Origin of the sequence: Azospirillum fermentarium, assembly GCF_025961205.1 — a bacterium.
GTDB lineage: Bacteria > Pseudomonadota > Alphaproteobacteria > Azospirillales > Azospirillaceae > Azospirillum > Azospirillum fermentarium.
Genome location: NZ_JAOQNH010000001.1, coordinates 635344 through 690775 on the forward strand (window position 1 = coordinate 635344; position 55432 = coordinate 690775).

The following is a 55432-nucleotide window of genomic DNA, read 5'->3' on the forward strand; positions in this document are numbered from 1 at the left end:
ACGCCGCTGCGCACCTGTTCCAGCAGCAGCACCACGAACAGCGCGGTCAGCGCGAAATCCAGCCCCTTGATCCCCGCCGGCACGTACCCGCCGGCCAGGGCGCCCAGCGCACAGCCGATGACCCAGTACGCCTGATTGAGCACCGCCACCCGCCACAGGATGCCGGGCAGCCGCACATCCTCCCGCCCCGGCCCGGCGGCGGCCAGCACGGCATAGGTCTCGTCGGTCAGGGCAAAGGCGAAATAGCCCTTGGCCGCCGTCCATCCGGGAAAACGGTCGAGGAACGCCAGACCATAGAGCGCGTGGCGGGCGTTCATGGTCAGCGTGGCCAGCGCGATCTCCAGCGGCCCCTGCCCCGCCGCCAGCATCGCCGCGGCCATGAACTGCGACGCCCCGGCATAGACCACCAGCCCCAAGAGCGGCGCCCCCAGCGGGTCCAGCCCCCGCTGCACCCACAGCACGCCGAACCCGATGCCGATGGGCACATAGCCCACCAGGATCGGCAGGCTGAGAACGAACGCCCGCCGCCACAGCGGCATGGGCAAATCCAGAGCGTGATCGGTCATGAACGGAATGGAGCAGATGTGGTGCATGGAAAGGGTGAGCCGGCGACTGTGCCCGCTTGGCCCCCGTCCCTCAACCCCCTTGATGCCGCATCACCGCGCGGGACAGGCGTCCGGGCGGCAGCCCGTAGCAGCGCTGGAACAGCCGCGTCATGTGCGCCTGATCGGCGAAGCCCGCCGCCGCCGCGGCATCGGCCACCCCCACCCCGGCCCTGAGCAGATCCCGCGCCCGCGCCAGCCGCATCTGCACCTGGAACGCATGGGGCGGCAGGCCGTAGGCCGCGCGGAACGCACGGAGCAGGCGGAACCGCCCCGCCCCCGTCGCTTCCTCCAGGTCGGCCAGGGTCACCGGCTCGGGCGCGCGGTCGGCCAGCACCGCCCGCACCAGCCTGGCCAGGCGGGTGTCGCCACGGCCGGGCGCCGCGCACCGCCCGCCCGCCGCGTGGCGGGCGATCAGGGCGCCCAGCGCCTCCGTCCCCAGCTCCTCGGCGCGCAGCGTCGGGCCTTCGGCGGCGAAGACGGTGAAGAAGGCGGCCAGACGGGCGGTGACGGCGGTATCCTCCACCACCCCGCTGGCGAAATCGGGGATGGCCCCCGGCGCGCGCCCCAGCCCGGAAGCCAGACCGGCCAGGGCGGGTGCGGGAATCTGCGCGGTCCAATAGCTCCACCCGGCCTCGTCCGCCTCGCCCGTGTGGATTTCGCCGGGGGCGGCCAGACAGACGGTGCCCGCCGGGGCCGCCAGCCGGGCGCGGCCATAGCGGAAGCGGTTGGTTCCCCGCGTCACCACCCCGACCGTGAAATCCTCGTGGAAATGGGGGGCGAAGCTGCGGCGGCGGTAATCGGCGCGCAGCACGTCGATGCCCCCGAACAGCCCGGCGGCCCGCCACACCCGCACCGATCCGGTCTCTCCGCTCATTCCGGCACCCGCCCCACCGCCCGGTAGAAGGTGTAGGTGGTCACCCCGTCCGGCCCCGACGACGCCGCGGCGAGATCGGCCAGCCCCTGGGCGTGTGCCGCCCCGTCCACCGCACCGGCCACCATGGGCACGATGATGCGCCGGGTGAACCCATCCCGCAACGCCGGTGCCCCGGCGTCGGCGAACACCGTGCGCGGCTCCACCCGCACATCGCTGAAACCGGCGGCGGTCAGCAGCCCGTGCAGCCGCCGCCCGATGTCGGGGTTGCCGCCCAGCCGCCGTTGCGCCGCCACCAGCGCATCCCACGCCGCCCGCCCCGCCGCGGTTTCCGGCACGGTGCGGAAGGAACCGTGGTCCCCCTCCACCACCGTCACCCTGCCGCCGGGCCGGACGGCGCGGCGCAGGACGCCCAGCGCCGCCGCCGGGTCGGCCAGATGCTCCAGCACGAAGCACACGAAACCGTGATCGAAGCCCGCGTCCGCCAGGGGGGCCGTGCGCAGGTCGCCGTGAATCCACGTCACCCGCGGCCCCGGACAGGCCGCCCGCGCCGCCGCAAGCTGGCCGGCGTCGATGTCGAGCGCCGTGATGCGGATGCCGGGATGGCGGGCCAGCAGCGCCGCCGTCTGGCGCCCGGTGCCGCACCCGGCCTCCAGCACATGGGTGCCGGGGGGAAAGGACAGGCCGTCGTGGATCAGGGCTTCCAGGATCGCCGCCTGATCGGCCAGCCGTTCCGCCTCCCGCCCCGAATAGCCGTGGACATAGCCGCTCATGCTTCCTCCGTCATCATGACGGGGGAAAGTGTGCCGCGGGGGCGCGGGGGCGGTCTTGAACGGAATTGCAGGTTGTCCGGCGCCGGTTACGGGCCGTGGCGCCCGTTCTCGGCCAGGGCGGCCAGCGCGCCGGCATCGCACACGGCGATGTGGCCGCGGGTCAGGGCCACCAGCCCGCGGCGCTCGAACTCCTTCAACTGGCGGCTGACCACCTCGCGCGCGGTGCCCAGTTCGGCGGCCAGGGCCTGATGGGTCATGTCCAGCCCACCCGCCGCACCGCCGCGGTCCAGCAGCAGCCGGGCCAGCCGCAGGTCGATGCGCCCGAACGCCACCTCCTCCACCAGCATCATCAGCCCGGTGAGCCGCGTGCCGAAGGAGGCGAAGACGAAATCGCGGAACACGGCGGAGCGGGCCAGCAGGGCGTGAAACGGCTGGGCGGCCACCGCCACCGCCTCCACATCCGACTCGGCGATGCCCTCGGCGCTGTAATCGGCCCGCGTCATCAGGCAGGCGGTGGTCAGGATGCAGGTCTCGCCCCGCGCCACCCGGTACAGCAGGATCTCCCGCCCGTTCTCCGACACCATCTGCACGCGGATGGCGCCGTCCAGCACCAGCATGAAATGCCGGCACAGGGCGCCGGGGGTGAACACCACTGTTCCACGGGAAACAACCATGCGCCGGGCCTGGGCGCGCAGAAGACCGAGCGCCTCCGGCTCCAGCGCCGTCAGCGGCGGAAAGGCCGCCAGCCAGCCGGTATCGTCCCCCGCCACCATGCTCCCCCCACCGCTCCGGTCAGGCGAGCGTCACCCCGTCGCCGGTGGCGATGGACCCGCCGGCCACCACACGGGCATAGACGCCGCAGTGGGCGTGACCATACCCGCGTTTGAGCGTCTGCACCACGTTCAGGTCACGCGCGCCGGTCTGGGGGTTGACCTCGGTCGCCGGGCAGCGGCCGATGGGGGCGGTGACCTCCAGCCGCGCATCGCCGATGCACAGCGTGCGGCCGATCCACGACCGTTCCCCCCACGCCGGCACGCCGTCCAGCCACAGGTTGGCGCGGAAGCGGTGAGGGTCCACCGGCTGTTTCGCCACCCGCTCGATGTCCTGCACGCTGGCGAGATTGAGGATGGACACCAGCGGCTCGCGGACATCGCTGAAGGCGAACGTCTCTCCCGCCTCCTGGATCCGCGGCACACCGGGGACCGAGCCGGCCATGTAGGCGGTGAAGAACTGTTCCACCAGTGTCCGGCCCATGGGCTGGTCCAGGCGCCCGCGGGACACCGGCTTGCCGTTGCGGCGGATCACCAGCATGTGGGTGTCGGGGTCGAAATCGGTGTGCAGCGCCGCCAGCCGTTCGTGACGGTCCAGCGCCAGGAAATCGGTCTTGGGACGCCACCCGCCCTCCTCCGGCAACCCGACCTCCGGCGTCAGGGTGCCCAGAAGCAAGGCGTAACGGCGGTCGAGCGGCAAGCCTCCGCCCACGGTCACGGTGGTCCGGGGCAGTTCTTGCGCGCTCAGCCCCTTCACGGGATAGCGCAGGATGTTGGCAACGTTCATGGTGGCACGGGTGAACAGATGGTTCTCTAACTGTCGTTCCCTTTCGGCCTATGTCAACAGGCCAAAGGGCGGTTTGTGTTTCGCAGTGGCAAAAAGCAACAAACCGCCGGGTTTCAACATCCCTACCACTCCTCCGCCCGCGGTGCACCCGCCAGTTCGCCAAGCCGGCGGCGGGTTCCCCGCGTGACGTCCGCCGGCAGGGCGGCCAGGGGGAAGAAGCGCGCCTCGACGATTTCCACCCCGTCGGCGGCGAGGGTTCCGCTCCATCCCTCGGCCACGAACACGCTCACATGGTCGCTGGCCCCGGCGGCGAAACGGGCATAGACACCCAGCAGACGGACGGGGCCGTCCACGCTCAGCCCCACCTCCTCCCGCACCTCGCGCCGCACGGCATCCGCCACGGTCTCGCCGCGGTTCACCCCACCGCCGGGCAGATGCCAGCCACCGATGTAGCTGTGGCGGATCAGCAGGATGCGCCGCGCGTCCTCCGGCCCGTCCAGGATGACGGCGCGCACCCCCATGGTCAGGGGCCGGGCGATGCGGTGCCACAGCGCCCGCCCGTGCCACGCCAGCCGCAACGCCAGCCACACCAGCCGCCGAATCCCCGCAACGGTCCGGGGTGCATCGGATCCGGCGGCGGGAGCCAGGGGGCTGCTGGTATCGGTCATGGGCGTGCCTCCGGTGGTGAGAACATCACGCCCCCAAGCTTACCCCCACGCCACCGGCCCGAGGAATGACGCAAAATGTGGGGAGGCCGCTACCCTTTGGACAGGGAACGCATCGCCCTTTGGATGATGCGGGCGGTGGCGGGGTTGCCGGCACCGTCCCAGCCGGCGCACACGGCCCGCACCCAATCGGGGGCGGTCTTGGCCGCATCGTTCAGCCAGTTGGCGACGGAATCCTGCACATAGCGCGCCGGATCGGCCCGCAGCGGCGCCAGCAGCACCAGACCGGGCGACGGGTCGCGCTTCAACGCGGCGCAATGCCCGCACCACACGCCGCGGGGCCGGGTGGCTTCCACCGCGAAGCGGCGGATGTTGGCGTCGGGATCAGCGGTCCACGGCACCAGGGCAGCGATGGCCGCACCGATGTCCTGCAGCACAAAGGGCCGCACCGCCAGCCACGCCCATTCCCGCACGCCGAAATGGGGATCGGCGGCAAAGCGCCGCTGGGCCGCCAGCCGCCGCTCCAGCGGCACCTCCCCCGCCTGCCCGACGGCGAAGGCCGCCCAGCCGCGCACGGTGTCGGACGGATGGGCGGCCAGCCGTTCCAGCGCGTCGGCGGGCACCGACGCGGCCAGAACCGCCCCCACCGCCGCCATCTGCCGGCTGATGCCCAGCGCCTTGGCGTCCGCCGCGGTGCGGACGACGGTCTCGTCCCCGGTCACCACGCGGGCCAGCGCCGCCTGATCCACCGCCAGACATTCGGCCAGCGTGCGCGCCTCGGCGGTGCCGGCGTTGAGGGCGGCCAGACGGTCGGGGGGTACGGCGGCCATGGAATCATCCTGACGGTTCCGGGAGCAAATGAGAACATATCAGGAAAACAGGCGGAGGGCAGCGGGAAAGCGGTACGGCAGGAGGCCGCGGATAGAGAGGCCGCGTTCTACGTCCGCCAGACACGATAACGCCAACCGGGGAGACAGGCCATGACCACGGGCGAAATGACCGAAAGCCAGTTTTCCAAGATGCGGCCTATGCCGCTCGCCAAGCGGGCCGCGGAATAGCGGCCCCGCACCAAGGGGTGGGCGGCGAACACCCAAGCAAAGCCCCGGGCCCGAAAAGGGAAAGGCCCCGGAAGCGGTAAGCTTCCAGGGCCTTAGAGTGGTGGGTGCACAAGGACTCGAACCTTGGGCCCGCTGATTAAGAGTCAGCTGCTCTACCAACTGAGCTATGCACCCACTTTTTTCACCGTTCGTTTCGGCTTGTTTCGCCGCCCCGTCCGGTGGAGGGGTGTATAATGGAGCCGGATCGGGCTGTCGATAGGAAAATGACGTGGCCGTGAATTTTTTTCGGCCCGGCCCGCCTTTTCCACCCACGCGGGTTCAGCCGCCCCGCTGCACACCACCGGGTGCGGGGATGTTGGCGACAGTGGCGCGGCCGGGGTCGCGCTTCTGGCATTCCAGCAGGATGTCGCGGGCGATGGGGCCGGCCACGGTCGAGCCGCCGCCGCCATGCTCCACCAGCACCGAACAGGCGTAGCGCGGCGCGTGCAGCGGGGCATAGGCGACGAACAGCGCGTGGTCGCGCTCCCGCCACGGCAGATCCTCGTTCTTCTTCACGCCGGTGCTGCGCTCGGCCATGGTGATGCGGCGGACCTGGGCGGTGCCGGTCTTGCCGGCCATCTCGAACCCCGGCTCCATGATGCGGGCCTTGTAGGCGGTGCCGATGGGGTTGTTGACCACCTCGGCCATGCCGCGCAGGACCAGATCCAGGTTCTCCTTCTTCACCCCCACCGGCGGCCAGCTCGTCTGCTCCGTCGCCATCCCCTTGATCTGCTTGGTCAGGTGCGGCTTGACGCTGTAGCCGCCGTTGGCCAGCCGGGCCGTCATCACCGCCAATTGCAGCGGCGTCGTCAGCACATAGCCCTGGCCGATGGAGGCCACCAGCGTTTCCCCCTGCTGCCAGGAGGCGCCCAAGGCCGCCTGCTTCCATTCGCGGGTGGGGATCAGGCCGGGGCGCTCGTGGGGCAGGTCCAGGCCCAGCGACTTGCCCAGCCCGAAGCGGTTGGCGATTTCGGCGATGCGGTCCGGCCCCAGCCGCCGGGCCAGATCGTAGAAGTAGGTGTCGCAGGAATGGCGCAGCGCCCCCACCACGTCCAGCGTGCCGTGCCCCCCCTTCTTCCAGCAATGGAAGCGGTGGTCGCCCAGATCCATGTAGCCGGGGCAGAACACGGTGTGGCGGCTGTTGATCAGGCCCGACTCCAGGGCCGCCAGCGCCACCACCATCTTGTAGGTCGATCCCGGCGCGTACTGCCCCGCCACCGCCTTGTTGGACAGGGGCGTGGTGGGGTTGGACAGCAGATCCTCCCACAATTCCGCGCTGATGCCGGTGGCGAACTGGTTGGGGTCGTAGGACGGGTGGGAGCACAGGGCATAGATGCCGCCGGTGTTGACGTCCATCACCACGCACGCCGCGCTCTTCTCCTCCGACAGGCGGTGCTGGACGAAGCGCTGCAGGCCGATGTCCAGGGTGAGCTGCACCTCGCGGCCCGGCTGCCCCTCGTCGCGGGACAACTCGCGGATCACGCGGCCCACGGCGTTGACCTCCAGCTGGCTGGTGCCGGCGACGCCGCGCAGGGCCTTTTCGTGATACTTCTCCATCCCGCTCTTGCCGATGCGGAATCCCGGCAGCGACAGCACCGGGTCGCCGTGGGCCAGTTCGGCTTCCGACACCGCCCCCACATAGCCCAGGATGTGGGCGGTGGCGTCGGCCTCGGGGTACAGGCGGCTTTCGCCCACCTCGATGGCGACACCGGGCAGATCGGGGGTGTTGATCTCGATGGTGGCGACCTGCTCCCAGGTCAGGTTCTCGCGCACGGTGACGGGGACGAAGCGGCGCTTGCGGTGGATCTCGCGCATCACGCGCCGCCGGTCGGCGTCGGTCAGCGGCACGATCTGGGAGATCTTGTCCAGCGTGTCGTTCAGGTTCCGCGACCGTTCGGCCACCAGCACCACGCGGTAGTTCTGCTGGTTCACCGCCAGCGGCACGCCGAAACGGTCCACGATGGGGCCGCGCGACGGCGCCACCAGCCGCAGGCTGATGCGGTTCTCTTCCGCCTGCATGGTGTATTTCTGGGATTCCACCACCTGAAGATAATAGAGCCGCCCCGCCAGCGTGGACAGCAGCCCCAGCTTCATCCCCCCCAGGACCAGCATCCGGCGGGTGAGCAGACGGTAACGGTCCGTATCGCGGTCGCCGGGGATCATGACTGTGCCCTACCCTTGCAGAAACGCCCTGTGAATGCGGATGAACACCCAGGCGAACAGCGGAAACACCGCCAGGGTCAGCAGGGCCTGAAAGAACAATGCCCGAAACGGCATCAATGTGGTGTTGAGCGCGCAGAACACCAGCCATTCGGTGAACGCGGCCCCGAACACCACCATGGCGAACCCCACCCACATCAGCAGGAAGGTGCTGGCCAGGAAGAAGCGGCGCTGGCTCAGCACCGTTCCCTGCACCAGCACCAGGATCAGCCCGTGCAGCCCCAGGGGCGCCCCCGACAGCAGATCCTGCAGCACCCCGATGGCGAACACCGCACTGGGCCGCAGCAGGTCGGGGCGGTGGATCGACCAGTAATAAACGGCCATCAGCGTCAGCGACGGCGCCACCTCGGCGAACGACGGCAGGCGCAGCGGCACCATGCCCAGCAGCCCCAGCATGACGGTGATGGCAAAGGGGGTGAGATTCCGTCCGGCCTTGTCGATGCGCTGCCAGAAGGTCAGGGTCATTTGCTCTCGCGCGGGGCGGCGTCACCCTCGCCCAGCGGGCCGCCGGTGCCATAGTCGATCAGCCGCAGGTGTTCCACCCGCGACAGGTCGGCCAGGGGCTGCACCTTCACCCCCCGCTCGCCCGAGGACGCCACCACCCCGATGGGGATGCCGGCGGGAAACACCCCGCCGTGGCCGGAGGTGACCACCCGCTCGCCCACCGTCACCGGCGCTTCCGGCGGCAGGTACAAAAGCTTGGGCTGGTCGGAATTGTCGCCGGCCAGCACGGCGCGCTGGCGCGACTGTTCCAGCGTGACCGGGATGCGGGCGTTGAGGTCGGTGATGAGCAGCACGCGGGACGACCACTCGCCCACCTCCACCACCCGGCCCACCATGCCGTTGCCGGCCACCGCGGCCTGCCCCTTCTTCACCCCGTCGCGGCGGCCGGCGGTGACCACCACGGTGCGGTAGAACGAGCCGCCGGGGGCGGCGATGACGCGGGCGGTGATGGCCGAGGCCGGCGGTTCGGGGGTGAAGCGCAGCAGCGCGTGCAGGCTGGCGTTCTCCGCCTCCAGCCGCAGGGCCGCCTGATGCCATTGCATCAACCGGGCGTTCTCCGCCTTCAGCCGCTGGTTTTCCTCGTAGACGTTCTGGTGGTCGGCCACCGCCTCCACCACCCGCGCGGCGGTGGCCGCCGGGCGGGACAGGGCGTCGAGGATGGGTGCGAAAGCATCGGTCACCCGTGCACGCACATCGTCCACCACCGGCGCCTCCACCTTGCCCACCATCATCAGGGCGACGGAGGCAAGCGCCAGAAGCAGGAACGTGAAACGCTGCGCCAGGGCTCGCAACGGGGCGGCCAGACGGACAACGGATCCGGAGGTTCGTGACTTCACAGGAACATCCCGTGCAGGAACACCAGCGGCCCCCCGCCTCGCGGCGCGGGAAAGAGAAGTGGGGACACGATTCCGATACTGTTTACACCAGATTAATAGGCGCTGACCAGAACGTTGCGCAGGGTCTTCATCTCCTCAAGCGCCCGGCCGGTGCCGAGCGCCACGCACGACAGCGGGTCGTCGGCGATGGACACCGGCAGGCCGGTGGCATGGCGCAGCACGAAATCCAGGTTGCCCAGCAGCGCGCCGCCGCCGGTCAGCACGATGCCCTTGTCCACGATGTCGGCGGCCAGTTCGGGGGCGGTGTGCTCCAGCGCCACCTTGACCGCTTCGACGATGGCCGACACGGGTTCGGCCAGGGACTCGGCGATCTGGCGTTCGGAGATGATCAGCTCCTTGGGCACGCCGTTCATCAGGTCGCGGCCCTTGATCTCCAGGATGCGGCCCTCCCCGTCTTCCGGCGGGCAGGCGGAGCCGATTTCCTTCTTGATCCGCTCGGCGGAACCTTCGCCGACCAGCAGGTTGTGGGTGCGGCGGATGTAGCCGATGATGGCCTCGTCCATCTTGTCGCCGCCGACCCGCACCGAGCGGGAATAGACGATGCCGCCCAGCGACAGGACCGCCACCTCGGTGGTGCCGCCGCCGATATCGACCACCATGGACCCGGTGGGCTCGGTCACCGGCAGACCGGCGCCGATGGCCGCCGCCATGGGTTCCTCGATCAGGAAGACCCGGCGGGCGCCCGCGGCCTCCGCCGATTCCTGGATCGCGCGGCGCTCGACGGCGGTGGAGCCGGAGGGCACGCAGATGATCACCTGCGGGCTGGCGAAGCTGCGGCGGTTGTGAACCTTGCGGATGAAATGCTTGATCATCTCCTCCGCCACCTCGAAGTCGGCGATCACGCCGTCGCGCAAGGGGCGGATGGCCTGGATGTTGCCGGGCGTGCGGCCCAGCATCATCTTGGCCTCGTCACCGACGGCCAGCACCTGCTTCTTGCCGCGCACGTTGGCGATGGCAACCACGGAGGGTTCGTTCAGCACGATGCCGCGGCCCTTCACGTACACGAGCGTGTTCGCCGTGCCCAGGTCGATCGCCATGTCGGCCGAAAGGATGCCGAGGAGTTTGGAAAGCATAGACCCGATTGTCTCTTTATGGGGTTGCAAAGATCCGGGCGGTGGGGGCGGGCCGCGGGTGACGCTTGCCGCCATCCGTTCCATAGACGAACGTCTCTCCGCACTCAAGCGCAGAGTTGATGACGCGGGGCTGATAAATCACAGCCGCCGCCCTGCCCCGCCCGTTCAATGGTCCTTGGCGGCCGTCTTGTGGGCGTGTCCGGCCTCGCTCAGCCGGTCCATCAGCGCCAGCAGAACCCCCGACACCACGAACGTCATGTGGATGATCACCAGCCACATCAGCTCGTCCTGGGGGGTGTTCTTGAGGTTCATGAAGGATTTCAGCAGGTGGATACCGGAAATGGCGACGATGGAGGCGATCAGCTTCAGCTTCAGCCCGCTGAAGTCCACCTTGCCCATCCAGTCGGGGCGGTCCACGTGGTCGGCCACGTCCATCTTGGAGACGAAATTCTCATAGCCGGAAAAAATCACCATCAGCAGCAGGTTTCCGGCCAGCGACAGGTCGATCAGCGTCAGGATCATCAGGATCATGTCCTTTTCCGCCATGTCCAGCACATGGGGAAGGACGTGGAACAGCTCCTGGGCGAACTTGACCAGCAGCATGCCCAGCGCGATCACCAGCCCCAGATAAAACGGGGCCAGCAGCCAGCGGCTGGCGAAAATGACCTGTTCAAAACGGCGTTCGATCATCGGTGTTGCGTCCAGGCAGGGAATGGCGGCGGCGGGGCGGGCGGCCCCGGCCGAGGTTCCGCACAGGAGTGGCCCTTCGCATCTGCAAAATCAAGATGCCGTCCAAGGCCGGCGCGTCTTGCTGTAACATTCATTTCATTTCACCCGGCACCGATGCCGCGGTACATCAGGTGAGGTGGGCGTCCCGGCTTTGATGAGGATCGCCACCCTTTCCGTTTTGTCTCAAGGCATCAATGTGGCGGGGCGTCGTCCCCGGCTGGAGAACGGCGATGAAGCACCCTACCCCTCACATCGTTTCCTCCTTTGAAGAGGCGCTGGCCAAGCTCAGGTCCGGCGTCGTGGAGATGGCCGGCGTGGCTGAGATCCAGATCGACCGCGCCGTCGATTGCCTGTCCCAGCGCGACCCCGCCCTGGCCGGGGCGGTGGTGCGCGACGACGGGTCGCTGGACCGCGCCGAGCAGCGCATCGAGGCGGACGCCATGCGGCTGTTGTGCCTGCGCGGCCCCGTCGCCGACGACCTGCGCGAGGTGATGGCGGCGCTGAAGATCGCCGGCAACCTGGAACGGGTGGGCGATTACGCCGCCAACATCGCCAAGCGGGCCGGCGCGCTGGGGCCCCAGGGGGATGCCGCCGCCGCCGCCGGGCTGGCCAAGCTGGGCCGGCTGGTGCGTGAACGGCTGGCCACCGTCATCAACGCCTATGTGGACGGCGATGCCGCCACCGCGCTGGACGTGTGGCGCCACGACGACGACGTGGACACCCTCTACACCAGCCTGTGCGAAGGCGTGGTGCACGAAGCCGGCAGCCATCCCGAGCGCTTTGCCGTCCACATGCACCTGCTGTTCATCGCCAAGAACCTGGAACGCATCGGCGATCACGCCACCAACATCGCCGAGGTGGTCTATTTCCTGGCCACCGGCCAGCCCTTGTCGGAAGACCGGCCCAAGGCCGACCACACGTCGGAAACCTTGCCGGAGTAACGGCACGGCCGGCAGGCGCGCGGCACCGGCGGCAAGACCGGACAGCCGGGAAGGGGTTATCCCTTCCCGGCTGTCCGATACCAGACCGACAATCGCGCCGCGCGTTATTTCGCGGATTTCTTAATCATTTCCTTTGCCAGATTGGCGGTGATGAAATTCACCAGAACCGTGCCGACATTTTTCCCTTTTTCCAGATTCGTGAAGTACGCCAGCAAGTCCCGATTCATATTTGCTGCGTAGGCTGCCAAATTATTGTTTGCCGCTGACGGACTTACCGAGGTCACATTCAAATAGAATGGGCCATGATAATCAAGAGCAAGATCGAAGAGATATTGCACATCAGAGTATTTATGACTGAAAGGTGTTGCCGTATAGTGATTTTGAATTTGGATATTCTGAGTAAGACGATTTGTCCCGCTATATTTTATCATTCCGGTCCCATCAACAGGCCAATTATCGAACATGTTGATGCCGTAGACACTGTTCCATTTGAAGCGGCGGACAATCACGATCTTGCTCCGCACGCTGTCCAGCGTGGGGATGACATCACCGTGGTAGATCCGGCTGCCATACTCGTTCAGGAACGCGGTGGCGACCTTACCGAAATCGGTGTTGTCCGCCGCCGGGCTGGCATCATGAGCCGACACGATGACGGTTTCGGTCGGGTTGTTCCGGACGAAATCACTCAGGGTATTGAAGATTTCCCGGAACAGGGCGCCCTTGGACCGAACATCGCCGTTCGGGCCGTAGACGATGAAAATCTTGCCGTACCGCTGCACCGCATCCAGATCGAAATACCGGACGCCTTCGTTCAACTGCTCAAGGATGTTGCGATTCTGGCTTCTGTAGGCGCCGGCCTGATCGACATAGGCGGCGCTGGAACAGGTGCCGGGAATGGTAAAGCCAGAAATCGGAAGCGACCCCTTGATCGATTTCATCCAGCAATGGCCATCGGCGGTGTACGGCGTGTAGCTGACCGTCAGATGATTGACGTGGCTGGAGGTATCGAGCTTCTGTTCAACGGTGAAAAGATCGGCGTTGTTCCCCGTGACCTTCAAATTCTTGGGGTTTTTTCCGCCACCATTATAAATTTCGTATTGATCCACATGGAATGTAATGCTTTGACCACCCGCGAAAAACAGGGTTAGGTTGAAGTTTGCGCTATTCGCCCACTTGTTCAACTCTTCGCGCTGCTTGTTCGAATCCCCAGGCTGAATGGTCACATTTTGGAAATTGACATCGGGCCGGTCCTGCTTGTCCCAGTCATAACTGTCAACGTCCTCAACTTTAATAGTAAACGCCTGATTGGTATTGTTTTTAATATCGAGCCACGATTCTTTGCTTGCCATCGTCAAATCCCCTTGCTCTGCATACTTTCATATGCAACCAAATGTTCCAGGAGATGAAGATCGCCCATATAATCGTATTCCATCAATAATCAATTTGATGTTTTTTGTAGAGAAAGATCATCTTTTATTTAAAACGACGACCTTATATTGATGTTTGTTGAATTTTACAATCAAAACATCAGTAAAACACAGAACATCACGCATGATTTTATATTCCATGGGAACGCATGACGGGGCGGGATCAGGGCAAAAAACACAACGGGCGCCCCGGTCTTTCGACCGGGGCGCCCGCCGTTACCGTTCCGACGTGGCTGATACCGCGGATGCGGATCAGTTCTTGGCCTTGTCCACCAGACGGCGCTCGGCGATCCAGGGCATCATGGCGCGCAGCTTTTCGCCGACCTGTTCGATCGGGTGCTCGGCGTTGATGCGGCGGATGGCCTTGAACGACGGCTGGCCGGCCTTGCATTCCAGCATCCAGTCGCGGACGAAGCGGCCCGACTGGATGTCGTCCAGCACGCGCTTCATCTCGGCCTTGGTCTCCGCGGTCACGACGCGCGGGCCGGTCTTGTAGTCACCGTATTCGGCGGTGTTGGAGATCGAGTAGCGCATGTTGGCCATGCCGCCCTCGTACATCAGATCGACGATCAGCTTCACTTCGTGCAGGCATTCGAAGTAGGCCATTTCCGGGGCGTAGCCGGCCTCGGTCAGGGTTTCGAAGCCGGCCTTGATCAGCTCGGTCAGGCCGCCGCACAGCACGGCCTGTTCGCCGAACAGGTCGGTCTCGCACTCTTCCTTGAAGCTGGTCTCGATGATGCCCGCACGGCCGCCGCCGACGGCGGAGGCATAGGACAGCGCGATGTCGAGCGCGTTGCCCGAGGCGTTCTGGTGCACCGCCACCAGGCAGGGCACGCCGCCGCCGCGCTGGTATTCGCCGCGCACGGTGTGGCCGGGGCCCTTGGGCGCGATCATGAACACGTCCAGGTCGGGACGCGGCTCGATCAGGTTGAAGTGGATGTTCAGACCGTGGGCGAAGGCCAGCGCCGCACCTTCCTTCAGGTTGGCGGCCAGGGAGTCGCGGTACAGGTCGGCCTGCAGCTCGTCGGGGGTGAGGATCATCACCACGTCGGCCCAGGATGCTGCTTCCGCCGGTGCCATGACGGTGAAGCCGGCGGCTTCGGCCTTCTTGACGGTCGCGGAGCCGGGACGCAGAGCGATGCGCACGTCCTTCACGCCGCTGTCACGCAGGTTCTGAGCGTGGGCGTGGCCCTGGCTGCCGTAGCCGACGATGACGACCTTCTTGCCCTTGATCAGGTTGACGTCGGCATCGCGATCGTAATAAACGCGCATGGTGATGGTTCCTTGGGTTTCGGTAATATCGAATTTCGTGCCGGAGCGGGCGGCCCGATTACTCCACCGCCGGCAAGGCCGCGTCAAGCACAACACGGTTTCCGGCGTTGAACGGATTGAGGATGAGGGTTGCGCCGAGCCGCCGCCCGTCCTGAAAGTCCTCGCTCAGCAGCAGCGTGCAGCCGTGGCGTTCCGCGGTCGCCCACAAGAGCGTGTCCCAGAATTGCAGCGTGTGGGTTCGCGCCACCGTGATTGCCGCGTCGATGCAGTCGGCATCAGCAGCCACCACCGGGAACATCCGGCGAAGCATCCCGACCACATCGTGCGCCTGTTCCGCCGTGACTTTGCCTTTGCGCGTCACCGCCACATAAAATTCACCAAGACTCTGAGCGGTCAGCACGCAGTTGCCCCGCGCCAAGGCCCGCTCCACGAGATCCCGTGCCATGTCGTGGCGCTCACCAGCGCCGTTGTCATAGGCATAAACCAGGATGTTGGTGTCGAGCGTAATGGTCACGGCTTGAGCCGGCTTTCGTAAAGCTCATCCCGCGTCCAATCCCGCCCACCGATCGGCAGCCCTTTTTTCATGGACGTGAGAAACGCGCGGACCTCTTCCGGGGATGGCTTGTCCATGGCCGCGGGCGTCAGCCGCGCCACCGGGCGCCCGCCGCTGGTCAGCACCACCTCTTCCCCCCGGCGGGCGTCTTCCACCAGGGCGGCCAGTTGGGTGGAGGCTTCTTCCACGGACAGCATCTTCATGACGGCGCTCCTGCTCCGGCGTTGCCACCGGCCCCAGTCTAGCAGAAATCCCGCAAGACCAGGACCGGCTTGGGCGAACGGACGGACCGGGGGATCAGAAGCCGACCGGCCCCTTGGCCATGGCGAGCACGCCGGTGCGGCTGGTTTCCACCATGCCGAGCTGGCTCATCAGCGCGATGAACTCGTCCACGTGCTCGGTGGCGCCGGTCAATTCGAAGATGAACGAGGTCAGCGTGGCGTCCACCACGTCGGCCTTGTAGATGTCGGCCAGACGCAGCGCCTCGATGCGCTTCTCGCCGGTGCCGGCCACCTTGACCAGCGCCAGTTCGCGTTCGACGCGGGGGCCGTTGTCGGTCAGGTCGCGCACCTTGTGCACCGGCACCAGACGGCTGAGCTGCGCCTTGATCTGCTCGACGATCTGGCGGGTGCCCGACGTGACCAGCGTGATGCGCGACAGGTGCGCGCCGCCGTCCACCTCGGCCACGGTCAGGCTTTCGATGTTGTAGCCACGGCCGGAAAACAGGCCGATCACGCGGGCCAGCACGCCCGGCTCATTGTCCACCAGCACGGCGATGGTGTGCTTTTCGATCTTCTCTTCCACGGTCGGAACTCCCGAAGCGGCCCCCGGCGCAACCTGCCGGCCAACCGGGGGCCTTTGTCCTGCTGACGTTGGTTTGCTCAAGAAAACGGGGTGTGCCGGATCAGACCAGCACCATCCCGTCTTCCGGCGTGGCGTCCGACGGGTTGTCCGCCGGGCCGAGCAGGATTTCGTTGTGCGCCTTGCCGCCGGGGATCATGGGGAAGCAGTTTTCCTTGGGGTCCACGGCGATATCGACGATGACCGGGCGGTCGTTGATGGCCAGCATCTTCTCGATCACCTCGTCCACCTCGGCCACGGTGGTGGCGCGCAGGCCGGCGCAGCCCCACGCCTCCGCCAGCTTCACGAAGTCCGGCAGCGCCTCGGAATAGCTCTGGGAATAGCGCGACCCGTGCAGCAGCTCCTGCCACTGGCGCACCATGCCCATGTACTGGTTGTTGAGGATGAAGATCTTCACCGGTGCGCGGAACTGCACCGCGGTGCCGATCTCCTGCATGTTCATCAGGAACGAGGCTTCGCCCGAGATGTCCACGACGATGGAGTCGGGGTGGGCGATCTGGCAGCCGATCGCCGCCGGCAGCCCGTAGCCCATGGTGCCCAGACCGCCCGAGGTCATCCAGCGGTTCGGCTGGTCGAACGGCATGAACTGGGCGGCCCACATCTGATGCTGCCCCACCTCGGTGGTGATGTAGAAGTCCTTGCCCTTCAGCGCGTCGCGCAGGCGTTCCAGCGCGTACTGCGGCTTGATGACCGTTTCGGTGCGGTTGTAGTTCAGGCAGTTGCGCGCCTGCCACCCCTTGATCTCGGTCCACCACTGCTTCAGCGCTTCCTGGTCGGCGCGCTTCTGGCGGGCCTTCCAGATGCGGATCATGTCTTCCAGCGCGTGGGCGCAGTCGCCGATGATCGGGATATCGACCACCACGTTCTTGTTGATGGACGACGGGTCGATGTCCACGTGGATCTTCTTCGAGTTGGGCGCGAAGGCGGAGATCTTGCCGGTCACGCGGTCGTCGAAGCGGGCGCCGATGTTGATCATGACGTCACAGTTGTACATGGCCAGATTGGCCTCGTACGTGCCGTGCATGCCCAGCATGCCCAGCCACTGCGGCTCCGACGCCGGGAAGGCGCCCAGGCCCATCAGGGTGCTGGTGATGGGGAAGCCGGTCATCTTGACGAACTGCGTCAGCAGCTTCGACGCCATGGTGCCGGCGTTCACCACGCCGCCGCCGGTGTAGAAGATCGGGCGCTTGGCGCTGGCGATCAGCTCGACGGCCTCTTCGATGCGGGCCATGTCGGGCTTGACCTGCGGGCGGTAGGTCTTGTGCTTCACCTCCATGGGCGGCACGTAGGTGCCCTCGGCGAACTGCACGTCCTTGGGCAGGTCCACCACCACCGGGCCGGGGCGGCCGGTCTTGGCCACATAGAACGCCTCGTGCAGCGTGCGGGCCAGGTTGTTCACGTCCTTCACCAGATAGTTGTGCTTGGTGCAGGGACGGGTGATGCCGGTGGTGTCGGCTTCCTGGAAAGCGTCGTTGCCGATCAGGTGGGTGGGCACCTGGCCCGACAGGCACACGATCGGAATGGAATCGCACAGCGCGTCCAGCAGGCCGGTGACGGCGTTCGTCGCACCGGGGCCGGAGGTCACCAGCACGCAGCCCACCTTGCCGGTGGAACGGGCGTAACCCTCGGCCGCATGCACCGCCGCCTGTTCGTGGCGCACCAGGATGTGGCGAAGGTCGTTCTGCTGGAACAGCGCGTCGTAGATGGGAAGTACCGCCCCGCCGGGATAGCCGAAGATGACATCCACGCCCTGGTCCTTCAGGGCCTTGATGATGATCTGCGCGCCGGTCAGCTTCTGTTCGGGCATCGTATTCGACCTTCGTTTGCCGGCCCCCGGCACCGTATGCTGCGGTGCGGGCGGCCCATGTCCGCTCTGTCTTGCACGGCCACCCGGTGCGAACCGCCGGCCTTGGCACGCGCATAGCGTGCAAAGGGGCGATGCCACGAGAGCCGCGCCCGGCAAACTAGACAGAGTACGGAAACGCGGTCAACGTTTTTTGCGAATTATCACAAAGATTTTTCGCCGCAGACTGATGCTTTATTACTGCTGCATTGCACAATAACGGGCATTCCCGCCACGCTGGTGCGTGGCGGGCGTCCAGGCCAGATTGTCGGGGCTAAGGCCCGCGGTCATACCGCACCCTGTCCAAGAAGGCCGCACAGGCGGCGGATGCCCTCGCGGATGCGCTCGGGCTTGTTGACCGAGAAGGCCAGGCGCAGCGTGTTCTTGCCCGAACGGTCGGCGTAGAACGCCGCACCGGGCACGAAGGCAACGTTGGCTTCCTTGATGGCGCGTTCCAGCAGGGCCACGCCGTCGCTGCCCTCGGGCAGTTCCACCCACACGAACATGCCGCCCTCGGGCTTGGTCCAGGTGACGCCGGGGGGGGCGAAGTCGGCCAGCGCGGTCAGCATGGCGTCGCGCCGCTGCTTGTAGGCGTCGCGCAGGCGGCGCACATGGCCCTGGAAGATCTCCGACACCACGTCGTGCATCACCACCTGATTGATGGTGGAGGTGTGGAGGTCGGCGGCCTGCTTCATCAGCACCATGCGCTGCACCGCGTCCTTGGCCCCGCACACCCAGCCCACGCGCAGCGCCGGCACCATGGTCTTGGAGAAGGAGCCGCAGTGGATCACCGTAGCCGGCGAGCCGCCGTTGCGTTCGGCGTCCAGCGCCACCATCGACGGGATGCTGTCGCCGTCGTAGCGCAGTTCGGCATAGGCCGCGTCCTCGATCACCGCCACGCCGGCGGCGGCACAGCGCTCGATGATGGCGATGCGGCGGTCCAGCGACACGGTGATGCCGTTGGGGTTCTGGAAGTCGGGCACGAGGTAGAGGAACTTGGGCTTGCGGGCCAGGGCCGTGTCCACCTCGTCCAGCACCGGCCCCTGGTCGTCCATGGCGATGGAGACGTAGGTCGGCTCGTACGGGGAAAACGCCTGCAGCGCGCCCAGATAGGTGGGCTTGGTCACCGCCACCAGATCGCCCGGTCCGATGAACAGCTTGCCCAGAAAATCCAGCGCCTGCTGCGAGCCGCTGGTCACCAGCACCTCGTCCATGGCGATGCGGGCACCCTTGGATTCCATATAGGCGCAGATCCATTCGCGCAGGGGGGTGTACCCTTCGGAGATGGTGTACTGCAGGGCGTCGCCGGGACCGCTGTTGGATTCGAATACCTTCTGATAGGCGCGCGACAGGGCGGGGGCGGGGAACAGATCCGGGTCGGGAATGCCGCCGGCGAACGAGATGATTTCCGGCTTGGCAATCAGCTTCAGCAGTTCACGGATTTCCGACGCGCTCATGCCGCCCACGCGGCCGGCGAACAGCTTCTCCCACTCCACCGTCACTTTCATTACTCCTTGATGCCGTGATCACGCACGATCGTATCAATAATCCTGACAATCGCATCGGATCGTTCCGGCGCATAGAGGGAAGTTAAGGTATGGCAGCCATGCACCGCCGCCGCCGGCGGACGGCCCGCCAACTGGTGGCGGAACCACGTCACCTGACGCTTGGCGTAGTGGCGCGTGGCCTGCTGCGCCTTGGCGATGGCGTCGTCCAGGGACAGGGTGCCGGCCAGATGCGCACACAGTTCCGGCACGCCCAGCGCCTTCATGGCCGGCAGGGCGGGATCCAGGCCCAGCGCGGCCAGCCGCCGCACCTCGTCCAGCGCGCCGCGCCTGACCATGCTCAGGAACCGCCCGTCCCCGGCGGCGTAGAGAGCGGGCCGCGGCGGGTCGATCACCACCACCAGAAAGGCCAGCCCCGGCGGCGCGCCGTCGGCGGCATCACGCTGCCACGCGCTCAAGGGGCGGCCCGTGGCCTCCAGCACCTCCCACGCGCGGGTCAGGCGGGTGGTGTCGCCGGGGTTGAGGCGGGCCGAGTCCGGGTCGCGGGCCACCAGCTCGGCGCGGAACGCCTCCCCCCCCAGGGCGTTCAGCCGCTCATGGGCGGCGGTGCGGATGGCGCCGGGGATGTCCGGCACGTCGCACAGCCCCTGCATCAGTGCCCGCAGGTACAGCCCCGTGCCCCCCACCACCACCGGCAGCCGCCCGGCGGCGTGGGCCGCGGCGATCTCCGCCAGCGCCAGGGCGCGCCATTTGGCCGCAGACCCCCGCTCCGCCGCCGGCAGCACGCCGTAGAGCCGGTGGGGAACGCGGGCCAGATCTTCGGCGGGCGGGCGGGCGGTCAGCACGTCGAGATCGGCGTAGAGCTGCATGCTGTCGCCGTTGATGACGGTGCCGCCGAACCGCGCCGCCACATCCACGGCAAAGGCCGACTTGCCGCTGGCCGTGGGGCCGCCGATGACGATGACGGGACGGAAGGATCCCAAATGCATTCCATTCCTTCAGGCAAGCCGCGCAAGACACGAAAACGTCATTCCATGATATGCAGCTATGCGATATCCGCCATGAACAAGGCCAGCCTTGTTTTCGAAACGCGAAAACTATCTTTAAATTGTGGGAATGGAAAAATTTTCCGAGTCGGGCTTGATTTTCCCCAGCCCTGGGCCTAGCAGGCAGCTGCGTCTCGACGAGCACGCTGATAAAAATCATGGATAAAAAATATCACAAAAGAAAAACACTTTTCAATTCAATATCTTAACGTAAAATCCTCGCATTAGGCTTAAGCGTTGCCACGCAATAGTCTTGTCTGGTTGTTCAGACCAATGCTATATATTCCAGCCATGGTTCGTCAAAGAAGTTCTTTGGCGAAACTAGAATCACGAACGCAACTTGGCATACGATATGCCCCCCAACATGAGCCGTATGGATAGTCCATCGACTCGGAAAGGTACCGGGAGATGGATCGAAAAAAAGATCGCGTTTCCTCGCTCAACGGAAGCTTTATTGCAAAGCTTTTGGCGGATGATACGGACGCGAACACTATGCTGGGTTACAGCAGAAAAGTCAAGATCCCTCAGCCGAACAAGGGGGATCGGGAATATCTTCTGACGGTTGCCAGAGCTGAGAGCACGTACAATCCTCAAGCAATCGTTGGCGGGCCGTTTCGTTCAAAGAAATAACGCTTAGGTGGACGCTAGAATGACCCGCCAGATACCGACGGCAGTTGAGATCATCAACTGCCGTCCTCCTTTTTCATTCTTTTTTGATATTATTGAGAAGTTATTCAAGGCGAAGCAAGGCAACAAAAAGCCTCTGCACAGGATTTGTACCCTCGCCAGAAAACAAGGCGCCCGAACGATCGTCATCGAATGCGCTATCGAGCGCCCTGATGTTGTTGAAGAAATCAAGCAACTTGATGAACACTACCAAAAATTAAATTGTTCTTCGCCTAACAACGGAAAGGCGCAAGCGATTAAATTTTCTTTCTTCTCTTGTGATAACATTACAAAAGAAACCATCGAAAACGTTAATCATGATCATTTTATTGGACAGGGAATATTAATAAATTATTATCCAAACGTTAAAAAAGAATGCCAACATTCTTATATTTATGAGGCCATCCTGCCTCAGCCAAGATTAGCTCCTACTGAGGATATGCCGCGTGTCGGTTTACTCAATAATTTCATCACAACATCCCGTAAATTCCTTTGCTATGTCCTGAATTGCGAATTCAACGTCTTTTCGGTCTATTATTCACAGCAAAACGGCGTGACGAGTGTGTGCGCTCATGCAAGCTTGAAAATGTCGATCAACTCAAGCGAAGCAATCGAAAGACCGTCCCATATAAAAGATTTGAATGCCATTCTTGGAAAGATACCTCCTCTTCAGGGGTTAAGCCTGAAGGAAATTGGAAAAATCATTGTCGAACATGATTTGCATCCTCTCATAATAAATTGCATGCCTCAAGTAAATTATCTTTATAAAGAAAAAAATAGCCAGGGGAGCGATGAGAAAATTTTATGGGGATTATTGGATAAAATATCTTCTCCGTCTCTCAAGAATATAATTATTGATGCAATGGAGAAAAATAAGGATATCAATTTTCACTATAGCTCTGCCTTGGCCGCTTTCATTGAGTCAGGATACCCTGCTCTTTTGGTTTTTGATACCGCAGATATCCTGACTGATGAAGATTCGGATTTTCCGCTCGAACATGTAGTTTCAGTTTTTGGATACACGCGCAATTCCGACGAGTGGCATCCCGAAGCCCTTCCAGAATATGCAGGCCGCGAAAAATGGAAATTTTTACCTTCTAGTTCTTGGATTGATCACTTTGTCATACATGATGACAATCTTGGGCCTTATTACACCCTCGAATCACGCGCTCTTGAAGTCGATCCCAAGGTTCGTGCAAAATATATCATAGCCCTTCTTCCTTTCAGCGTGACAAACAGGCCACATTTCATTCAGAATTTTGCATCAAATGCGCTTTCTCGATATTTAAAGACGCATAAAAGCAACCGAATAAAAAATCAGTGGATCGACTATATTATCAAAAATGAACAACAAATCATTTTACGGCCAATTCTGGTCACTCTTGAACAGTATGCCATGCATCTTTTCCATTCAAATGGCCATGATGGGTCAAAAATTGGTGAAAAAGAAATAACGGTTCTTAAAAAGCTTCCTATTAAGAAAAATGAAAAAGAAATATTTTGGATGGTTGAGATATCTCTTCCGGACCTTTTTTCAGGTAATCACTCAAAAGTTGGAGAAATTCTTTTGAATGCTCATATATATCCTGAAAAAATAAAAGATTATCAAGATATATTAATAGGAATACGTCTTCCAAAAACATTTGTTATCAAAGATAAAAATGGTGGTTATGAAATTATCGACGTCCCGTTGGACACACATTCACCGATTTATCTGACAGCGCATGCGCATCATGAATGGTAATCAAAAATGCATGATCGATTCATTTTCTGAATAATTTGCTCCTGGCAATAGAAACGAACAGCCTATGAATGCCGGCCCCTCTTGTGATAGGGGTGCGGTCATCCGCACCACCGACCATCACGCCGGGTCCGATCTCCATGAACGCCGTCCTGACGCTCATCGCCAATCCTGCAGCCCCCTGCCTGACCGACACCATGGCCGAGGGGGCGCGGGCCGCCCTCAAGGCTTTGGGCGGGGATGTGGCGCCGCCCGGCTGGCTGGCGCCGGGGGTGGCCGTGGACATCGCCTTCGACGGGCTGGCCCCGGAACAGGCCGAGGCCGCCGTCCGCCCCATCGTCGAGGGCCAGCCGGTGGACGTGGTGGCCCAGCCCATGGCGGGCCGGCGCAAGCGGCTGCTGGTGGCCGACATGGAATCCACCATCATCGAGCAGGAAATGCTGGATGAGCTGGGCGATTACGTCGGCAAGAAAGAGCACATCGCCGCCATCACCGCCCGCGCCATGAACGGCGAGATCGACTTCAAGGGCGCGCTGCGCGAGCGCGTGGCCCTGCTGAAGGGGCTTTCCGCCGCCACCCTGGACGAGGTGTGGGGCCGCGCCACCCTGATGCCGGGGGCCAAGGCGCTGGTCGCCACCATGCGCGCCAGCGGTGCTTATTGCGTGCTGGTGTCGGGGGGCTTCACCTGCTTCACCGGGCGGGTGCGCGACTGGGTGGGCTTCCACGAGGATCATGGCAACGGGCTGGAAATCGACGGCGGCGTCCTGACCGGGCGGCCCACCGAACCGATCCTCGACCGCGACAGCAAGCTGGAAGCGCTGCTGCGCTATGCCGGTGCCCAGCGCGTGCCGGTGCCGGAGACCATGACCGTGGGCGACGGCGCCAACGACCTGCCCATGCTGCTGGCGGCGGGCGTGGGCGTGGCGTTCCACGCCAAGCCGTCGGTGGCGGCCCAGGCCCGCGCGCGCATCGACCACGGCGACCTGACCGCACTGCTCTACATCCAGGGCTACCGCGCGGCGGACATCGTGGCGGACACCGGCGGCGTGGCGGAGCACACGCCCGGCTGACCGCCCGTCTTTTCCCGCGGTCCCGCCCTGCCTACATAAGCCGGGCCTGATGACGGGAACGCACAAAGGACACCCAGACGCCATGATCCGCGCCCTTGCCCTGGCCTTCGGCCAATTGACCGATCCGGCGTCGCGCCGGGTGGTGTGGATCGCCGTTCTGGCGGCGGCGGGGGCGTTCATCGCCCTGTTCGCCGGGGTGGAATGGGCGCTGACCCGCTCCACCATCACCGACATCGGCTGGCTCGACGCCGGGCTGGACGTGCTGGGCGGGGTGGCGGTGGCGGCGGTGGCGTGGCTGCTGTTCCCCGCGGTGGTGGGCATGGTGGCCGGCTTCATGCTGGAATCGGTGGTGGAACGGGTGGAAGCCCGCCATTACCCCGGCCTGCCCGCCCCCGCCGGCACCAGCGTCACCGAGGATATCCTGACGGCGCTGCGCTTCTTCCTGGTGATGGTGGCGGTCAACCTGGCGGCCCTGCCCATCTACATCTTCGCCCCCGGCCTCAATCTGGCGGTGTTCTACACGGTCAACGGCTATCTTCTGGGGCGGGAGTATTTCGACATGGTGGCCCAGCGCCGGCTGGGCCGGCAGGCGGCGGCGGTGGTGCGGCGCACCCACCCGCTGAAGCCGCTGGCCGCCGGGGTGGTCATCGCCTTTCTGTCCACGGTGCCGGGGATCAACCTGCTGGTGCCGGTGGTGGCGACGGCGTTCATGGTGCACGTGTTCCACGGGATGACGGGCCGCAAAGCCTGACGGGGCCGGTCCGGCCGTGATAAGGGGGCTTGCCGCCGCACGGACCGGCGTGATACCCCGCGGGAGAGGTCCGTCCGCCGCCGGGTCCATCCTTTGCAGGATTCAACCCCGGCCGGGGCCGGTCCACGCTCTGCCCGCCCCAGCCTCGTCCTTGAGGATTCCAGACATGCTGCCGTTCGGACGAAAGAAGCCGGCCGCCCCGGCCTCGGCCAGCCCGCCGAAACCGGAGACGCCGCAGGCGGCGCCGGTGCAGGCCCCTGTTCCGGCGCCCCGCCCGCCGTCTTCGGACACCACCCCGCCGTTTTCGGACAAAGGACACGACATGACGACGCCGACGCCGCCGAAGCCGCCCGTTCCCCCCGCCGTGCCCGGCACCCCGCTTCGGGGCGATGCGCCGCGCCGCATGGACATCCCCGGCGTGACCCCGCGTCCGCCCCAGGGCCTGGGCCTTCCCGGCACCCCCTCGCCCCTGCCCGGCACGCCGTCCCCGGCAACCCCGGCGGCGGCCCCGTCGCCGGTTGCGGGCGCCCTGCCCGGTGCCGCGTCCACCCCGTCCCGCCCCACCGACCCGCGGCGGCTGATCGTCGGGCGCGACATCGCGCTGTCGGGCGAGATCGGCTCGTGCGATGCGCTGGTGGTCGAAGGCTCGGTGGAAGCCAAGCTGCCCGACGGCCGCATCATGGAAATCGCCGAGACCGGCCTGTTCAAGGGCTCGGTGGAAATCGACGAGGCCGACATCGCCGGCCGCTTCGACGGCACGCTGACCGTGCGCGGACGCCTGACCATCCGCGCCACCGGGCGGGTTCAGGGCACCATCCGTTACGGCGTGCTGGCGGTGGAAGCCGGCGGCCAGATCAGCGGCGATGTGCAGGTCTACACCGCCCCGCCCAAGGCCGCGGCCCCCGCGGAGCTGTCCATCCCCGCCCCGGTGCCGGTCACCCCCGACACGGTGGCATAAGACAGCGGCGTTTAAAGGCGTTTAAACGCACAAAACCCCTCCCCGGCATCCGGGCGAGGGGTTTTCTTATGCCTTATGCTCCGGCACCAGCCGCCACACCTCGCACACGCCGGACCGGCCGCGCAGGATGTGGGGGCCCAGGCTCTTCAGCGGGACCGAGCCGTCGGCCTGTTCGGCGGTGGTGCCGCTGGCCAGCACGATGGCTTCCGCATCGCCCTGGACGGTGGAGGCCAGTTCCTCCAGCCGGGCGGCCACGTTCACCGTGTCGCCGACGATGGTGTAGTTGATCCGGCTTTCCGACCCGATGTTGCCCACCACCGCCGGGCCGGAGTGCAGGCCCATGCGCACGCGGATCGGCGCCTGCCCGCCGTCCGCCCGGCGGCGGTTGTCGTCGTGGATGGCGCGGGCGATGGCGTGGGCGGCGCGGAGCGCGCGGGCGGCGTGGTCCTCCTGCTCGTCCGGGGCGCCCCAGAAGGCCATGATCGAGTCGCCGATGAACTTGTCCACCGTGCCGCCCTCCTCCTCGATGCACGAGGCCAGCAAGGAGAAGTGCTCGTTCAGCAGGGCCGCGGTTTCCGCAGCGCTCATGTTCTCCGCCAGACGGGAGAAGCCGCGGATGTCGGTGAACATCACCGTCACCTCCCGCTCTTCCGACGGAAAGGTGACGGCGGCGGTGCCGCGGCGGCGCATGATGCGCAGCACCAGCGCCTTGGGCACATAGGTTTCGAACCAGCGCAGCCCCGCCACCATGGCGTTGAAGGCGATGGCCGCCTGGGCCAGTTCGCGCAGGCGGCTGTCGGGAAGATCCTGGATCTGGCGGAAATCGAAGGCGCGCACCTGATCGGCGGCTTCGGCCAGGCGGGCGATCTGGCGGCTGATGCGCCGGCCCACCCACAGCGCCGCGGCCACCGACACCAGAAGGATCCCCAGCCCCGCCGCCCCGGTGGTGTAGAGCCGCTTGATCTCCGCACCCGCGTCCTCCGCCCGCACGGCGATGCCCAGCGTCCATTCGTGGCGGCCATAGCCGGCCATGGTCCGCATCAGGAACAGCATGTTTTCCCCGGCCAGCCGCACCATGCGGGTTTCCATGCGCTTCTTCAGGCTTTCCGACGGCACGCCGCGGCTCCACAGCGCGGCCAGCGCCGGATCGTCCACCTGATCGATGCGCGGCAGCGGGGGGCCGTCACTCTTGCCGGAGAAATCGAACTTCAGCGCCGACAGCGACGGATGGGCCAGCACATGGGCGCGGTCGTAGAGCACGAAGGCGTTGACCCCCTGCTCCACATACAGGTTGGACAGGAACCGCGACAGGTCGCCCAGCGACACCCCCACCGTCACCTGCCCCACGAACCGTCCCTGCGGGTCGCGCACCGGGTGGTTCAGCGCCAGATAGGTGGTGCCCTGTTCCCGCGCCCAGGTGGGTTCGGCCCACACCGGCCCGCTGCGGTCGCCGGGCGACAGCAGCACGGGCGGGGTGTGGGTGCCGTCGTTCAGGTCGATGGTGCGGGTGATCAGCGTCCCGTCCTGGCGCGACACCCGCACGCCCATCATGTCGGTGCCGATGAAGGCCACGCCGGTCACGTCGGGGGCGGCGGCCAGCGCGCCGCGCAGGGTGTCGGTCAGGCGGCCGGGATCGTGGGGGTCCAGTTCCCCCCGTTCGATCAGGCCGGCGATGAAGCGGGCCATGTCGCCCGCCGGGTCGAGCTGATGGCGGACCCGCACCTCCACCCCCGACAGGGCGAGGTCGGCACGGTCGCTGAGCAGGGTGAAGGTGTTGCGGCTGGCGCTGACCAGCCCCAGCACCAGGACGCTGGCGACCGCGGCCAACACGAGAGAGCCGAAGCCGGTCACCAGCACCGCCGCGATGGGCAGGCGGACACGGCGCCGGGCAAGGCGGCGGGACAGGGTCAGGGCGGCGGCTTGATCGGCCATGGCCGCACCCTACCCATCCCGCCCTTCGGCGGCTACCGTTTTTATCCCCCCTCAGGTAAGCTGAAACGGCAGAGCCTTCTTCTTCCTTGCCCCCTTCCCCTTGATGGACAGCCATGCTGCAAATCTATCTGCCCATCGCTGAAATGTCGGTGGATGCCCTGGCCATCCTTGCCATGGGGGGGGCCGTGGGGTTCCTGTCCGGCATGTTCGGGGTGGGGGGCGGCTTCCTGATGACGCCGCTGCTGATCTTCGTCGGCGTGCCGCCGGCGGTGGCGGTGGGAACCCAGGCCAACCAGCTCGTCGCCGCCAGCGTGTCGGGGGTTCTGGCCCATTGGCAGCGCGGCAACGTGGATGTGAAGCTGGGGCTGGTGATGCTGGCCGGCGGCGTGTTCGGCACCACGCTGGGGGTGTGGGTGTTCGGGATACTCCAGCGGCTGGGGCAGATCGACATCACCATTTCGCTGACCTACATCTTCTTTCTGGGCGTGATCGGCGCGCTGATGCTGATCGAGAGCGCGCGCGCCATGCTGCGCCGCCGCCGCACCGCCACCCGCGGCAAGCTGCACCACCACATCTGGCTGCACGGGCTGCCGCTGAAGATGCGGTTCCACCGGTCCAAGCTCTACATCTCCGCCCTGCTGCCGGCGGCCATCGGGGCGGTGGGCGGGCTTTTGGTGGCGATCATGGGCATCGGCGGCGGGTTCCTGCTGGTGCCGGCCATGATCTATCTGTTGAACATGCCCACGGGGCTGGTGGCGGGGACGTCGCTGTTCCAGATCATCTTCACCACCGCCGTCGCCACGCTGCTGCAGGCCGCCACCAACCAGACGGTCGATGTGGTGCTGGCCATGCTGCTGCTGGTCGGCGGCGTGATCGGGGCGCAGTTCGGCACCAAGGCCGGCGGGCTCTTGCGCGGGGAGCAGGCGCGCATGCTGCTGGCGCTGCTGGTGGTGTCGGTGGCGGGCAAGCTGGCGTGGGATCTGTTCTCCCGCCCCGCCGACGTGTTCAGCATCGTGGTGGGGACGCCCGGATGACCGTTTCCAGGACCGCCCGGCGGCGGATCGCCATCACCCTGGCCGCGGTGGCGGGGGCGCTGGCCGGCATGGGCGTTCTGGCCGCCACCACCGCCCAGGCCCAGCGGCTGGTGGCCGACCTGACCAGCCACCTGATCGCCATCACCACCGGCTTCACCGGGACCGAGGTGGTGCTGTTCGGCACCACCGACGGCCCCAGCAGCGACGTGGTGGTGGTGGTGACGGGGCCGCGCACGTCGGTCACCGTGCGGCGCAAGGACCGGCTGGCCGGGCTGTGGCTGAACCGGGAAAAGGTGGTGTTCGCCCAGGTGCCCACCTACTACGCCGTGGCGGCCACCGGGCCGCTGGACCGCATCGCCAGCACCTTCACCGCCCAGCGCCACCAGCTCGGCCCCGGCAACATCAAGCTGGAAACCGGGCGCGCCCTGCCGCCGGAGGAACTGGAGGAGTTCCGCGCAGCCCTGGTGCGCAACCAGCAGCGCGCCGGGCTGTACGGCAAGACCACCGCCCCGGTGTCGTTCCTTGGCGACCGGCTGTTCCGCACCAACCTTACCTTTCCCGCGAACGTCCACACGGGCCTGTACAATGTCGAGGTGTTCCAGATCCGTGACGGCGAGGTGGTGAGCGCCCAGACCACGCCGCTGGTGGTGGCCAAGGTCGGTTTCAGCGCCGAGGTGTACGAGTTCGGGCGCAACCAGCCGATGGCCTACGGCATCGCCGCCACGGTGGGGGCGCTGCTGATCGGCTGGGCGACCGGCATGGCGTTCCGCAAGGTGTGATCTTTCGCAAAGGGTGCAACCATGAGCGACGACGCTTCTTCCCCCTCCGCCTCCCCCCCGCCGAAGCCGCTGGAGCGCATCTTCCTGGTGGTGGTGGACGACAGCCCGGAACTGAAGCTGGCCTTGCGTTATGCCTGTCTGCGGGCGCGCAAATCCCACGGGCGGGTGGCGCTGCTGTACGTCATCGAGCCGTCGGACATGCAAAGCTGGCTGATGGTCGAAGACCTGATGCGCGAGGAGCAGCGGGCCGAGGCCGAGAAGAAGATGCAGCGGCTGGCCCGCGAGGTGAACGCCCTGACCGGCACCCTGCCCATCCTGCACATCCGCGAGGGCAACCGCCGCGATGCGCTGCTGTCGCTGATCGACGAGGAACCGGGCCTGTCGATCCTGGTGCTGGCCGCCGGCACGGGGCAGGAGGGGCCGGGGCCGCTGATCACCTATTTCATGTCGCCGCGCGGCCTGACCCGGCTGCGCATTCCCCTGACCATCGTCCCCGGCGGACTGACCGACGAGCAACTGGATGCCATCACCTGAGACCCCGGCACACGGCGGGCGCCGCCGCGGCGGGCGGACCAAGATCCGCGCCGCCCTGATCATCAACAGCCTGTCGGTGGCGGCGACGCTGGCGGTCATGGCCCTGCTGCGCGGGGCGTTCGCCGCCCCGGCGGGGGTGTCGGGCATCGACGGGCGGCTGGCCTATGGCGCGCCGCTGCTGGCGTGGCCGGCGCTGATCCTGCTGCTGATGGTGTTCGCGGTGATGGCGGCGCGGGGGCGCAGCGTCGCGCTCAACCCCATCGACGATCCCGAAAGCCGGGGCCTGCGCGTGGCCCAGCGCGTGCTGAGCAACAGTGTGGAGCAGGCGGCGGTGTTCGTGCCGGCGTTGCTGGCCCTGATGGTGACCATTCCCCTGCCCAGCCTGCCCATGCTGCCGGTGCTGGTGCTGCTGTTCATGGTGGGACGGGTGCTGTTCTGGGCCGGGTATCTGATCCACCCCTTCGCCCGCGCCCCCGGCATGGCCGCCACCCTGACCACCAACATCGTCACCACCGTCTGGGCGGTGACCGGCGCCGTGGGCTGAGCCCTACCCTTCCGCCGAGACCCGCCGCCCGGCCTCGTAGCAATAGTGCGCCGCCGGGCGGTGCCAGACCTCCGCCGTGTGCCCATCGGCCATGGCATAGGGGCGAAGGGCGGCGATGGACCGGGTGGTGGCGCCCAGCCAGCGCAGGCCGGGATTGAGCCGGGAAAATTGGATCAATCCATTGATCCTAGATTGGTCACCCATGGAGCCGTCGGTTCCGGGCAGGGTGCAGGCCCAGACCGGGCGGTCATCCCCGGCGGACAGGCCCACCAGATCCACCGTCCCCTCGGCCAGCCGGCAGAAGACCAGCCGTTCCCGTTCCGCCGATCCCAGCCACTGGCCGACGATGGCGCCTTCGGCCAGGGCGGCGAAGGCCGGGCCGTCCGGGTCCGGCGGGCCGAACAGGGCGGCGTGCAGGCAGGGCGCGGTCAGGTGCAGTTTGAAGCTGCGCATGCGGCGGAAACGCTCCCCCGCCGGATGGACCCGCCCCATGCGCACGATGAGGAAGGCGGATTCCAGATAATCCAGGTAGCGGCGGACGGTGTTCTTGGCCAGCCCCGTGTCCGCGGCCACCCCCTCGACGGTCAGTTCCTGTCCGCTGGCCCCGGCCAGACGGACGAACAGTGCGGTCAGCCCGGCGCTGTCCCCCAGCCCGCAGAGGGCGGGAAGGTCGCTGCGCAGCAGCCCATCGAGCACCCGTTCCCGCAACATGCGCCCGCCGCCGCCGTGGCGCAGCAGCACCGCGGCGGGAAAGCCGCCGCCGGCGACGTAATCGGCAAAGCGCCGGTTCAATCCGGCCATGTCGCGCACGGCGTACATGCCGGGGCGCCCGGAGCGGCCCAAAAACAGCGGCTCGACCACATCATCCTCGGCCCCGGTCAGCCGCAGGTATTCGCAAAAGCGCATGGGCGGCAGCACCAGATCGGCCCCCGCCGGCCCACCCAGCGCCGAGACGGCCAGGACGCACAGCCCCGGTTCCACCGCCGCCAGCGCTTCGGCCTCGGCATGGGCGGTGGGGCGGTGCTGGCAACCGTCGAGCACCAGAAGCCGCCGCCCCGTCTCCACCGGGGGCAGTGCGGCCCACAGCGTTTCCAGGGACTGGCCGCACAGGGCCGGGGCATCCCATGGGATCACCGCCACCGCGCCGGCGGGCAGGCCGGTCAGCAGCAGGGAGTGCACCAGCTGCCGCACCAGCACCGATTTCCCCGCCCCCCGCGGCCCGCCCAGCCGCACCACGCCCGCCCCGCCATGAACCGCGCGGAACAGCCGGTCGAACAGGTCGCGGCGGGGCAGCAGGGCGTCGGCATCGACAGCCCCGCGCCACCACGGGTTTTCCAGCGCCAGCCGGTTGGACAGGAAGGCAGGGGGCAAATCGGTCATGATATTAAGATCATAGGAATGATCCTAATATCGCAAACCCACGCTACCCGAGCAATGTGAAAGCCGTATCAAAAACTAAGGTCACTGTTATGATCTTAACTTTTTAAAGATCGTCGTCCGCGCCGGGCAGGATGGCGCCGCTTTCATAGACGGCCTTGCCCTTGGTGCCGCGGACGCGCTCACGGTGATGGGCCTTGCGCTCGCTGCGCAGGACGGGGCGGCCATGGGTGTGGGTGGGGGTGTCGTCGATGGGGGCGCCGGGGCGCACGGGGCGTTCGGCGAAGCGGCCCAGGCTGATCATGCGGTCGTACATCAGAATGCCTCCGGCCACGCCGACGTTGACGCAGAATTTCATGGGGATCTTGACCGTGAAGGCGCAGCGCTCCAGCACCTCGGGCGACAGGCTGCCGCGCTCCGGCCCCAGGATGTAGGCGGCGCGCAGGGGGTGGCGGAAGCTGGGCAGGTCCACCGCCTCGTCGGTCAGTTCCACCCCCACCAGGGTGCAGCCCTTGGGCAGGGCCATGGTGTCCACCGAGTCATAGACATAGACCGGCATGTGGATCGCCGCGTCGGAGGTGTCCACGAAACGCATCTCCCGCATGTCGGGCTGGGGATCGAGGGCGAAGAAGAACGACCCGCCGAAGGCATGGGTGGTGCGGACCAGGGTGCCGATGTTTCCTGGCTTGCTGATCCGTTCGACGCCGATGGCAAAATATCCACGCATGGGCGCACCATGCCCCACCCTTTCCCTGGCGTCCAGCACCGGCTATGGTCGGTTCTTTCCTTCTTTCCTCTGGTTTCTCCCATGTCCGACACCCCCACCTCCTCCCCCACGCCCGAACAGTCTGCCGAACGGCGGGAACGGGCCAACCGTCTGGCCCGCGCCCGGCGGTGGACGCGCAACGACCTGGACACGCTCCAAGCGCTGACCGAGGCGTTGGCAACGGCGGAGCGGGTGGACGAGGCGGTCTTCACCGGCGGCAGCGAGGGGCGGGCACGGTCCCTGCGCTCGCTGGTCATCCTGGAACTGGCAACCGTTGACGCCGGCGCCATCGCCATGGACGAGGATGCCCGCGCGGTGGCGGCGGACCTGCTGGCGTGGAACGCCAAGAAGCAGCAGACCGCGGCCAGCCGCCAGCAAAAGGGCGAGGATCTGAAATCGGCCATCGTGCGGGCGGTGCAGGCCACCTTCCCCGGCATCCCTAGGGAAGTGGCGGTGGGGGCCGCCACCCGGCTGGCCCCGGCCCTGGCCAAGCTGAACCGCCTGCCCAGCCAGCAGGCGATGGTGGATGCGGTGGCGGCGATCCGCTTGGAACGCTGGCGCCAGGCGGTGACCAGCGAGCGCGAGGTGGCTGAAAAGCTCCAGGCCCGTCAGGTGCGCGGCGACACCAACCGCGCCGTCAAACGCTTCCGCGACCAACGCGCCATCGAACGGGTGGAGGAGGAGATGCGCCAATGGCGCGGCGACCTCGGCCCCGTCACCTCCCACCGCCTGCGCTAAAAACCATCCGGTTCCCAAAGGCCTTTCGGCCTTTGGCGGGGTCGAAGGGGCGGCGCCCCTTCATCCTTCGCACCCTAACTTTTCCGTTTACCCCAAAATAGTTGCCTCCCTAATTTAAACGGGAAACCAGCAACGTTGCCGGGTAACGTCCATGTCCCCCCGCCTTCGCGCCCTGTCCGCGTCCGTCCTGTTCCTGACCCTGCTTTTCACCGCCACCGCCGGGCGGTGCGAGACCGCCACGGTGAAGGCGGGGCTGTTCATCACCCAGCTTGGCGATTTCGACATGGCGCGGCGGTCGTTCAGCGCCACGTTCTGGACGTGGTTCCTGCACACCGATCCCGATTACGACCCGCTGGCGACGGCGGAGGTGGTGAACGCCAAGGCGGACACGGTGAAGTTCCCCTCCCTCGACACCAGCCGTGGGATGAAGTGGCACCAGTCCAAGCACGCCGCGGTGCTGGCGCAGGATTGGGACATCACCCATTTCCCCTTCGACCGCCAGACGCTGCGCATCGTGATCGAAGACGGGCAGCAGGACGCCGATCACGTGCGCTTCACCGCCGACACCGCCAACAGCGGGGTGGACCCGTCGGTGTCGGTGCCCGGCTGGACCATCGAGGATTTCCGCATCGAGGCGCGGGACCGCACCTACAACACCAGCTACGGCGACCCGGCGCTGCAGGGGGACAGCCGCTATTCCCAGATCCTCGCCACCATGACGGTGAAGCGGGAGGGGCTGCGGCTGCTGTGCAGCCTGTTCGTCGGCTTCGCGGTGGCGTTCCTGCTGGCGATGCTGAGTTTCTTCCTCAGCTTCGGCGACATGGCGGGGACGCGCATCAGCCTGTGCGCCGCGGGGATCTTCGCCACGGTGGGCAACAAGTACGCGCTGGACAACGTGCTGCCGCCCTCGCCCACCTTCACCCTGGCCGATGTGATCGTCAGCAGCTCGTTCCTGTCGGTGCTGATGGCGGCGCTGGCGGTGGTGCTGATCCAGCGTTTCCACCGCACGCACCCGCGGCTGGCCTTTGGGCTGAACGCCGGGATGGCGCTGGTGACGGCGGCGGGGGTGATCGGGGTGAACGCCTATGCCATCCTGCGCGCCGCGGCCTGAGCGTGGCCGATCACCGCCAGGGCCACGAGGATCAGCACCGCGGCGGCGGCGAAGGTCACCCGCATGCCCCCCGCCACATCCCCCAGGGCGGCTGAGGCGGCGGCGAACAGGCTGCCCATCACCGACGCCCCGGTGACGAGGCCCAGGTTGCGCGACAGGCTGAGCACGCCGGATACCGCCCCCCGCCGCCCATCCGGCGCTCCGGTGACGATGGCGGTGTTGTTGGCGACCTGGAAGAAGGCATAGCCGATGGTGACGGTGACGATGGCGGCCATATACCCGGCGACCCCGAACCCGGCGGCCACGGTGGACAGCGCCGACAGTCCAACCACCATGCCGCCCAGCCCGGCCACGGTCACCCGCCCGCTTCCCCAGCGGTCCACCACCCGCCCCGCCGGCACTGACGCCACCGCCGCCGCCAGCGGCCCCGCCGACAGCACCAGCCCGGCGTGGGCGGCATCCAGCCCCAGCCCTTGGGACAGGTAGAACGGCCCGATCACCAGCGTCGCCATCACCACCGCCGACACCAGCAGCGTGGCGGCCAGCCCGGCGCCCAGCGCCCGGCCACGGAACAGCGCCACGTGCAGCAGCGGCGCCGGGCTGTGCGCCTGTGCCCGCACGAACAGCACGGCCCCCACCGCCGCCACGGCCAGCAGCGCCGGGGCCGGCCCGGCCCCGCCGGTCATCGCCAGGGCGTAAGCCCCCACCGGCAGGGCGAGCAGCAGGATTCCCACCGGATCAAGCGCCGCCTGCCCGTCCCTTTCCCGCGGCGGATCGGCGGGCAGTGTGCGCCACGCCACCCCCAGAACCAGCAGCCCCAGCGGCACGGTGACGAGAAAGATGGCCCGCCAGCCGAACGCGGCGGTCAGCAGCCCGCCCAGCGACGGCCCCAGCGCGGTGCCCGCCGCCGACATGGTGCCGAGCAGACCGATGGCGCGCCCGGCCCTGTCCGCCGGCACCGCCGATCCCACCAGTGCGGTGGTCAGCGCCATCATGGCCGCCGCCCCCGCCCCTTGCGCCGCCCGCGCGGCGATCAGAACCCACAGGGTGGATGCCAGGCTGCACACCAGCGAGGCGGCGGTGAACAGCGCGGTGCCGGCCAGCAGCACCCGCCGCCGCCCGGCCACGTCCCCCAGCCGCCCGGCCCCGGCGATCAGGCAGGTGACGGCCAGCAGATAGGACAGCACCACCCACTGCACCTGTGGGAACGGTGCGGCGAAGGCAGCGGACAGGGCCGGCAGGGCGGTGTTGGCGATGCTGGTGTCCAGCGACGGCATCAGCATCGCCAGCGACAGCCCGCCCAGCGCCCAGCGCGCGGTCATGGGCATGGTCTTGGTCATCGGGGATCCCCCTTCGTTCCGGTTCATGAGCTGGGGGAACGGTAACGGGGGCCGGTGGCATGGCGGAACGCGCAGCCTTTGCAGGTTATTGGTGCGTTCAACGCCCTATATGGGCGGGGTGGTTCTGCTATGATCGGCCCATGGCGCACCCGGATTTCAACCTGCTGATCACGTTGGACGTGCTGTTGGACGAGGGCAACGTGGCCCGCGCGGCCCGGCGCCTGCGCCTCAGCCCCTCGGCCATGAGCCGGGCGCTGGCCCGGCTGCGGGCGGTGACCGGTGATCCGCTGCTGGTGCGGGCGGGCCGCGGTCTGGTGCCCACCCCCCACGCGCTGGAACTGCGCGAACGGGTGGGTCCGCTGGTCCAGGCGGTGGATGCGGTCCTGCGCCCGGCGGAGCGGCTGGACCTGAGCCGGCTGGCGCGCAGCTTCACCATTCGGGTACGGGAGGGGTTCGTGGAAAGCTTCGGCCCCGCCCTGCTGGCGCGGGTGGCGGCGGAGGCGCCGGGGGTGCGGCTGCGCTTCGTGGCGAAACCCGACAAGGACAGTACGCCGCTGCGCACCGGCGGCATCGACCTGGACACCGGGGTGACCGGTGCGGTCACCGGGCCGGAGGTGCGGGCGACGGTGCTGTTCCGCGACCGCATGATCGGCGCCGTGCGTCCCGGCCATCCCCTGGCCGCCGGCCCGGTCACGCCCGAGCGTTTCGCCGCCGGGCGTCACGTCACGGTCTCCCGCCAGGGCCAGGACCGCGGCCCGGCGGATGGGGCGGCGGAGGCACTGGGGCTGAGGCTGGAATGTGCTGTGGTGGTGGACAGCTTTTCCGCCGCCCTGGCGCTGGCGCGCTCATCGGACCTGATCGCCACGGTGCCGGATCGCTACACCGGAACCTTGCGGGATGGGATGGTCAGCTTCCCCCTGCCCTTCGCCCTGCCCGAGGTCACGATCTCATTGATGTGGCACCCCCGCCTGGACGCCGACCCCGCCCACCGCTGGCTGCGGGACTGCGTGCGGGAGGTGTGTGGGGTGGGACGGGGTTAATCGAGATCGAATGGACGGTCGATGTCGATCGGCTCGTCCGGGCAGTCCGATTTTTTCTTCTCGTTCTCGACGATGCTTTTGTGGTGATCGGGCATGTCGTTGGCGCTGAAATAGGGTGGAAACAGGCGCACGTGGCGCAGCGACCGCCGGATGTCGGCGATAAGCTCCTGCATGCCCTGCTTTGTCTTGGCCGATCCCTTCTCGGACATCTTTTTCGTGAAGGGATCTTCGTCGCGGTCCCACGGTGGGATGATGCCTTCGTTGCCGTCATTGATCCAGATGACCGGGTAAGGCTTGTCATCGAAAACGCCCTTGAGGACGCTCCACCCCACATGATGAAAATTCAGGCTGCCCGGCGTGCGTTCCCGCGACAGGATATCGGCCAGATCCAAAGAGACCACCGTCCGGCTGGGCATGGAATGCTTGCCCAGACGAAACCCGATGTCGATGTCGGGGCCGATGTAATCGTTGATGCCGTTGCCGAAGGGAACGACGATGCAGTTGCGGATCGGAAAGCCGGCGGTCCAGGCCGACCCCTTGATACGGACAGGGTAATAACCCATGACCTCGGTGTCGTAATCCCGCAGCGCCTTCAAAAACCCGGAAATGATGTCGTAAACTTCCGTTTCATCGGCAACATGGGCCGAGAAAACGATCTCATCGCCAATCGTCTTCCACGATTCGATTTTACGGGCGAGAGCATGGTCCCGGCGTGCCTGACCGATGTAACTGACCAAGAGGGAATGGAATTCCCGATAAAGCCTGAAAAACAAGTCTTCCCAGAACGGCGGGTAATCGTCACTGTCCAGCCGGCTGTTCTTGTATTTGGTAGAGCCGGCAATATCCACCGATAAGAACAGGCGAAGCTGGCAATCCCACGATCCGTCCGGGCGCAGCATCAGAGGCCCAGAGATTCCAAACGAACCTCCGCTGCGCGCGGGGAAACGTTGAAGCAACCGGCCAGCACCGGAATGTTACGGCCAATCTGACGGGTCAGTTCCCGGAAACGGGCTTGGGGCATCAGCAGGGCGGCGGCGAAGCGGTTGGCCTGCCGCTCCTCGGGTGTATCGCCATAGCGCCCGAACGATCCCGGATGCGTGCCCTCGGGGGTTCCGGTGTGCAGAAAGTAATGGCCCAGTTCATGGGCGATGGTGAAATTGTCCCGCAGGCGTCCGGTTTTGGGCGACAGGGAAATACGGAACCGCCCGTTTCCTTCCACGATCAGGGAACCGCTTTCGGCGTGACGGATGTCGATCACGGGCTGAACGGTGATGGAGCCGCCGAGCCTTTGGGTGAAATCGCGGATATCGTCCCATTCGGGATTGAATTCGTACCGAGCCGCCACCTCTTCGGCATAAGCCTCGATGGTTTCCACGGTCAAGGTGTCAGGGCGGGGCATTGGAGCCACAACCGTTCTTGGTTCTTTCACGGGAAAGAATCATAGTTCCGCACCCCACCCCCGTCAAACGCCAATGTGATGGTTCCCAAAGGCCCCCCGGCCTTTGGCGGGGTGAAGGGGCGGCGCCCCTTCATGCTCCCCCAACAAAAAACCCCCGCCGGTCGCCCGACGGGGGTCTTTCGTCTCAGACGACAGCCGCTATCACGCGACCGACTTCGCCGCCTCGACGAACGAGGGGATCTGGTCGAAGTTCATGTAGCGGTAGATGTCGCCGGCCTTCTTGTTGACCACGCTCACCTGCTCCATGTACTCGGCCACGGTCGGGATCTTGCCCAGCAGGGCGCAGACCGCCGCCAGTTCCGCCGAACCCAAGTACACGCGGGTGTCCAGGCCCAGGCGGTTGGGGAAGTTGCGGGTCGAGGTGGACATGGCCGTCGAGCCCTTGCGGACCTGGGCCTGGTTGCCCATGCACAGCGAACAGCCGGGCATCTCCATGCGGGCACCCGACTTGCCGAGAACGCTGTAATAGCCTTCCTCGGTCAGGATCTGGGCATCCATCTTGGTGGGCGGGGCGATCCACAGGCGGGTCGGGATGTCGCTCTTGCCTTCCAGCACCTTACCGGCGGCGCGGAAGTGACCGATGTTGGTCATGCACGAGCCGATGAACACCTCGTCGATCTTGTCGCCGGCAACCTCGGTCAGAACCTTCACGTCGTCCGGGTCGTTCGGGCAGGCGACGATGGGTTCCTTGATGTCGGCCAGATCGATGTCGATCACGGCGGCGTATTCGGCGTCGGCGTCCGGCTGCAGCAGCGACGGATTGGCAATCCAGCTTTCCATCGACGCGATGCGGCGCTCCAGGGTCCGGCGGTCCTGGTAGCCGTTGGCGATCATCCACTTCATCAGCGTGATGTTCGACCGCATGTATTCGATGATCGGGGCTTCGTTCAGACGCACGGTGCAGGCCGCCGCCGACCGTTCCGCCGAGGCATCCGACAGCTCGAACGCCTGTTCGACCTTCAGGTCGGGCAGCCCTTCGATTTCCAGGATGCGGCCGGAGAAGATGTTCTTCTTGCCCTTCTTCTCCACCGTCAGCAGGCCCTGGCGGATAGCGTAGAGCGGGATGGCGTTGACGAGATCACGCAGCGTGATGCCCGGCTGCATCTCGCCCTTGAAGCGGACCAGCACGCTTTCCGGCATGTCCAGCGGCATGACGCCGGTGGCGGCGGCGAAGGCCACGAGGCCCGAGCCGGCGGGGAACGAGATGCCGATGGGGAAGCGGGTGTGGCTGTCGCCGCCGGTGCCCACGGTGTCGGGCATCAGCAGACGGTTCAGCCACGAGTGGATCACGCCGTCACCGGGACGCAGAGCGACACCGCCGCGGGTGGAGATGAAGGTGGGCAGCTCGTGGTGCATCTTCACGTCCACCAGCTTGGGATAAGCGGCGGTGTGGCAGAACGACTGCATCACGAGGTCGGCGGAGAAGCCCAGGCAGGCCAGATCCTTCAGCTCGTCGCGGGTCATCGGACCGGTGGTGTCCTGCGACCCCACGGTGGTCATCTTCGGCTCGCAATAGGTGCCGGGGCGGACACCCTGACCTTCCGGCAGACCGCAGGCGCGGCCGACCATCTTCTGCGCCAGGCTGAAGCCCTTGCCGCTGTCGGCGGGCGAGGACGGCAGGCGGAACAGGGTGGACGGGGCCAGGCCCAGCGCCTCACGGGCACGCGCGGTCAGGCCGCGGCCGATGATGAGCGGAATACGGCCGCCGGCGCGCACCTCGTCGAAGATCACGTCGGACTTGACCGTGAATTCGGCGATGACCTCGCCGTTCTTCAGGGCCTTGCCCTCGTACGGGCGCAGCTCGATCACGTCGCCCATGTCCATCTTGGACACGTCGAGTTCGATCGGCAGGGCGCCGGCGTCTTCCATGGTGTTGTAGAAGATGGGGGCGATCTTGGTGCCCAGGCACACGCCGCCGAAACGCTTGTTGGGGACGAAGGGGATGTCCTCGCCCGTCCACCACAGCACGGAGTTGGTGGCCGACTTGCGCGACGAGCCGGTGCCCACCACGTCGCCGACGTAGGCGACGAGGTTGCCCTTGGCCTTCAGCCCTTCGATCTGCTTGACCGGGCCGCGCACGCCCGCCTCTTCCGGCTCGATGCCGGGGCGGGCGTTCTTCAGCATCGCCAGGGCGTGCAGGGGGATGTCGGGGCGCGACCACGCATCGGGGGCCGGCGACAGGTCGTCGGTGTTGGTTTCGCCCGTGACCTTGAAGATGGTCAGGGTCAGGCTGGCCGGCACTTCCGGGCGCGAGGTGAACCACTCGGCGTCGGCCCAGGACTGCAGCACTTCCTTGGCGTTGGCGTTGCCCTTGTCGGCCAGTTCCTTGACGTCGTGGAAATAGTCGAACATCAGGAGCGTGGTCTTCAGGCCGGCGGCGGCGGCGGCCCCGGTCTCGGCGTCGCCCAGCAGGTCGATCAGCGGCTTGATGTTGAAGCCGCCGAGCATGGTGCCCAGCAGTTCGGTGGCCTTGACCTTGGAGATCAGGGCGCAGACCTGTTCGCCCTTGGCGACCTTGGCCAGGAAGCCGGCCTTGACGCGGGCGGCGTCGTCCACACCGGCGGGGACGCGGTGGGTGATGAGATCGACCAGGAACGCTTCTTCGCCCGCGGGGGGAGCGAGCAGAAGGCCGATCAGCTCCTCGGTCTGCTGGGCCGACAGCGGCAGGGGCGGAATTCCGAGCGCGGCACGCTCAGCGACATGCTGGCGGTAAGCTTCAAGCACTGGAAGATCCTCTCGTCTGATGGTTGCTGGACAACAAGGTTCGTTTCGACCGATGGCTCCAACCCGTTGGCCGGGCTTTGTTCTGGATCGAGCGGCCAGAGGCGCTGCCGCTGCCCATCAGGGTCTGGGGCCGGCGGGGTGAGAACGCCGGCAGGGTCGGGATCACAGGCTCAAGGGGCAATGGCTGGGTCACCCGCCGGGCGCGTGCTGGGCGGGGGGAAGAACACCATCGCACCGCGGCCCCGGGGGCCGGAAGGTGTGGTGACGACGACCAAAGCCGTGCGGCCATGAGCCTCCCCGTAAATTGGGGGGTGTTATAGCCCTCCTTTGCCGCTTGGGCAAGCGAACGCACGAGGATTCCAAGAATCGCAACGGCACAAAAACTCTGTGGCGATTTGAAGTGGTGTTACCTTTTATCCGCAAAGCGGAGGCTTGATTTGGCCGGAACGGGGGAAACGGCCAATCCAGGATGCAGCGGGGATTTGGTCATACCAATTCCCGGCTTGAGCCGGGCTTTGTCCGCGGTCACACTCCGCCGCACGAAACCCCCTGTGCATGTCGGGAGACTGCGGCCATGGCTGAGAGCACCTGCGACCTTTACGACCGTTTCGAGGGCACGGCCCGCGTGGCCGACGCCGGTTTCCGCGATTTCGGCGCCCGCCGCCGGTTTTCCGGGGCGGCGGTGACCGTGAAGTGCTTCGAGGACAATTCACGCGTCAAGGAACTGCTGGCCACCCCCGGCCAGGGCAAGGTGCTGGTGGTGGACGGCGGCGGCAGCCTGCGCGCCGCCCTGATGGGCGACCTGATCGCGCAAAGCGCGGTGAAGAACGGGTGGGAAGGCGTGGTGATCCACGGCGCCGTGCGCGATTGCGCGGTGCTGGCCACGCTGGACCTGGGCATCAAGGCGCTGGACACCATCCCGCGCAAGACCGTGCGCAACGGCGAGGGGCAGGCGGGGTTGACCCTGACCTTCGCCGGGCTGCGGGTGGCGCCGGGGGATCGGGTGTTCGCCGACGAAGACGGGATTCTGGTGCTGGACCCCACCGAGTTCGGCGAGGGGTAAGGAACCGACCCTCTCCCCGGTGGGGAGAGGGTCTGTTGGGAACGGGCGTTTAAACGTGTTTAAACGCCTCAGCCGGTGGCGGCCAGGGTGTCGGTGTTGGCGGCCATGTTGCGGATGCGCAGGCGCTTGATGCGCCGCGGGTCGGCGTCGATGATCTCGAACTCCAGGCCCGAGGAATGGCGCAGCGTCTCGCCGCGGCCCGGCACGCGGCCCGCCAGGGAGACCACGAGGCCGCCCAGCGTATCCACCTCCTCCCGCTCCTCTTCGGTCAGGACGGTGCCGACCTTTTCCTCGAACTCCTCCACCGGCAGACGGGCATCGGCGATCAGCGTGCCGTCGGGACGTTCGGTCAGGTGGGGGACATGGGCCTCGTCGTGTTCATCCTCGATCTCGCCGACGATCTCTTCCACCAGATCCTCGATGGTGACCAGACCGTCGATGCCGCCGAACTCGTCCACCACCAGGGCCAGATGCTGGTGGGTCTGGCGCATCTGGCGCAGCAGGTCGAGAACCCGCATGGACGGCGCCACGATGGTCACGTCGCGCAGGATTTCCGCCAGGGTGCAGGCGCGGTTCTGGGCGACGCAGGCGAGAACGTCCTTGATGTGGACCATGCCCACCACGTCGTCCAGCGTTTCGCGATAGACGGGAAGGCGGGAATGGGCCTCGTCCGCCATGCGGCGGACCAGATCGGGCAAGGGGGTATCCACATCCACCGCCACGATGTCGGCGCGCGGCACCATCACGTCGGCGACGGTGCGGTCGTGAAGCTGGAGGATGTTGGTGAGAAGGGCGCGCTCGCTGTCGCCCAGGGACGGCTCCGATCCGCCGTCCTTCGTCTCGATCAGTCCGCCGATGGTTTCCCGCAGCGTCTCATCGCCGCGGCCACCGAGAACGGAACGGAGCAGCCCGCGAAAGAGGTGCCCCAGGGAATGGTTGTCATCGGCCCCGTCCGAACGGGGCGATCGACTGTCGGATGTTTCGGTCATGGTCCTGCTGATCGGGGTTGCACGGGAATGCCGCCCTCGGGCGGCACCGTAGGATCACCGCCGCCGGGCGGCGGGGTGGTATAGGGGTTGGCGATGCCCAGCTCCGCCAGGATCTCCACCTCCAACGCCTCCATCTCGTCGGCGTCGGCGTCCTCCTCGTGGTCATAGCCCAGCAGGTGCAGGACACCATGGACCACGAGATGGGCGAAGTGGGAGTCCAGCGGCTTGACCTGATCCGCGGCTTCGCGGACCAGCGTCTCGTGGGCCAGGATGACGTCGCCCAGGATGGTGGGCCCGCCGTCCCGGTCGGGATCGTCGGATTCGGTGAGCGCGAAGGACAGGACGTTGGTGGGCTTGTCCTTGCCGCGGTACTCGCGGTTCAGACGCTGCACCAGCGCATCGCCGGCCAGCACGACGGACAGTTCCGCCGGCCCGTCGTCCGGCCCCCAGAAGGGTGTCAGGGCGGCATAGGCGGCACGGGCGGCCAAAGCCTCGGCGCCATCGGGCCACGCGCCCGCCTCGCGGCTGACGGTGACCTCGACCAGTTCAGCGACGGCCGGAACGTTTCCAGCCGGGGCGTCAGGAGACACCGGATTGACCCTCCGTTGCGCGGCCTTCACCCACCCCGGGTTTCAGGGGGTTCGGGGTGCGGGCCGCCGCTTCATGCCGATCATAAGCGCGAATGATCCGGCTGACCAGAGGGTGCCGCACAACATCGGCATCGGAAAAGCGCACGAAGCGCACGCCCTCCACCCCGTCCAGAATGTCGATGGCGTCGCGCAGGCCCGACCGGGTGCCGGCGGGCAGGTCGATCTGGGTGATGTCGCCGGTCACCGCCATGCGCCCGCCCTCGCCCAGGCGGGTCAGGAACATCTTCATCTGCATGGGCGTGGTGTTCTGCGCCTCGTCCAGAATGACGAAGGCGTCGGCCAGCGTGCGCCCGCGCATGAAGGCCAGCGGCGCGATCTCGATCTCCCCCGACGCGATGCGTTTCTGCACCTGTTCGGCGGGCAGCATGTCGTTGAGCGCGTCATAGAGCGGGCGCAGGTACGGGTCCACCTTGTCGCGCATGTCGCCGGGCAGGAAGCCCAGCCGCTCCCCCGCCTCCACCGCCGGGCGGGACAGCACGATGCGGCTGACCTGACCCGACGTCAGCATCGCCACCGCCTGGGCCACCGCCAGATAGGTCTTGCCGGTGCCGGCGGGACCGAGGCCGAACACCATCTCGGACTCGGCCAGGGCCTGCAGATACTCCGCCTGCACCGGGGTGCGCGGGCTGATGGCCCCCTTGCGCCGGGTGCGGACCTGGAAATCGGGGCGGATCAGCGCCGACAGCGCGGCCCCGCGGCCGATACCCCCGCCCGCCGCCTGCTGCACCATGCGGGCGGCGGCATCCACCTCCCCCGCTCCGACGCTCAAGCCCAGCTTCAGCCGCTCGTACAGCGCTTCCAGCGCGGCGCGGGCGCCGTCCATGGCGTCCGCCGGGCCGGTGATGGTCAGGGCGTTGCCCCGGTGAATGATCGACACCCCAAGCTGGGTTTCCAGCCGCGCCAGATGCTGGTCGTGGGCGCCGTAGAGCATGGGCAGCAGCCGGTTGTCGTCGAAACGCAGGTCCAACCTCTGCTCCGCCGTTGCCGTCACGCGCGTGTCTCCATGGTTGCCGGGGAAAGGGGATGTACGCCTGTGCCGGTGGTGACCATGCCGGTTTCCACCGTGCCGGCCAGGCTGTTGGTGTGGGCGGAGTCGATGCGTACGGGCACGATGGCGCCCAGCAGCCGTTCGGGGGCCTGCACGTACACCGACTGCATCCACGGGCTGCGCCCCTGGATCTGGCCCGTACGCTTGCCGGCGCGGTCGAACAGCACCGGCACCGTACGCCCGACGAAGCCCTGGTTGAACGCCGCCTGCTGAGCATCCAGAAGCTGCTGCAGGGCGCTCAGGCGGGCGGATTTCACATCCTCCGGCACCTGGGTGTCGTCCACCGCCGCCGGGGTGCCGGGGCGCGGGCTGTACTTGAAGGAGTACGCCTGGGCGTACCCCACATCCTGCACCAAACGCAAGGTGGCGGCGAAGTCGGCGTCGCTTTCACCGGGATAGCCCACGATGAAATCGCCCGACAGCGCCAGATCGGGCTTGGCCGTGCGCAGCTTGTCCACCAGCCGGCGGTAATCGTCGGCGGTATGGCGGCGGTTCATGGCCGCCAGGATGCGGTCGGACCCGGCCTGGATCGGCAGGTGCAGGTACGGCATCAACTGCGGCACCGCGGCGTGGGCGGCGATCAGATCGTCGCCCATGTCGCGCGGGTGGGAGGTGGTGTAGCGGATGCGCTCCAGCCCGTCGATCTCGGCCAGGGCGTAGATCAGACGGGCGAGGCTCCAGGTGCCGCCGTCGGCGTCCGCCCCGTGATAGGCGTTGACGTTCTGGCCCAGCAGGTTGATGTCGCGCACCCCCGCGGCCACCAGCCGCCGTGCCTCCGCCAGCACCTGGGCGGCGGGGCGGGAATATTCGGCCCCGCGGGTGTAGGGCACGACGCAGAAGGTGCAGAACTTGTCGCAGCCTTCCTGCACCGCCAGGAAGGCGGTGGCGCCCTCGATCCCCGCCTCGTCGGGCAGGTGGTCGAACTTGGATTCCGCCGGGAATTCGGTATTGAGCACCGCCCCCGCCGCCCGGTGGGCGCGGGCGACCATTTCCGGCAGGGTGTGATAGGTCTGCGGCCCGAAGACGATATCGACATAGGGCGCGCGGGCGACGATCTCCTCGCCTTCGGCCTGGGCGACGCAGCCGGCGACGGCCAGGATCATGCGCTGACCCTCCACCACCGCCTTGCGGTCTTTCAGCGTGCGCAGCCGGCCCAGTTCGGAAAAGACCTTTTCCGCCGCCTTTTCCCGGATGTGGCAGGTGTTGAGGATCACCATGTCGGCGCCGTCGGCGTCATCGACCGGGCGATAGCCCAGGGGTGCCAGCACGTCCGCCATGCGGGCGGAATCGTACACGTTCATCTGGCAGCCCCAGGTCTTGATAAACAGCTTCTTGCTCAACCCTGACTCACAGCGCTCGGGAGAAACGTCGAAAGCGCGCCGGAACCCCCGCCGCGCCTGTCGGCATCATGATATCGCAAGGGACCAAGGCGGTGTCAACGGCACCACCCAAAAACCGCCCCTTCCGGGCCTGTTCCGGGCGCCGTTTCCGGTCATTGCGCCGCAACGGGCGCCGGGCGGGTGTGGCGGCCCGACACGGCGCGGACCACGCCGCCGGACACTTCCCGCCAGCAATGGTCGGCCAGCGCCTTGCGGCTGGAAAAACCGTCGATGGTCACCGGCGGGTGGAATTCCACCTCCACCGTCATGCGGCCCAGCGAAAAGGCGTTCCACAGGTGCGGCACCAGATCCATATCGCCGTACCACGCATAGGCCGGGCGCCACATCAGCCCCATGGGGATGCCGTCCAGGCGGGTGGCGGTGATGCTGACCGGCTGCACCGTCAGGGGCCGCCCGTCGATGCGCATCCCCGCCACGGCGAACAGCGCCGTCTTGAACGGCAGGGTGCGGTTGCCGTCCGACGATGTGCCCTCGGGGAACAGGATCAGGCTGTCGCCGGCCTCCAGCCGCGCCTGCATGTCGTCGCGCTGGCGCCCGGCGGACGACCGCGCCTTGCGCTCCACGAACACCGTCTGCTGCAGCCGGGCCAGCACGCCGAAGAAGGGCCACGTCCCCACCTCGGTCTTGGCGATGAAGGAGCCGGGGATCACCGAACCCAGGATGGTGATGTCGAGATAGGAGGAATGGTTGGACACGAACAGCACCGGTCCGCGGGTTTCCCGCTGGCCGCGCACCACCACGCGGAACCCCATCAGCCGCGTGCAGACACGGTGATAGAACCGCGGCAGCGTGGCCCGCCACGGCAGCCGGAAGCGCACCGCCAGCCACTGCAGCGGGATCAGCGCGCACGTCCACACCAGATAGGCCGCCACCCGGACGGCCCCCACAGCCGGCGATCGCATGGTCATGCGTTCGGTTCCTTATCCGTTGGCCCCGTTCAAGGACGGAGCAGCCGTCACACGGTCTGGCTGCGCTGGTTGCGGCGTTCGTAGTGCTTGGAATATTTGTCGGTGATGAGGTCGGTCTTGACCATCACGCAGACGTCGGTGGTGTTGAACTGGTGGTCGATCACCGCCCCCTCGCCGACGAAGCCGCCCAGCCGCAGATACCCCTTGATCAGCGGCGGCAGGTCCACCAGCGCCCGCTTCACCTGCACCTCGTCCTTGGGCATCAGGTTCATGGAGACGTAGCGGTCGGGCAGCGCCACGGGCCGCAGGTCCGGCGGGGCCAGATGGTAATGGTGGAGGTACGACAGCGGCCGGGCCAGCGCCTGCGGGTCGGTGCCGGGCAGGCTGGCGCAGCCGAACATGATGGCGATGTCGTGGTGGAAGACGTACGACGCGATGCCCTTCCACAAGAGCTGCATGGTGCTGCCGTTGCGGTAAGCGGCATCGACGCACGACCGCCCCAGTTCCAGCACCTGCCCCGGATATCCCGCCACCGGGCTGACGTCGTATTCGTCGGAGGAATAGAAGCGCCCGGCCCGTTCCGCCGCGGGACGGCGGATCAGCCGGTAGGTGCCCACCACCGAGGCGGGACCGCCGCCGCGGGCATGGTCGATCACCAGCAGGTGGTCGCACAGCGCGTCGAAATCGTCGAAATCCAGGCCGCGGGCCAGCATCTCCGGCGTCGGGCGGGCCAGCATCTCGGTGTAGAACACGCGGTAGCGGAGCGCCTGCGCCCATTCCAGCTCGTCGGAGTTGGCGGCAAGCCGCACCTCCAGCGAGCCGACGCGCAGGTCGCCGTTCGCTTCCCCGCCGGGACCGGTCGGGTCCATGCTTGTCTCTGCCATGGTCCGGCACGCGCCGATGAACGGCGTCCTCATGTTTCAGCGTCGGCAACCGAACGCCTGTGCCGGACGGACCGGAACGGCGCTCATGGAAGTGGATACCATGAAGCGCCCATTCCGGGTCAACCGCCTCGTGCAGAAGAGAGGCTCAGGCAGCGCCGCGGCGGGCGCGGGTGCCAAGCCCGATCTGCTTGGCCAGCGAGCTGCGCTGACGGGCGTAGTTCGGGGCGACCATGGGGTAATCGGCGGGCAGGCCCCAACGCTCCCGGTATTCTTCGGGCGTCATGTTGTAGGCCGTCTTCAGATGCCGCTTCAGCATCTTCAGCTTCTTCCCGTCTTCCAGGCAGACGATGTATTCCGGTGTCACCGACTTCTTGATGGCCACAGCCGGCTGCGGCCGTTCTTCCACCGGGGCGGGTTCGACGCCGACATTGGCGAGAGACCTGTAAACCTGCTCGATCAGCGTCGGAAGTTCGCCCAGCGCCACTGTATTGTTCGAAACATGGGCCGCCACGATCTCCGTGGTCAGAGACAACAGGGCGTTGGAGGGAGACGCATTGCTCATGTAAGATTGCTCCAGGGAATGCCGTGGTTCTTCATATAAAGAGGTTCGGCGAAACGTGCAATATCCAATCTTTGAACGGTAAGAGGAAAAGGCGGTGGCAACATTCGAATCAGATTACTTCTTGGACATCACATCGCACGTATGCCCATTGACCTTTGTCCGGGCGAAGTTGTTGATCGAGCGGATGGCGCCCGGACAGACCGCTGAAATCCGGCTGAACCCCGGTGAACCCTTGGAGAATGTGCCCCGTTCTCTGGCGGAACTGGGGCACACCATTCTGGCGGTCGTGGCCGAAGACCCCGCCGTCCCCGGCGGGGTGCATCTTGTTCGTGTACGAAAGGAATGATGCTCGCTTAAATTTATGAGTGGCCTAAGCGTCACGCAGCGGAGGTTATGTCCCGCCGCAGGATCAGGGCCGCCACCCGGCCTTCGGCCCGGCGGTAATACTTAGGGCGCCGGCCAACGGCGTCAAAGCCGCAGGCCTTGTATAGCGCGCGGGCCGGCATGTTGTCCTCGGCCACTTCCAGGAACAGCACGGTGGCGCCCAGCGCGGCGGCCGCCCGTTCCGCCGCCGCCACCAGCCGGCGCCCATGCCCGCCGCCGCGGGCATCGGGATGCACGCCGATGCTGAGGATCTCCCCGTCCTCCGCCGCCGCGCGGGCCAGGACGAAGCCGAGCGGCTGGGGGCCAAGCGGCTGGGGATCGCCGCCGCCGGCCACCAGCAGCAGGGCGGCGTGGCCCGGCAGGTCCATCAGCGTGGCGACGGACTCGTCCGACCAGGGGTCGTCGGGAAAACAGGCGCGCTGCATCGCCGCCACCACCCCGGCCAGGGCGGGACCGGCCTCCACCAGCCGCACGGCGGTCATGCCGCACCCGCGGGCGGGGCCGCCCCCTTGGGCAGGGTCACGTCGGGCGCCCGCAGGTAGAGCGGCACCGGCGGCAGCCCGTCGCCGGCCACGGCACCCAGCGCCGCCACCGACGCGGCGTCGGGGATGCCGGGGGCGGCGGAAAAGACCACGCCGCCCCGCCCCTCCAGCACCGGGCGCAGGGCGGCCATGCCGTCGCCGGCCACCAGCAGCGGCCCGCCCTGCCCTGCCCAGCCGCCGTCATCCAGCCCATCCAGCCACGCCGGCACGGCGGCGGGATCCAGCAGCAGCGGCTCGCCCACCGTGTCCAGCCCGGCGCCGAAGCGCTGCAGGTACGGTTCGGTGCGGCGGGATTCCACCGCCACCAGCAGCCGCCGGCCCAGCCGTTCCTGGGGATCGAGGGCGTGTGCTATGGCGGCGAAGCTGGTCACCCCCACCACCGGCACCCCCGCGGCCAGCGCAAAGCCCCGCGCCGCCGCCAGCGCGATGCGCAGCCCGGTGAAGGCCCCCGGCCCCACCGTCACCGCCACCCGGTCCAGCCCGGCAAAGGTCACGCCGGCATCGTCCAGGACGCCCTGGACCAGCGGCACCAGGGCTTCCGCCTGACCGCGGGCCATGGGGGCGGCACGCCGCACGGTCACCCTTCCGTCGTCCCACACCGCCGCCGAGCAGCCGGAGGTGGAGGTGTCCAGCCCCAGAACCTTCATGCCCGGCCCCGCGGCGAAATGATTGCCGCGCCCGCCGCCCGGATTATGCTCATGCCCACGCCGTTCCCCGTTTCAACGTCTGTAGCGATACCATGCTGATTCCCATCGCCCCGCCCGCCTTCGACGTCACGCTGGACATCGTGTACGCCACCGCCGCCAATCTGGCCGGGCACCCGCTCTACCGCCGTCCGGCGGCCTTTCTGCACGCCGATGCGGCGGCGGCACTGGGCCGGGCCGCAGCCCTGGCGCGGGCGGCGGGTCTGGGCTTGCGGCTCTACGATGCCTTCCGTCCGGTGGAAGCGCAATGGATGCTGTGGCAAGCCTGTCCCGACCCCGACTACATCGCCGATCCGCGCACCGGCTCCAACCATTCCCGCGGGGTGGCGGTGGATCTGACGCTCGACGGGCCGGACGGCCGGCCGCTGGACATGGGCACCGGCTTCGACGACATGACCGCGCACTCCCACCACGGCCGCACCGATCTGGCCCCGGCGGTGGTGCGCAACCGGGCGCTGCTGGCCGGCATCATGGCCGCGTCGGGGTTCGAGCCCTATGCCTTCGAGTGGTGGCATTATCAGTTGCCGGGGGCCGGGGCCTATCCGCTGCTGACCGACCGGGCGGCGGGCACCGCGCTGATGGGCGGGTGAGCCGCCCGCCCCCCCCGTGACCCGGCCATCACAGACCCTTGTGATATTTTTGCACCAATCTTTGGGAACCGTCGGGGCGGCAAGGGTTCATCTTGTCCGCTGCCTGCGGCTTATGCCACACACCAAGCGCGGACAATCCGCGTTTAATTCCTATCGTTGGGACATGCTGTTGCGCCGCGCCGTCACCCGCATAGCCGCCGCTCTCTGGGCGGGCGTGGTCCTCGCCACCGGCGGGGCCATGACGGTTCCGGCTGCCCGTGCCGACGGGATGGCGCCAGCATCGAGCGCCGTGGTCTTCGCCTACAACCGGTTCGGCGAGGACCAGTTGCCCAACAGCTCCATCCGCCTGGACCAGTTCGAATCCCACATCGAGGAGCTGCAGGACGGCGATTATACCGTGCTGCCGCTGCCCGAGATCCTGGACGCCATCCAGAAGAGCAAGCCCCTGCCCGACCGCGCCGTCGCCATCACCATCGACGACGCCACCAAGCAGGTTTACCGGGAGGCATGGCCGCGCCTGCGCGCCGCGGGGCTGCCCGTCACTCTGTTCATCGCCACCGATCCGCTGGACCGTGCCGCCCCGACGCACATGAGCTGGGCGGAGGTGCGGCAGATGGCCAACGCCGGGGTGACCATCGGGCTTCTGGGCGGCACCACCATGTCGCTGCTGGGCCGCCCGCTGAACGAGGCCAGCGCCGAGATCCGCCGCGCCGCCGACCGGGTGGAGGCCGAACTGGGCCGCCGCCCGACGCTGCTGGCATGGCCGCAGGGGGAATATTCCACCGCCCTGCAGGATCTGGCCGGCACGCTGGGGTTCACGGCGGCGTTGGGGCAGCAGTCGGGCGTGGTCTACAGCGGCGCCGACGACAAGGCGCTGCCCCGCTTCGTGATGAACGAGGCGTACGGCAGCATCGACCGTTTCCGTCTGGCGGCCAACGCGCTGCCGCTGCCGGTGGACGACCTGACCCCGGACGAGCCGCTGCTGACGGTCAACCCGCCGCCCCTGGGCTTCACCGTGGTGGGGGACGTGGGTGATCTGGGCCGTGTGGCGTGCTTTGCCGCCGGCCAGGGCCGGATGAAGCTGGAACGCATCGGCGACCACCGGATCGAGGTGCGCATCGCCGAACCCTTCCCCCCCGGCCGCACGCGGGTCAACTGCACCATGCCGGTGCCCGACGGCCGCTGGCGCTGGTTCGGCGTCCAGTTCGTCGTCCCCGAAAAACCCTAAACAGGCGGGTTCCAAGGGCCTCGCGGCCCTTGGCCGGGATGCGCGAAGGGCGGGCCGCCCTTCGCACCGCGCGTTTAAACCCGTTTACCGAACCGCCCGCACTTCCTGCACTTCGGGGATGTAGTGGCGTAGCATGTTCTCGATCCCCGCCTTCAGCGTGGCGGTGGAGCTGGGACAGCCGGCGCAGGCCCCCTTCATGTGCAGGTACACGATCCCCTTCTCGAACCCGTGGAAGGTGATGTCGCCGCCGTCCTGGGCCACGGCGGGGCGGACCCGGGTGTCGAGCAGTTCCTTGATCTGGGTGACGATCTCGTCGTCGTCCTCGGCCGCACCCACGGCGTCGGCCTCACCGGTCAGGACCGGGCGGCCGGCGGTGAAATGCTCCATGATGACGCCTAGGATCGAGGGCTTCAGCAGGAACCAGTCGCGGGCGTCGGACTTGGTGATGGTGATGAAATCGCTGCCCAGGAACACGCCCTGGATGCCCTCGACCTCGAACAGGCGCGCGGCCAGGGGGGAGCGGGCGGCGGCATCGTCGCGGCTGGTGAAGTCGGCGGTCCCCTGCCCGAGCACCTCGCACCCCGGCAGGAACTTGAGCGTCGCCGGATTGGGCGTCTGCTCGGTCTGGATGAACATGATCGTTACCCTTCATCTGGCCGCTGAAATGGTGGATGGCGTGCAAGAGCACTGGCGGCACGCCGCAAACTTGGTCAGTATTTCATCCAAGATCAAGGAGGGTTTCAGTGGGGTCTTTCGCGGTGACGACCGGCAGCCCAGAACGCACGCGGGAACACGAGGCCGCCATGGCCCGGCTGACCTTCATCGACTGGATCCTGAGCGATGCCCGCCTGATTCCCGGCATCCCCGGCCTGCTGGACGCCTTTGCCGAAAAGCTGCGGGCAGCGGGGGTACCCCTGATGCGCATGACCCTGGGCCTGCGCCTGCTGCACCCGCAGATCCGCTTCAAGAACTATTACTGGCGCCGTGACCAGGACGCGGTGGAGATCGTCCAGCGCGGCCACGACACCGAGAAATCGCCGGAATACCTGGCCAGCCCCATCGCCGCCATCCTGGACCAGGGGGCGGAGGCGCTGCGCTTCCGCATCGAGAGCATCGCCCCGCCCTGGCCCTACCCCATCGTCGGCGAGCTGCACGAGCAGGGGGCCACCGATTACGTGATCATGGCGGTGACCTTCTCCAACGGGCGGCGCAACATGGCGAGCTTCGCCACCGACCGTCCGGGCGGCTTTTCCACCGCCGATCTCGCGCTGATCGACGGGGTGATGCCGGCCTTCGTCACCGTGGTGGAATCGATCACCCTGCGCTTCCTCGCCACCACCGTGCTCGACACCTACGTGGGCCGGCGCACCGGCGCCCGCATCCTGTCGGGCGAGATCCGCCGCGGGTCGGGGGCCGACATGCGCGCGGTCTTGTGGTACTGCGACCTGCGCGGCTTCACCCGTCTGGCCGACAAGCTGCCGCGCGAGGAACTCATCGCGCTTTTGAACAATTATTTCGAGGCCATGGGCGGAGCGGTGGAGACCCAGGGCGGCGAGATCCTGAAATTCATCGGCGACGCCATGCTGGCCGTCTTCCCCGTGCCCGAGGACGGCGAAAACGGCGATGCGGTGGCGGCGCTGCGCGCCCTGACCGCGGCGGAAGAAGCCCTGGCCGCCATGCACACGCTGAACGGCGAGCGCGCCGCCTGGGGCCAGCCGATCCTGCGCTGCGGGATCTCGCTGCACGTGGGCGATGTGATGTACGGCAACATCGGCGCCCCCGACCGCCTGGACTTCACGGTCATCGGCCCGGCGGTCAACCTGCTGAGCCGGATCGAGGGACTGTGCAGCCGCCTGGACCGCCCGGTCCTCACCTCCGCCGCCTTCGCCGCCTTGTGTCCGGGACGGCTGGGGTCGCTGGGATGGCACCCGGTGAAGGGGCTGGCCGAGCCGGTGGAGGTCTATGGGCTGGCGGGGTGACCTACGAAATCACTCGGTTAACTCAACTGAAGACTGCTGAATATCGCGGGCCGGTTCGAAAGAGTTTCAAAAGATATCCCTAAAATTCAGCGCAAGAATTTTACACATCTTTGCGCGCTCATTAGCCGCGGCGGAAACGTTCGGGCCGCCTTGACTTCATATCTGTGCGAAACCGACTATGCCCGTCCCATGCGTGCAGGCAGCGGGCACCGGTTCTCCCAACGCGGGATAAACCGGAACCCGGTGCAGCCGTGGGGGAACCTGCGCCACCCCGGCGCCGGGGAGGAGGCGCCAAAGGCATTGCCGGGAGGGAGGTTCATGTGTATTCACAGATCATTAATCTTGTCCGCAGCTTCGCCGAAAGGGCTTTCCAGGCCGTGAGCGGGGATCTCTCCCTCGATCAGCTAAGGGATCTGATACACCCCCGGCACCACACCACGCTGATCCAGCGGCGGCGGGCGGTGCTGATTCATTCCCGCGTGCGCATGGTGGCGGCGGCCTTTGCCGTGCTGACGCCGCTGTGGATCATCATCGACATCATGATCTTCGACTGGCCCCTGTGGGGCTGGCTGGCGGCCCTGCGCGTGGTCGCCTCGGCCAGTTTCGGGGCTCTGGCGTTGGGATACAGGATCACCGACGACATCGGGTCGGCGTGGCGGGGGCTGGCGCTGCTGCTGGCCGTACCGACCTTCTTCTTCCTGTTCTCCCACCCCGTGCTGAACGAGCGGGAGGTATCGGGGATTTCCGGCGCCATCGGGTCGGGCTACGCCTTCCTGCCCTTCGTCATGGTGGCCGGGCTCAGCGTCTTTCCCATCACGGCGGTGGAGGGGTTCCTGTTCGCCCTGCCCATGCTGGCCGCCCATCTGGGGGCGGGGATGTACGGGTCGCTGGTGTTCCCCTTCCCCCATTACCTGGGCGCCCTGTGGCTGCTGGTGCTCATCATGGTGGTGGCGACGCTGGCGGGGATGAGCCAGCTTCACTTCATGATGGCGCTGGTGGATCAGGCATCCCACGACGGGCTGACCGGCGCCTTCGGCCGCCGCATCGGGGAAGAATTGCTGCGCATCCAGTTCTCCCACGCCCAGCGCTCCAGCCAGCCCCTGACCCTGGTTTTCGTGGATCTGGACAATTTCAAGCAGGTCAACGACCGCCACGGCCATGACGAGGGCGACCGGGTGCTGCGCGACGCGGCGGAATCCCTGCGCGCCGTGCTGCGCACCAGCGACATTCTGATCCGCTGGGGCGGGGAAGAGTTTCTGGTGGTGCTGCCCAACACCGGCACCGACGGCGCCCTGCGGGCGGTGGAGCGGCTGCGCACCCGCGGGCTGGCCCAGCGCCCCGACGGCACGGGCCAGACGGCCAGCATCGGCGTGGCCGAATTCACCGAAGAACTCCCCCCCGATTGGGAAACCCTGGTGGAGGTGGCCGACCACCGCATGTACGTGGCCAAGCAGAGCGGCAAGGACCGCGTGGTCACCGCCGCCACCGTCACCGCCGCG

General features: G+C 66.8%; 56 protein-coding genes and 1 tRNA gene (2 of these 57 running past the window's edge). 19 read left to right on the top strand and 38 right to left on the bottom strand.

Translation table 11 applies throughout. The features are described 5' to 3' along the window. The 13 genes from M2352_RS03055 to M2352_RS03115 form a co-directional block, all read right to left on the bottom strand. A protein-coding gene (locus M2352_RS03055; RefSeq protein WP_264663037.1) for an AzlC family ABC transporter permease crosses the window boundary here: on the bottom strand, window positions 1–566 show its 5' portion. It extends 136 nt beyond the left edge of the window; only the first 566 of its 702 coding nucleotides appear in the window; it begins with the start codon at window positions 564–566; the stop codon falls past the left edge of the window. A 70-nt stretch (window positions 567–636) separates the two neighbouring features. After that, window positions 637–1479: an AraC family transcriptional regulator gene (locus M2352_RS03060; RefSeq protein WP_264663038.1), complete on the bottom strand. Its 843-nt coding sequence runs from the start codon at window positions 1477–1479 to the stop codon at window positions 637–639. After that, on the bottom strand, window positions 1476–2249 hold the full coding sequence (locus tag M2352_RS03065; RefSeq protein ID WP_264663039.1) for a class I SAM-dependent methyltransferase: 774 nt from the start codon (window positions 2247–2249) through the stop codon (window positions 1476–1478). Before M2352_RS03065 ends, M2352_RS03060 begins: the two co-directional genes overlap by 4 nt. Before the next feature lie 86 nt (window positions 2250–2335). Further along, window positions 2336–3022 carry a Crp/Fnr family transcriptional regulator gene (locus tag M2352_RS03070; RefSeq protein ID WP_264663040.1) on the bottom strand — a complete coding sequence of 229 codons (687 nt, stop codon included), beginning with the start codon at window positions 3020–3022 and terminating at the stop codon, window positions 2336–2338. A 19-nt stretch (window positions 3023–3041) separates the two neighbouring features. Further along, the gene (locus M2352_RS03075) at window positions 3042–3806 is read right to left on the bottom strand and encodes an MOSC domain-containing protein (protein ID WP_264663041.1); all 765 of its coding nucleotides are present in this window, start codon (window positions 3804–3806) and stop codon (window positions 3042–3044) included. A gap of 122 nt (window positions 3807–3928) precedes the next feature. Then, window positions 3929–4474: an NUDIX domain-containing protein gene (locus M2352_RS03080; protein WP_264663042.1), complete on the bottom strand. Its 546-nt coding sequence runs from the start codon at window positions 4472–4474 to the stop codon at window positions 3929–3931. 89 nt (window positions 4475–4563) lie between these two features. Continuing rightward, window positions 4564–5301, bottom strand: a complete 738-nt coding sequence (locus M2352_RS03085; RefSeq protein WP_264663043.1) for a DNA alkylation repair protein — start codon at window positions 5299–5301, stop codon at window positions 4564–4566. Between the two features lie 326 nt (window positions 5302–5627). Next, window positions 5628–5703 (bottom strand) — tRNA-Lys (locus tag M2352_RS03090). 144 nt (window positions 5704–5847) lie between these two features. Further along, window positions 5848–7731 carry a penicillin-binding protein 2 gene (gene mrdA / locus M2352_RS03095; protein ID WP_264663044.1) on the bottom strand — a complete coding sequence of 628 codons (1884 nt, stop codon included), beginning with the start codon at window positions 7729–7731 and terminating at the stop codon, window positions 5848–5850. A gap of 9 nt (window positions 7732–7740) precedes the next feature. After that, entirely contained in the window at window positions 7741–8253 is a 513-nt protein-coding gene (gene mreD, locus M2352_RS03100) for a rod shape-determining protein MreD (RefSeq protein ID WP_264663045.1), read from the bottom strand. Beyond that, the gene (mreC, locus tag M2352_RS03105; RefSeq protein ID WP_264663046.1) at window positions 8250–9128 is read right to left on the bottom strand and encodes a rod shape-determining protein MreC; all 879 of its coding nucleotides are present in this window, start codon (window positions 9126–9128) and stop codon (window positions 8250–8252) included. The genes mreD and mreC overlap by 4 nt, the downstream gene beginning before the upstream one ends. Before the next feature lie 92 nt (window positions 9129–9220). Continuing rightward, on the bottom strand, window positions 9221–10261 hold the full coding sequence (locus M2352_RS03110; RefSeq protein ID WP_264663047.1) for a rod shape-determining protein: 1041 nt from the start codon (window positions 10259–10261) through the stop codon (window positions 9221–9223). 165 nt (window positions 10262–10426) lie between these two features. Beyond that, complete coding sequence (locus tag M2352_RS03115) at window positions 10427–10951, bottom strand: TIGR00645 family protein (protein ID WP_264663048.1); 525 nt, start codon at window positions 10949–10951, stop codon at window positions 10427–10429. Window positions 10952–11220: 269 nt separating this feature from the next. Here M2352_RS03115 and phoU point away from each other — a divergent pair, with 269 nt between their 5' ends. Continuing rightward, entirely contained in the window at window positions 11221–11931 is a 711-nt protein-coding gene (gene phoU, locus M2352_RS03120; RefSeq protein WP_264663049.1) for a phosphate signaling complex protein PhoU, read from the top strand. Between the two features lie 104 nt (window positions 11932–12035). Here the strand turns inward: phoU and M2352_RS03125 are convergent, their stop codons facing one another. The 8 genes from M2352_RS03125 to miaA form a co-directional block, all read right to left on the bottom strand. Further along, complete coding sequence (locus M2352_RS03125) at window positions 12036–13280, bottom strand: phosphatidylinositol-specific phospholipase C domain-containing protein (RefSeq protein WP_264663050.1); 1245 nt, start codon at window positions 13278–13280, stop codon at window positions 12036–12038. Window positions 13281–13610: 330 nt separating this feature from the next. Beyond that, on the bottom strand, window positions 13611–14630 hold the full coding sequence (gene ilvC / locus M2352_RS03130; protein WP_264663051.1) for a ketol-acid reductoisomerase: 1020 nt from the start codon (window positions 14628–14630) through the stop codon (window positions 13611–13613). Between the two features lie 58 nt (window positions 14631–14688). After that, a complete protein-coding gene (locus tag M2352_RS03135) occupies window positions 14689–15144 on the bottom strand; it encodes a PIN domain-containing protein (protein WP_264663052.1) in 456 nt (151 codons plus the stop codon). After that, window positions 15141–15386 carry a type II toxin-antitoxin system Phd/YefM family antitoxin gene (locus M2352_RS03140; RefSeq protein WP_264663053.1) on the bottom strand — a complete coding sequence of 82 codons (246 nt, stop codon included), beginning with the start codon at window positions 15384–15386 and terminating at the stop codon, window positions 15141–15143. The genes M2352_RS03135 and M2352_RS03140 overlap by 4 nt, the downstream gene beginning before the upstream one ends. Window positions 15387–15480: 94 nt before the next feature. Continuing rightward, window positions 15481–15987 (bottom strand): acetolactate synthase small subunit, encoded by a 507-nt coding sequence (gene ilvN / locus M2352_RS03145; RefSeq protein WP_264663054.1) that lies wholly within the window; start codon window positions 15985–15987, stop codon window positions 15481–15483. Between the two features lie 100 nt (window positions 15988–16087). Beyond that, window positions 16088–17851, bottom strand: a complete 1764-nt coding sequence (locus tag M2352_RS03150) for an acetolactate synthase 3 large subunit (RefSeq protein WP_264663055.1) — start codon at window positions 17849–17851, stop codon at window positions 16088–16090. 323 nt (window positions 17852–18174) lie between these two features. Beyond that, complete coding sequence (locus M2352_RS03155) at window positions 18175–19389, bottom strand: aminotransferase-like domain-containing protein (protein ID WP_264663056.1); 1215 nt, start codon at window positions 19387–19389, stop codon at window positions 18175–18177. 5 nt (window positions 19390–19394) lie between these two features. Further along, complete coding sequence (gene miaA / locus M2352_RS03160) at window positions 19395–20381, bottom strand: tRNA (adenosine(37)-N6)-dimethylallyltransferase MiaA (protein WP_264663057.1); 987 nt, start codon at window positions 20379–20381, stop codon at window positions 19395–19397. A gap of 465 nt (window positions 20382–20846) precedes the next feature. On the opposite strand from miaA, the gene M2352_RS03165 reads away from it, so the two are divergent. From M2352_RS03165 to M2352_RS03185, 5 genes are all read left to right on the top strand, one after another. After that, window positions 20847–21068 carry a hypothetical protein gene (locus tag M2352_RS03165; protein WP_264663058.1) on the top strand — a complete coding sequence of 74 codons (222 nt, stop codon included), beginning with the start codon at window positions 20847–20849 and terminating at the stop codon, window positions 21066–21068. A 19-nt stretch (window positions 21069–21087) separates the two neighbouring features. Then, window positions 21088–22848 (top strand): hypothetical protein, encoded by a 1761-nt coding sequence (locus tag M2352_RS03170; protein WP_264663059.1) that lies wholly within the window; start codon window positions 21088–21090, stop codon window positions 22846–22848. Window positions 22849–22985: 137 nt separating this feature from the next. Beyond that, entirely contained in the window at window positions 22986–23915 is a 930-nt protein-coding gene (gene serB / locus M2352_RS03175; RefSeq protein ID WP_264663060.1) for a phosphoserine phosphatase SerB, read from the top strand. An 82-nt stretch (window positions 23916–23997) separates the two neighbouring features. After that, entirely contained in the window at window positions 23998–24666 is a 669-nt protein-coding gene (locus M2352_RS03180) for an EI24 domain-containing protein (protein ID WP_264663061.1), read from the top strand. Window positions 24667–24988: 322 nt separating this feature from the next. Then, entirely contained in the window at window positions 24989–25624 is a 636-nt protein-coding gene (locus M2352_RS03185; protein WP_264663062.1) for a bactofilin family protein, read from the top strand. A 66-nt stretch (window positions 25625–25690) separates the two neighbouring features. Here M2352_RS03185 and M2352_RS03190 read toward each other — a convergent pair whose 3' ends face one another. Next, complete coding sequence (locus M2352_RS03190; RefSeq protein WP_264663063.1) at window positions 25691–27556, bottom strand: adenylate/guanylate cyclase domain-containing protein; 1866 nt, start codon at window positions 27554–27556, stop codon at window positions 25691–25693. 116 nt (window positions 27557–27672) lie between these two features. Here M2352_RS03190 and M2352_RS03195 point away from each other — a divergent pair, with 116 nt between their 5' ends. The 4 genes from M2352_RS03195 to M2352_RS03210 are packed head-to-tail and all read left to right on the top strand — an operon-like array spanning window position 27673 to window position 30447. After that, window positions 27673–28590 carry a sulfite exporter TauE/SafE family protein gene (locus M2352_RS03195; protein WP_264665291.1) on the top strand — a complete coding sequence of 306 codons (918 nt, stop codon included), beginning with the start codon at window positions 27673–27675 and terminating at the stop codon, window positions 28588–28590. Then, window positions 28587–29369 carry a TIGR02186 family protein gene (locus tag M2352_RS03200; RefSeq protein ID WP_264663064.1) on the top strand — a complete coding sequence of 261 codons (783 nt, stop codon included), beginning with the start codon at window positions 28587–28589 and terminating at the stop codon, window positions 29367–29369. The genes M2352_RS03195 and M2352_RS03200 overlap by 4 nt, the downstream gene beginning before the upstream one ends. Before the next feature lie 21 nt (window positions 29370–29390). Next, entirely contained in the window at window positions 29391–29903 is a 513-nt protein-coding gene (locus M2352_RS03205; protein ID WP_264663065.1) for a universal stress protein, read from the top strand. Beyond that, a complete protein-coding gene (locus M2352_RS03210; protein ID WP_264663066.1) occupies window positions 29890–30447 on the top strand; it encodes an MAPEG family protein in 558 nt (185 codons plus the stop codon). The genes M2352_RS03205 and M2352_RS03210 overlap by 14 nt, the downstream gene beginning before the upstream one ends. Window positions 30448–30450: 3 nt before the next feature. Here M2352_RS03210 and M2352_RS03215 read toward each other — a convergent pair whose 3' ends face one another. Together M2352_RS03215 and M2352_RS03220 are read right to left on the bottom strand one after the other, a co-directional pair. Beyond that, complete coding sequence (locus tag M2352_RS03215; RefSeq protein ID WP_264663067.1) at window positions 30451–31827, bottom strand: DUF4143 domain-containing protein; 1377 nt, start codon at window positions 31825–31827, stop codon at window positions 30451–30453. 103 nt (window positions 31828–31930) lie between these two features. After that, window positions 31931–32551: an RNA methyltransferase gene (locus M2352_RS03220; RefSeq protein ID WP_264663068.1), complete on the bottom strand. Its 621-nt coding sequence runs from the start codon at window positions 32549–32551 to the stop codon at window positions 31931–31933. An 81-nt stretch (window positions 32552–32632) separates the two neighbouring features. Here M2352_RS03220 and M2352_RS03225 point away from each other — a divergent pair, with 81 nt between their 5' ends. Both M2352_RS03225 and M2352_RS03230 read left to right on the top strand, forming a co-directional pair. Further along, window positions 32633–33328: a hypothetical protein gene (locus M2352_RS03225; RefSeq protein WP_264663069.1), complete on the top strand. Its 696-nt coding sequence runs from the start codon at window positions 32633–32635 to the stop codon at window positions 33326–33328. Between the two features lie 151 nt (window positions 33329–33479). After that, window positions 33480–34439 carry a ligand-gated ion channel gene (locus M2352_RS03230; protein ID WP_264663070.1) on the top strand — a complete coding sequence of 320 codons (960 nt, stop codon included), beginning with the start codon at window positions 33480–33482 and terminating at the stop codon, window positions 34437–34439. Here the strand turns inward: M2352_RS03230 and M2352_RS03235 are convergent. Next, on the bottom strand, window positions 34412–35779 hold the full coding sequence (locus M2352_RS03235) for an MFS transporter (RefSeq protein ID WP_264663071.1): 1368 nt from the start codon (window positions 35777–35779) through the stop codon (window positions 34412–34414). The genes M2352_RS03230 and M2352_RS03235 overlap by 28 nt on opposite strands. Before the next feature lie 140 nt (window positions 35780–35919). Here M2352_RS03235 and M2352_RS03240 point away from each other — a divergent pair, with 140 nt between their 5' ends. After that, window positions 35920–36819 (top strand): LysR family transcriptional regulator, encoded by a 900-nt coding sequence (locus M2352_RS03240; RefSeq protein ID WP_264663072.1) that lies wholly within the window; start codon window positions 35920–35922, stop codon window positions 36817–36819. On the opposite strand, the gene M2352_RS03245 is transcribed toward M2352_RS03240, so the two are convergent. The 3 genes from M2352_RS03245 to acnB form a co-directional block, all read right to left on the bottom strand. Further along, the gene (locus tag M2352_RS03245; RefSeq protein WP_264663073.1) at window positions 36816–37718 is read right to left on the bottom strand and encodes a hypothetical protein; all 903 of its coding nucleotides are present in this window, start codon (window positions 37716–37718) and stop codon (window positions 36816–36818) included. The genes M2352_RS03240 and M2352_RS03245 overlap by 4 nt on opposite strands. Then, window positions 37718–38218, bottom strand: a complete 501-nt coding sequence (locus M2352_RS03250) for an ImmA/IrrE family metallo-endopeptidase (RefSeq protein ID WP_264663074.1) — start codon at window positions 38216–38218, stop codon at window positions 37718–37720. Before M2352_RS03250 ends, M2352_RS03245 begins: the two co-directional genes overlap by 1 nt. Before the next feature lie 201 nt (window positions 38219–38419). After that, complete coding sequence (gene acnB, locus M2352_RS03255) at window positions 38420–41002, bottom strand: bifunctional aconitate hydratase 2/2-methylisocitrate dehydratase (RefSeq protein ID WP_264663075.1); 2583 nt, start codon at window positions 41000–41002, stop codon at window positions 38420–38422. A 574-nt stretch (window positions 41003–41576) separates the two neighbouring features. Between acnB and rraA the strand changes: the two genes are divergently transcribed. Continuing rightward, entirely contained in the window at window positions 41577–42065 is a 489-nt protein-coding gene (rraA, locus tag M2352_RS03260; protein ID WP_264663076.1) for a ribonuclease E activity regulator RraA, read from the top strand. A gap of 68 nt (window positions 42066–42133) precedes the next feature. Here rraA and M2352_RS03265 read toward each other — a convergent pair whose 3' ends face one another. The 7 genes from M2352_RS03265 to M2352_RS03295 form a co-directional block, all read right to left on the bottom strand. Continuing rightward, on the bottom strand, window positions 42134–43054 hold the full coding sequence (locus tag M2352_RS03265; RefSeq protein WP_264663077.1) for a hemolysin family protein: 921 nt from the start codon (window positions 43052–43054) through the stop codon (window positions 42134–42136). Beyond that, window positions 43051–43599, bottom strand: coding sequence for an rRNA maturation RNase YbeY (gene ybeY, locus M2352_RS03270; RefSeq protein WP_406567261.1), 549 nt, complete (start codon window positions 43597–43599; stop codon window positions 43051–43053). The genes M2352_RS03265 and ybeY overlap by 4 nt, the downstream gene beginning before the upstream one ends. A 34-nt stretch (window positions 43600–43633) precedes the next feature. Next, complete coding sequence (locus tag M2352_RS03275) at window positions 43634–44695, bottom strand: PhoH family protein (RefSeq protein ID WP_406567224.1); 1062 nt, start codon at window positions 44693–44695, stop codon at window positions 43634–43636. Beyond that, entirely contained in the window at window positions 44692–46092 is a 1401-nt protein-coding gene (gene miaB, locus M2352_RS03280; RefSeq protein WP_264663078.1) for a tRNA (N6-isopentenyl adenosine(37)-C2)-methylthiotransferase MiaB, read from the bottom strand. Before miaB ends, M2352_RS03275 begins: the two co-directional genes overlap by 4 nt. Before the next feature lie 152 nt (window positions 46093–46244). Beyond that, window positions 46245–47060, bottom strand: coding sequence for a lysophospholipid acyltransferase family protein (locus M2352_RS03285; protein ID WP_406567225.1), 816 nt, complete (start codon window positions 47058–47060; stop codon window positions 46245–46247). Between the two features lie 47 nt (window positions 47061–47107). Next, window positions 47108–47929, bottom strand: coding sequence for a GNAT family N-acetyltransferase (locus M2352_RS03290; RefSeq protein ID WP_264663079.1), 822 nt, complete (start codon window positions 47927–47929; stop codon window positions 47108–47110). A 160-nt stretch (window positions 47930–48089) separates the two neighbouring features. Further along, window positions 48090–48506 carry a MucR family transcriptional regulator gene (locus tag M2352_RS03295; RefSeq protein ID WP_264663080.1) on the bottom strand — a complete coding sequence of 139 codons (417 nt, stop codon included), beginning with the start codon at window positions 48504–48506 and terminating at the stop codon, window positions 48090–48092. A gap of 94 nt (window positions 48507–48600) precedes the next feature. On the opposite strand from M2352_RS03295, the gene M2352_RS03300 reads away from it, so the two are divergent. Further along, window positions 48601–48852 (top strand): sulfurtransferase TusA family protein, encoded by a 252-nt coding sequence (locus M2352_RS03300; RefSeq protein WP_264663081.1) that lies wholly within the window; start codon window positions 48601–48603, stop codon window positions 48850–48852. 31 nt (window positions 48853–48883) lie between these two features. Here the strand turns inward: M2352_RS03300 and M2352_RS03305 are convergent, their stop codons facing one another. Beyond that, a complete protein-coding gene (locus M2352_RS03305) occupies window positions 48884–49372 on the bottom strand; it encodes a GNAT family N-acetyltransferase (RefSeq protein WP_264663082.1) in 489 nt (162 codons plus the stop codon). Then, a complete protein-coding gene (tsaB, locus tag M2352_RS03310) occupies window positions 49369–50079 on the bottom strand; it encodes a tRNA (adenosine(37)-N6)-threonylcarbamoyltransferase complex dimerization subunit type 1 TsaB (protein ID WP_264663083.1) in 711 nt (236 codons plus the stop codon). Before tsaB ends, M2352_RS03305 begins: the two co-directional genes overlap by 4 nt. Window positions 50080–50171: 92 nt before the next feature. Here tsaB and ddpX point away from each other — a divergent pair, with 92 nt between their 5' ends. Both ddpX and M2352_RS03320 read left to right on the top strand, forming a co-directional pair. Next, window positions 50172–50726: a D-alanyl-D-alanine dipeptidase gene (gene ddpX, locus M2352_RS03315; protein ID WP_264663084.1), complete on the top strand. Its 555-nt coding sequence runs from the start codon at window positions 50172–50174 to the stop codon at window positions 50724–50726. 163 nt (window positions 50727–50889) lie between these two features. Beyond that, a complete protein-coding gene (locus M2352_RS03320; RefSeq protein ID WP_264663085.1) occupies window positions 50890–51954 on the top strand; it encodes a polysaccharide deacetylase family protein in 1065 nt (354 codons plus the stop codon). Window positions 51955–52038: 84 nt separating this feature from the next. On the opposite strand, the gene M2352_RS03325 is transcribed toward M2352_RS03320, so the two are convergent. Next, window positions 52039–52590 carry a NifU family protein gene (locus M2352_RS03325; RefSeq protein ID WP_264663086.1) on the bottom strand — a complete coding sequence of 184 codons (552 nt, stop codon included), beginning with the start codon at window positions 52588–52590 and terminating at the stop codon, window positions 52039–52041. A gap of 107 nt (window positions 52591–52697) precedes the next feature. On the opposite strand from M2352_RS03325, the gene M2352_RS03330 reads away from it, so the two are divergent. Continuing rightward, window positions 52698–53933, top strand: coding sequence for an adenylate/guanylate cyclase domain-containing protein (locus M2352_RS03330; RefSeq protein ID WP_264663087.1), 1236 nt, complete (start codon window positions 52698–52700; stop codon window positions 53931–53933). Window positions 53934–54310: 377 nt separating this feature from the next. Then, window positions 54311–55432, top strand: partial view of a GGDEF domain-containing protein gene (locus M2352_RS03335; protein ID WP_264663088.1) — the 5' portion only. It continues 6 nt past the right edge of the window; the window shows 1122 of its 1128 coding nt (coding positions 1–1122); its start codon is at window positions 54311–54313; its stop codon lies off the right edge, out of view.

Excerpts from the sequence above, each read along its gene's own strand:
- M2352_RS03060 (WP_264663038.1), bottom strand. The coding sequence starts at position 1,479 with ATGAGCGGAGAGACCGGATCGGTGCGGGTGTGGCGGGCCGCCGGGCTG.
- M2352_RS03065 (WP_264663039.1), bottom strand. The coding sequence starts at position 2,249 with ATGAGCGGCTATGTCCACGGCTATTCGGGGCGGGAGGCGGAACGGCTG.
- M2352_RS03070 (WP_264663040.1), bottom strand. The coding sequence starts at position 3,022 with ATGGTGGCGGGGGACGATACCGGCTGGCTGGCGGCCTTTCCGCCGCTG.
- M2352_RS03075 (WP_264663041.1), bottom strand. The coding sequence starts at position 3,806 with ATGAACGTTGCCAACATCCTGCGCTATCCCGTGAAGGGGCTGAGCGCG.
- M2352_RS03080 (WP_264663042.1), bottom strand. The coding sequence starts at position 4,474 with ATGACCGATACCAGCAGCCCCCTGGCTCCCGCCGCCGGATCCGATGCA.
- M2352_RS03085 (WP_264663043.1), bottom strand. The coding sequence starts at position 5,301 with ATGGCCGCCGTACCCCCCGACCGTCTGGCCGCCCTCAACGCCGGCACC.
- mrdA (WP_264663044.1), bottom strand. The coding sequence starts at position 7,731 with ATGATCCCCGGCGACCGCGATACGGACCGTTACCGTCTGCTCACCCGC.
- mreD (WP_264663045.1), bottom strand. The coding sequence starts at position 8,253 with ATGACCCTGACCTTCTGGCAGCGCATCGACAAGGCCGGACGGAATCTC.
- M2352_RS03110 (WP_264663047.1), bottom strand. The coding sequence starts at position 10,261 with ATGCTTTCCAAACTCCTCGGCATCCTTTCGGCCGACATGGCGATCGAC.
- M2352_RS03115 (WP_264663048.1), bottom strand. The coding sequence starts at position 10,951 with ATGATCGAACGCCGTTTTGAACAGGTCATTTTCGCCAGCCGCTGGCTG.
- phoU (WP_264663049.1), top strand. The coding sequence starts at position 11,221 with ATGAAGCACCCTACCCCTCACATCGTTTCCTCCTTTGAAGAGGCGCTG.
- M2352_RS03125 (WP_264663050.1), bottom strand. The coding sequence starts at position 13,280 with ATGGCAAGCAAAGAATCGTGGCTCGATATTAAAAACAATACCAATCAG.
- ilvC (WP_264663051.1), bottom strand. The coding sequence starts at position 14,630 with ATGCGCGTTTATTACGATCGCGATGCCGACGTCAACCTGATCAAGGGC.
- M2352_RS03140 (WP_264663053.1), bottom strand. The coding sequence starts at position 15,386 with ATGAAGATGCTGTCCGTGGAAGAAGCCTCCACCCAACTGGCCGCCCTG.
- M2352_RS03150 (WP_264663055.1), bottom strand. The coding sequence starts at position 17,851 with ATGCCCGAACAGAAGCTGACCGGCGCGCAGATCATCATCAAGGCCCTG.
- miaA (WP_264663057.1), bottom strand. The coding sequence starts at position 20,381 with ATGCATTTGGGATCCTTCCGTCCCGTCATCGTCATCGGCGGCCCCACG.
- M2352_RS03165 (WP_264663058.1), top strand. The coding sequence starts at position 20,847 with ATGGATCGAAAAAAAGATCGCGTTTCCTCGCTCAACGGAAGCTTTATT.
- M2352_RS03170 (WP_264663059.1), top strand. The coding sequence starts at position 21,088 with ATGACCCGCCAGATACCGACGGCAGTTGAGATCATCAACTGCCGTCCT.
- serB (WP_264663060.1), top strand. The coding sequence starts at position 22,986 with ATGAACGCCGTCCTGACGCTCATCGCCAATCCTGCAGCCCCCTGCCTG.
- M2352_RS03180 (WP_264663061.1), top strand. The coding sequence starts at position 23,998 with ATGATCCGCGCCCTTGCCCTGGCCTTCGGCCAATTGACCGATCCGGCG.
- M2352_RS03185 (WP_264663062.1), top strand. The coding sequence starts at position 24,989 with ATGACGACGCCGACGCCGCCGAAGCCGCCCGTTCCCCCCGCCGTGCCC.
- M2352_RS03190 (WP_264663063.1), bottom strand. The coding sequence starts at position 27,556 with ATGGCCGATCAAGCCGCCGCCCTGACCCTGTCCCGCCGCCTTGCCCGG.
- M2352_RS03200 (WP_264663064.1), top strand. The coding sequence starts at position 28,587 with ATGACCGTTTCCAGGACCGCCCGGCGGCGGATCGCCATCACCCTGGCC.
- M2352_RS03205 (WP_264663065.1), top strand. The coding sequence starts at position 29,391 with ATGAGCGACGACGCTTCTTCCCCCTCCGCCTCCCCCCCGCCGAAGCCG.
- M2352_RS03210 (WP_264663066.1), top strand. The coding sequence starts at position 29,890 with ATGCCATCACCTGAGACCCCGGCACACGGCGGGCGCCGCCGCGGCGGG.
- M2352_RS03215 (WP_264663067.1), bottom strand. The coding sequence starts at position 31,827 with ATGACCGATTTGCCCCCTGCCTTCCTGTCCAACCGGCTGGCGCTGGAA.
- M2352_RS03220 (WP_264663068.1), bottom strand. The coding sequence starts at position 32,551 with ATGCGTGGATATTTTGCCATCGGCGTCGAACGGATCAGCAAGCCAGGA.
- M2352_RS03225 (WP_264663069.1), top strand. The coding sequence starts at position 32,633 with ATGTCCGACACCCCCACCTCCTCCCCCACGCCCGAACAGTCTGCCGAA.
- M2352_RS03230 (WP_264663070.1), top strand. The coding sequence starts at position 33,480 with ATGTCCCCCCGCCTTCGCGCCCTGTCCGCGTCCGTCCTGTTCCTGACC.
- M2352_RS03235 (WP_264663071.1), bottom strand. The coding sequence starts at position 35,779 with ATGACCAAGACCATGCCCATGACCGCGCGCTGGGCGCTGGGCGGGCTG.
- M2352_RS03240 (WP_264663072.1), top strand. The coding sequence starts at position 35,920 with ATGGCGCACCCGGATTTCAACCTGCTGATCACGTTGGACGTGCTGTTG.
- M2352_RS03245 (WP_264663073.1), bottom strand. The coding sequence starts at position 37,718 with ATGCTGCGCCCGGACGGATCGTGGGATTGCCAGCTTCGCCTGTTCTTA.
- M2352_RS03250 (WP_264663074.1), bottom strand. The coding sequence starts at position 38,218 with ATGCCCCGCCCTGACACCTTGACCGTGGAAACCATCGAGGCTTATGCC.
- rraA (WP_264663076.1), top strand. The coding sequence starts at position 41,577 with ATGGCTGAGAGCACCTGCGACCTTTACGACCGTTTCGAGGGCACGGCC.
- M2352_RS03265 (WP_264663077.1), bottom strand. The coding sequence starts at position 43,054 with ATGACCGAAACATCCGACAGTCGATCGCCCCGTTCGGACGGGGCCGAT.
- M2352_RS03285 (WP_406567225.1), bottom strand. The coding sequence starts at position 47,060 with ATGACCATGCGATCGCCGGCTGTGGGGGCCGTCCGGGTGGCGGCCTAT.
- M2352_RS03290 (WP_264663079.1), bottom strand. The coding sequence starts at position 47,929 with ATGGACCCGACCGGTCCCGGCGGGGAAGCGAACGGCGACCTGCGCGTC.
- M2352_RS03295 (WP_264663080.1), bottom strand. The coding sequence starts at position 48,506 with ATGAGCAATGCGTCTCCCTCCAACGCCCTGTTGTCTCTGACCACGGAG.
- M2352_RS03305 (WP_264663082.1), bottom strand. The coding sequence starts at position 49,372 with ATGACCGCCGTGCGGCTGGTGGAGGCCGGTCCCGCCCTGGCCGGGGTG.
- tsaB (WP_264663083.1), bottom strand. The coding sequence starts at position 50,079 with ATGAAGGTTCTGGGGCTGGACACCTCCACCTCCGGCTGCTCGGCGGCG.
- ddpX (WP_264663084.1), top strand. The coding sequence starts at position 50,172 with ATGCTGATTCCCATCGCCCCGCCCGCCTTCGACGTCACGCTGGACATC.
- M2352_RS03320 (WP_264663085.1), top strand. The coding sequence starts at position 50,890 with ATGCTGTTGCGCCGCGCCGTCACCCGCATAGCCGCCGCTCTCTGGGCG.
- M2352_RS03325 (WP_264663086.1), bottom strand. The coding sequence starts at position 52,590 with ATGTTCATCCAGACCGAGCAGACGCCCAATCCGGCGACGCTCAAGTTC.